Annotated in this window: 56 protein-coding genes and 3 tRNA genes (2 of these 59 only partly in view); 27 read left to right on the forward strand and 32 right to left on the reverse strand. The window is 57.7% G+C overall.

Annotated elements, in window-relative coordinates; translation table 11 throughout:
- The 5 genes from AC2FIS_RS06370 to AC2FIS_RS06390 form a co-directional block, all read right to left on the reverse strand.
- Window positions 1-80: the beginning of an arginase family protein gene (locus tag AC2FIS_RS06370; RefSeq protein ID WP_496772422.1), read on the reverse strand. It extends 895 nt beyond the left edge of the window; 80 of the gene's 975 nt are visible here — the first part of the coding sequence; the start codon lies at window positions 78-80; the stop codon falls past the left edge of the window.
- Between the two features lie 54 nt (window positions 81-134).
- On the reverse strand, window positions 135-1,724 hold the full coding sequence (locus AC2FIS_RS06375; protein WP_496772423.1) for an ABC transporter permease: 1,590 nt from the start codon (window positions 1,722-1,724) through the stop codon (window positions 135-137).
- Window positions 1,717-2,754, reverse strand: coding sequence for a quaternary amine ABC transporter ATP-binding protein (locus AC2FIS_RS06380; RefSeq protein ID WP_058275713.1), 1,038 nt, complete (start codon window positions 2,752-2,754; stop codon window positions 1,717-1,719). Before AC2FIS_RS06380 ends, AC2FIS_RS06375 begins: the two co-directional genes overlap by 8 nt.
- A 78-nt stretch (window positions 2,755-2,832) precedes the next feature.
- Window positions 2,833-3,783 (reverse strand): ABC transporter substrate-binding protein, encoded by a 951-nt coding sequence (locus tag AC2FIS_RS06385; protein WP_058279528.1) that lies wholly within the window; start codon window positions 3,781-3,783, stop codon window positions 2,833-2,835.
- Window positions 3,784-4,039: 256 nt separating this feature from the next.
- Window positions 4,040-4,912 (reverse strand): LysR family transcriptional regulator, encoded by an 873-nt coding sequence (locus AC2FIS_RS06390; protein WP_058275410.1) that lies wholly within the window; start codon window positions 4,910-4,912, stop codon window positions 4,040-4,042.
- 85 nt (window positions 4,913-4,997) lie between these two features.
- Here AC2FIS_RS06390 and AC2FIS_RS06395 point away from each other — a divergent pair, with 85 nt between their 5' ends.
- The 5 genes from AC2FIS_RS06395 to AC2FIS_RS06415 are packed head-to-tail and all read left to right on the forward strand — an operon-like array spanning window position 4,998 to window position 10,767.
- Entirely contained in the window at window positions 4,998-6,461 is a 1,464-nt protein-coding gene (locus AC2FIS_RS06395; protein ID WP_496772424.1) for an aldehyde dehydrogenase family protein, read from the forward strand.
- Entirely contained in the window at window positions 6,461-7,438 is a 978-nt protein-coding gene (locus tag AC2FIS_RS06400) for a membrane dipeptidase (RefSeq protein ID WP_496772425.1), read from the forward strand. The genes AC2FIS_RS06395 and AC2FIS_RS06400 overlap by 1 nt, the downstream gene beginning before the upstream one ends.
- Window positions 7,435-9,120, forward strand: a complete 1,686-nt coding sequence (locus tag AC2FIS_RS06405) for a hypothetical protein (protein ID WP_496772426.1) — start codon at window positions 7,435-7,437, stop codon at window positions 9,118-9,120. Before AC2FIS_RS06400 ends, AC2FIS_RS06405 begins: the two co-directional genes overlap by 4 nt.
- The gene (locus AC2FIS_RS06410; RefSeq protein WP_496772427.1) at window positions 9,117-9,746 is read left to right on the forward strand and encodes a DUF3726 domain-containing protein; all 630 of its coding nucleotides are present in this window, start codon (window positions 9,117-9,119) and stop codon (window positions 9,744-9,746) included. Before AC2FIS_RS06405 ends, AC2FIS_RS06410 begins: the two co-directional genes overlap by 4 nt.
- A 10-nt stretch (window positions 9,747-9,756) precedes the next feature.
- A complete protein-coding gene (locus AC2FIS_RS06415) occupies window positions 9,757-10,767 on the forward strand; it encodes an Ldh family oxidoreductase (RefSeq protein ID WP_496772429.1) in 1,011 nt (336 codons plus the stop codon).
- Window positions 10,768-10,785: 18 nt separating this feature from the next.
- On the opposite strand, the gene AC2FIS_RS06420 is transcribed toward AC2FIS_RS06415, so the two are convergent.
- Entirely contained in the window at window positions 10,786-11,814 is a 1,029-nt protein-coding gene (locus AC2FIS_RS06420) for a LacI family DNA-binding transcriptional regulator (RefSeq protein WP_496772430.1), read from the reverse strand.
- Window positions 11,815-11,927: 113 nt separating this feature from the next.
- Between AC2FIS_RS06420 and AC2FIS_RS06425 the strand changes: the two genes are divergently transcribed.
- Genes AC2FIS_RS06425 through AC2FIS_RS06445 form a run of 5 tightly spaced genes read left to right on the forward strand, consistent with a single transcriptional unit; the run spans window position 11,928 to window position 17,865 of the window.
- Window positions 11,928-13,439 carry a tripartite tricarboxylate transporter permease gene (locus AC2FIS_RS06425; RefSeq protein ID WP_496772431.1) on the forward strand — a complete coding sequence of 504 codons (1,512 nt, stop codon included), beginning with the start codon at window positions 11,928-11,930 and terminating at the stop codon, window positions 13,437-13,439.
- Window positions 13,436-13,891, forward strand: coding sequence for a tripartite tricarboxylate transporter TctB family protein (locus AC2FIS_RS06430; protein WP_282152699.1), 456 nt, complete (start codon window positions 13,436-13,438; stop codon window positions 13,889-13,891). The genes AC2FIS_RS06425 and AC2FIS_RS06430 overlap by 4 nt, the downstream gene beginning before the upstream one ends.
- Window positions 13,892-13,935: 44 nt before the next feature.
- Window positions 13,936-14,895: a Bug family tripartite tricarboxylate transporter substrate binding protein gene (locus tag AC2FIS_RS06435; RefSeq protein ID WP_496772432.1), complete on the forward strand. Its 960-nt coding sequence runs from the start codon at window positions 13,936-13,938 to the stop codon at window positions 14,893-14,895.
- Window positions 14,896-14,950: 55 nt separating this feature from the next.
- The gene (gene sauS, locus AC2FIS_RS06440; RefSeq protein WP_496772434.1) at window positions 14,951-16,372 is read left to right on the forward strand and encodes an acylating sulfoacetaldehyde dehydrogenase; all 1,422 of its coding nucleotides are present in this window, start codon (window positions 14,951-14,953) and stop codon (window positions 16,370-16,372) included.
- On the forward strand, window positions 16,369-17,865 hold the full coding sequence (locus tag AC2FIS_RS06445; protein ID WP_496772435.1) for a class I adenylate-forming enzyme family protein: 1,497 nt from the start codon (window positions 16,369-16,371) through the stop codon (window positions 17,863-17,865). The genes sauS and AC2FIS_RS06445 overlap by 4 nt, the downstream gene beginning before the upstream one ends.
- Window positions 17,866-17,926: 61 nt before the next feature.
- On the opposite strand, the gene AC2FIS_RS06450 is transcribed toward AC2FIS_RS06445, so the two are convergent.
- The 7 genes from AC2FIS_RS06450 to AC2FIS_RS06480 all read right to left on the reverse strand — a co-directional run bounded on the left by AC2FIS_RS06450 (window position 17,927) and on the right by AC2FIS_RS06480 (window position 23,312).
- Entirely contained in the window at window positions 17,927-19,951 is a 2,025-nt protein-coding gene (locus tag AC2FIS_RS06450) for a DEAD/DEAH box helicase (protein ID WP_496772532.1), read from the reverse strand.
- 233 nt (window positions 19,952-20,184) lie between these two features.
- Window positions 20,185-20,259, reverse strand: a tRNA-Phe gene (locus AC2FIS_RS06455).
- A 79-nt stretch (window positions 20,260-20,338) separates the two neighbouring features.
- On the reverse strand, window positions 20,339-20,521 hold the full coding sequence (locus AC2FIS_RS06460) for a DNA gyrase inhibitor YacG (protein WP_109312468.1): 183 nt from the start codon (window positions 20,519-20,521) through the stop codon (window positions 20,339-20,341).
- Window positions 20,518-21,540 (reverse strand): ribonuclease E/G, encoded by a 1,023-nt coding sequence (locus AC2FIS_RS06465; protein WP_496772436.1) that lies wholly within the window; start codon window positions 21,538-21,540, stop codon window positions 20,518-20,520. The genes AC2FIS_RS06460 and AC2FIS_RS06465 overlap by 4 nt, the downstream gene beginning before the upstream one ends.
- A complete protein-coding gene (locus AC2FIS_RS06470; protein WP_058279387.1) occupies window positions 21,537-22,115 on the reverse strand; it encodes a Maf family protein in 579 nt (192 codons plus the stop codon). The genes AC2FIS_RS06465 and AC2FIS_RS06470 overlap by 4 nt, the downstream gene beginning before the upstream one ends.
- A gap of 11 nt (window positions 22,116-22,126) precedes the next feature.
- Complete coding sequence (gene infA, locus AC2FIS_RS06475) at window positions 22,127-22,345, reverse strand: translation initiation factor IF-1 (RefSeq protein WP_005978431.1); 219 nt, start codon at window positions 22,343-22,345, stop codon at window positions 22,127-22,129.
- A gap of 91 nt (window positions 22,346-22,436) precedes the next feature.
- The gene (locus AC2FIS_RS06480) at window positions 22,437-23,312 is read right to left on the reverse strand and encodes a carbon-nitrogen hydrolase family protein (protein ID WP_496724133.1); all 876 of its coding nucleotides are present in this window, start codon (window positions 23,310-23,312) and stop codon (window positions 22,437-22,439) included.
- Between the two features lie 367 nt (window positions 23,313-23,679).
- Here AC2FIS_RS06480 and AC2FIS_RS06485 point away from each other — a divergent pair, with 367 nt between their 5' ends.
- On the forward strand, window positions 23,680-23,892 hold the full coding sequence (locus AC2FIS_RS06485; protein ID WP_496772438.1) for a dodecin: 213 nt from the start codon (window positions 23,680-23,682) through the stop codon (window positions 23,890-23,892).
- Window positions 23,893-23,948: 56 nt separating this feature from the next.
- Here AC2FIS_RS06485 and AC2FIS_RS06490 read toward each other — a convergent pair whose 3' ends face one another.
- From AC2FIS_RS06490 to AC2FIS_RS06535, 10 genes are all read right to left on the reverse strand, one after another.
- Window positions 23,949-24,542 carry a GNAT family N-acetyltransferase gene (locus tag AC2FIS_RS06490; RefSeq protein ID WP_496772440.1) on the reverse strand — a complete coding sequence of 198 codons (594 nt, stop codon included), beginning with the start codon at window positions 24,540-24,542 and terminating at the stop codon, window positions 23,949-23,951.
- Window positions 24,535-24,933 carry a ketosteroid isomerase-related protein gene (locus tag AC2FIS_RS06495; protein WP_496772441.1) on the reverse strand — a complete coding sequence of 133 codons (399 nt, stop codon included), beginning with the start codon at window positions 24,931-24,933 and terminating at the stop codon, window positions 24,535-24,537. Before AC2FIS_RS06495 ends, AC2FIS_RS06490 begins: the two co-directional genes overlap by 8 nt.
- Before the next feature lie 2 nt (window positions 24,934-24,935).
- Window positions 24,936-25,388, reverse strand: coding sequence for an arsenate-mycothiol transferase ArsC (locus tag AC2FIS_RS06500; RefSeq protein WP_058275393.1), 453 nt, complete (start codon window positions 25,386-25,388; stop codon window positions 24,936-24,938).
- A 3-nt stretch (window positions 25,389-25,391) separates the two neighbouring features.
- Window positions 25,392-25,871, reverse strand: coding sequence for a UPF0262 family protein (locus AC2FIS_RS06505; RefSeq protein ID WP_496772443.1), 480 nt, complete (start codon window positions 25,869-25,871; stop codon window positions 25,392-25,394).
- 85 nt (window positions 25,872-25,956) lie between these two features.
- A complete protein-coding gene (locus AC2FIS_RS06510) occupies window positions 25,957-26,754 on the reverse strand; it encodes a hypothetical protein (RefSeq protein ID WP_496724141.1) in 798 nt (265 codons plus the stop codon).
- Window positions 26,755-26,877: 123 nt separating this feature from the next.
- Window positions 26,878-28,179 carry a histidinol dehydrogenase gene (gene hisD, locus AC2FIS_RS06515; protein ID WP_496724143.1) on the reverse strand — a complete coding sequence of 434 codons (1,302 nt, stop codon included), beginning with the start codon at window positions 28,177-28,179 and terminating at the stop codon, window positions 26,878-26,880.
- Between the two features lie 60 nt (window positions 28,180-28,239).
- Window positions 28,240-28,707: a GNAT family N-acetyltransferase gene (locus AC2FIS_RS06520; RefSeq protein WP_496724145.1), complete on the reverse strand. Its 468-nt coding sequence runs from the start codon at window positions 28,705-28,707 to the stop codon at window positions 28,240-28,242.
- A gap of 43 nt (window positions 28,708-28,750) precedes the next feature.
- Entirely contained in the window at window positions 28,751-29,227 is a 477-nt protein-coding gene (locus tag AC2FIS_RS06525) for a DUF2948 family protein (protein WP_058275388.1), read from the reverse strand.
- Window positions 29,224-30,492, reverse strand: coding sequence for a UDP-N-acetylglucosamine 1-carboxyvinyltransferase (gene murA / locus AC2FIS_RS06530; RefSeq protein WP_496772444.1), 1,269 nt, complete (start codon window positions 30,490-30,492; stop codon window positions 29,224-29,226). The genes AC2FIS_RS06525 and murA overlap by 4 nt, the downstream gene beginning before the upstream one ends.
- Window positions 30,493-30,498: 6 nt before the next feature.
- A complete protein-coding gene (locus AC2FIS_RS06535) occupies window positions 30,499-30,654 on the reverse strand; it encodes a hypothetical protein (RefSeq protein ID WP_199520031.1) in 156 nt (51 codons plus the stop codon).
- A gap of 83 nt (window positions 30,655-30,737) precedes the next feature.
- On the opposite strand from AC2FIS_RS06535, the gene AC2FIS_RS06540 reads away from it, so the two are divergent.
- Window positions 30,738-30,812, forward strand: a tRNA-Thr gene (locus AC2FIS_RS06540).
- A gap of 328 nt (window positions 30,813-31,140) precedes the next feature.
- Here AC2FIS_RS06540 and AC2FIS_RS06545 read toward each other — a convergent pair.
- A complete protein-coding gene (locus AC2FIS_RS06545) occupies window positions 31,141-31,644 on the reverse strand; it encodes a hypothetical protein (RefSeq protein ID WP_496772446.1) in 504 nt (167 codons plus the stop codon).
- Window positions 31,645-32,029: 385 nt separating this feature from the next.
- A complete protein-coding gene (locus AC2FIS_RS06550; RefSeq protein WP_496772448.1) occupies window positions 32,030-32,980 on the reverse strand; it encodes a GlxA family transcriptional regulator in 951 nt (316 codons plus the stop codon).
- Between the two features lie 137 nt (window positions 32,981-33,117).
- Here AC2FIS_RS06550 and AC2FIS_RS06555 point away from each other — a divergent pair, with 137 nt between their 5' ends.
- From AC2FIS_RS06555 to AC2FIS_RS06570, 4 genes are read left to right on the forward strand one after another with little or no spacing between them, the layout of a single operon-like run.
- On the forward strand, window positions 33,118-33,828 hold the full coding sequence (locus AC2FIS_RS06555; protein ID WP_282121123.1) for a GntR family transcriptional regulator: 711 nt from the start codon (window positions 33,118-33,120) through the stop codon (window positions 33,826-33,828).
- Between the two features lie 7 nt (window positions 33,829-33,835).
- Window positions 33,836-34,753 carry a dihydrodipicolinate synthase family protein gene (locus AC2FIS_RS06560; RefSeq protein WP_496772449.1) on the forward strand — a complete coding sequence of 306 codons (918 nt, stop codon included), beginning with the start codon at window positions 33,836-33,838 and terminating at the stop codon, window positions 34,751-34,753.
- A gap of 3 nt (window positions 34,754-34,756) precedes the next feature.
- On the forward strand, window positions 34,757-36,253 hold the full coding sequence (locus AC2FIS_RS06565) for an aldehyde dehydrogenase (RefSeq protein ID WP_496772450.1): 1,497 nt from the start codon (window positions 34,757-34,759) through the stop codon (window positions 36,251-36,253).
- Window positions 36,250-37,590, forward strand: a complete 1,341-nt coding sequence (locus AC2FIS_RS06570) for an NAD(P)/FAD-dependent oxidoreductase (RefSeq protein WP_496772451.1) — start codon at window positions 36,250-36,252, stop codon at window positions 37,588-37,590. The genes AC2FIS_RS06565 and AC2FIS_RS06570 overlap by 4 nt, the downstream gene beginning before the upstream one ends.
- Window positions 37,591-37,594: 4 nt before the next feature.
- Here the strand turns inward: AC2FIS_RS06570 and AC2FIS_RS06575 are convergent, their stop codons facing one another.
- The 5 genes from AC2FIS_RS06575 to AC2FIS_RS06595 form a co-directional block, all read right to left on the reverse strand.
- Window positions 37,595-38,329 (reverse strand): SDR family NAD(P)-dependent oxidoreductase, encoded by a 735-nt coding sequence (locus AC2FIS_RS06575; protein ID WP_496772452.1) that lies wholly within the window; start codon window positions 38,327-38,329, stop codon window positions 37,595-37,597.
- A complete protein-coding gene (locus tag AC2FIS_RS06580) occupies window positions 38,326-39,057 on the reverse strand; it encodes an SDR family NAD(P)-dependent oxidoreductase (RefSeq protein WP_496772533.1) in 732 nt (243 codons plus the stop codon). The genes AC2FIS_RS06575 and AC2FIS_RS06580 overlap by 4 nt, the downstream gene beginning before the upstream one ends.
- A gap of 11 nt (window positions 39,058-39,068) precedes the next feature.
- A complete protein-coding gene (locus AC2FIS_RS06585; RefSeq protein ID WP_496772453.1) occupies window positions 39,069-40,172 on the reverse strand; it encodes a mandelate racemase/muconate lactonizing enzyme family protein in 1,104 nt (367 codons plus the stop codon).
- 76 nt (window positions 40,173-40,248) lie between these two features.
- On the reverse strand, window positions 40,249-41,796 hold the full coding sequence (locus AC2FIS_RS06590) for a trimethylamine methyltransferase family protein (protein WP_496772455.1): 1,548 nt from the start codon (window positions 41,794-41,796) through the stop codon (window positions 40,249-40,251).
- Between the two features lie 156 nt (window positions 41,797-41,952).
- On the reverse strand, window positions 41,953-43,779 hold the full coding sequence (locus tag AC2FIS_RS06595; RefSeq protein WP_496724166.1) for a BCCT family transporter: 1,827 nt from the start codon (window positions 43,777-43,779) through the stop codon (window positions 41,953-41,955).
- A gap of 556 nt (window positions 43,780-44,335) precedes the next feature.
- On the opposite strand from AC2FIS_RS06595, the gene AC2FIS_RS06600 reads away from it, so the two are divergent.
- The 8 genes from AC2FIS_RS06600 to AC2FIS_RS06635 all read left to right on the forward strand — a co-directional run bounded on the left by AC2FIS_RS06600 (window position 44,336) and on the right by AC2FIS_RS06635 (window position 51,488).
- Entirely contained in the window at window positions 44,336-45,241 is a 906-nt protein-coding gene (locus AC2FIS_RS06600) for a LysR substrate-binding domain-containing protein (RefSeq protein WP_496772456.1), read from the forward strand.
- Window positions 45,242-45,340: 99 nt separating this feature from the next.
- Window positions 45,341-46,495 (forward strand): aromatic ring-hydroxylating oxygenase subunit alpha, encoded by a 1,155-nt coding sequence (locus AC2FIS_RS06605; RefSeq protein ID WP_496772457.1) that lies wholly within the window; start codon window positions 45,341-45,343, stop codon window positions 46,493-46,495.
- Between the two features lie 59 nt (window positions 46,496-46,554).
- Complete coding sequence (locus tag AC2FIS_RS06610; RefSeq protein ID WP_496772458.1) at window positions 46,555-46,794, forward strand: hypothetical protein; 240 nt, start codon at window positions 46,555-46,557, stop codon at window positions 46,792-46,794.
- Window positions 46,795-46,904: 110 nt separating this feature from the next.
- Window positions 46,905-49,325: a GcvT family protein gene (locus AC2FIS_RS06615; RefSeq protein WP_496772459.1), complete on the forward strand. Its 2,421-nt coding sequence runs from the start codon at window positions 46,905-46,907 to the stop codon at window positions 49,323-49,325.
- Between the two features lie 121 nt (window positions 49,326-49,446).
- A complete protein-coding gene (locus AC2FIS_RS06620) occupies window positions 49,447-49,629 on the forward strand; it encodes a hypothetical protein (RefSeq protein ID WP_496772460.1) in 183 nt (60 codons plus the stop codon).
- Window positions 49,614-50,351 (forward strand): NAD(P)/FAD-dependent oxidoreductase, encoded by a 738-nt coding sequence (locus AC2FIS_RS06625; RefSeq protein WP_496772462.1) that lies wholly within the window; start codon window positions 49,614-49,616, stop codon window positions 50,349-50,351. The genes AC2FIS_RS06620 and AC2FIS_RS06625 overlap by 16 nt, the downstream gene beginning before the upstream one ends.
- A gap of 4 nt (window positions 50,352-50,355) precedes the next feature.
- Window positions 50,356-51,330 (forward strand): alpha/beta fold hydrolase, encoded by a 975-nt coding sequence (locus tag AC2FIS_RS06630; RefSeq protein WP_496772464.1) that lies wholly within the window; start codon window positions 50,356-50,358, stop codon window positions 51,328-51,330.
- Window positions 51,331-51,411: 81 nt separating this feature from the next.
- A tRNA-Met gene (locus tag AC2FIS_RS06635) sits at window positions 51,412-51,488 on the forward strand.
- Between the two features lie 215 nt (window positions 51,489-51,703).
- Here the strand turns inward: AC2FIS_RS06635 and AC2FIS_RS06640 are convergent.
- Entirely contained in the window at window positions 51,704-52,573 is an 870-nt protein-coding gene (locus AC2FIS_RS06640; protein WP_496772465.1) for a LysR family transcriptional regulator, read from the reverse strand.
- Between the two features lie 97 nt (window positions 52,574-52,670).
- Here AC2FIS_RS06640 and glyA point away from each other — a divergent pair, with 97 nt between their 5' ends.
- A complete protein-coding gene (gene glyA, locus AC2FIS_RS06645; protein ID WP_496772467.1) occupies window positions 52,671-53,978 on the forward strand; it encodes a serine hydroxymethyltransferase in 1,308 nt (435 codons plus the stop codon).
- 107 nt (window positions 53,979-54,085) lie between these two features.
- On the opposite strand, the gene AC2FIS_RS06650 is transcribed toward glyA, so the two are convergent.
- Window positions 54,086-54,613, reverse strand: a complete 528-nt coding sequence (locus AC2FIS_RS06650) for a ZrgA family zinc uptake protein (protein ID WP_496772468.1) — start codon at window positions 54,611-54,613, stop codon at window positions 54,086-54,088.
- 233 nt (window positions 54,614-54,846) lie between these two features.
- Here AC2FIS_RS06650 and AC2FIS_RS06655 point away from each other — a divergent pair, with 233 nt between their 5' ends.
- Together AC2FIS_RS06655 and AC2FIS_RS06660 are read left to right on the forward strand one after the other, a co-directional pair.
- On the forward strand, window positions 54,847-56,115 hold the full coding sequence (locus AC2FIS_RS06655; RefSeq protein WP_496772470.1) for an imelysin family protein: 1,269 nt from the start codon (window positions 54,847-54,849) through the stop codon (window positions 56,113-56,115).
- 141 nt (window positions 56,116-56,256) lie between these two features.
- A protein-coding gene (locus tag AC2FIS_RS06660) for a (2Fe-2S)-binding protein (protein WP_282153814.1) crosses the window boundary here: on the forward strand, window positions 56,257-56,302 show its 5' portion. Its footprint extends 248 nt past the window's final position; only the first 46 of its 294 coding nucleotides appear in the window; the start codon lies at window positions 56,257-56,259; the stop codon falls past the right edge of the window.

A 56,302-nucleotide genomic window follows, 5' to 3' on the forward strand; every position in this document is an offset into this window, starting at 1 on the left:
TGATTGGGGCACCGAAATAGGGTCGGTATCCCCCACCAATATAGATTGTCCATCATAGACTGTTCGTAACGGTCGGCCATCTGCGTCTCCGGTCAAAGAAATACGCCCCCGATGTGAACCGGGGACGTTTGCGTTCAGAGTTTTTCGTCTTCTCGGCGGAAGGCACCTTGAACGATACGGTCCATGACCATGGCCAGGAACAGGATGGCGAACCCACCCAGTAGACCCGGACCCTTGGCAGCGTATTGCAGCGCCTCGAGGATTTCCTTACCCAGACCACCGCCACCGATTAGCGAGATAATCACGACCATCGACAGGCACATCAGGATGGTCTGGTTCACGCCGGTCATGATTGATGGCAGGGCAAGCGGGATTTCAACATCCTTGAGCAATTGCCATTTCGAGGCACCAAAGGCCACGGCGGCCTCTTTAATACTGTCCGGAACCCCGCGCATCCCCAGCGCGGTCAGACGAATGACCGGCGGCATGCCAAAGATGATCGTCGCCAGAATGCCCGGCGGGTTACCGGTGCCAAAGAAGGCGATGATTGGGATCAGGTATACAAACGCCGGCAATGTTTGCATCAGATCCAACACCGGCTCGGCCGCCCGGTAGGCGCGCTTGGATTTGCCGAACCAGATGCCTAGCGGTATGCCAAAAACCACGCACAACAGCACCGCCGCGCCCACCAAGGCCACGGTTTCCATCGCCACATCCCAATACCCCAGAAGCGCGATATAGGCCAACGAAGACGCGGTGAAGATTGCCACCCTTGGCCCTGCCGCGCGCCACGCGGTCACACAGATCACCAACATCACGACCGGCCACGGGGAACCGATCAATGCCACCGTCAACGCATCCAGAACAGATCGCACACCCGCCACGATGCCGTCGAATACATCCCCGCCGGCTGCGGCGGCCGCATCTATCTGCGCCTCCATCCAGCTTGCCAAGTTTGAGAACAACGTTCCGTTGCCTTCCCCCAATATCATCGCGGAGACTTCCTGCTCGGGGAATGCATCCAACAATGGAAGTGAGGCGTTGACGGTGAATTTGTACACGATCAGCGGACCAATTGCGGCCACCAAAACAGCACCCAGAACAGTGTTGCGGGTCGAGCGGCCGCTTTCGGTGCTGGCAGGATCTGTCCGCCAATTCGAGTACTGCTTTTCGTACACGCGGTCCGCATAAAAACCTTGCGCAAGCTTGAAAACCAACAACATCAACAGGCCTGTAACCATGATGCCAAACGCCTCAGACTGGGCGGACGCCGCTTTCTCAAAACTGGCATCTGCGGCCTTCTGGATATTCGCCGCCAGCTTGTTGAACCGGTCAATGTCCGCCTTTTCGGTGGCTGCAGTCGCACGTTCCAATAGCTCGTTCGCGCGGGTCTGCTGACGTTCAGCCCGTTCGGCCAGATCAGCGCCGGGGTTGCCCCAGGCACCGCGGCCGATCTGAACCCAGGCGATGATTTCCAGGATCAGGAAAGTCCAGAACATCCCCCAGATCGCGCGGGACGCAGACCAGAATGGTCCCAAAACAGCCGCCCAGATGTTGAAGGTATTGGGAATACCGCTGGTCGCGTCATGGATTTTGTGAAACGCGTTGACGTAGTAGTCGCCGTTTGGCCCGGTAAATTCGTGGATCGAGCGGTCCAGCGCCTCGCGGTCGACTTCGATATCCGAGGCGGCCGTGACTTTTACTTCCGTGGTTGCATCAGTCATTTTTGCCCCCCTGAATTCCGCGCAGCAAACGCGGTTTAGTGACCACGCCTACATCAGCGCCAGCATCGGTAATGATGACCGGAAGGTCCGTATTGACGGCAAGGTCGATCAACTGGTCCAAATCCGCCCCTTCATCCGCGCGTGGCGCGCCATCGGTCGGGCCAGAGTAACTTTCGATCGGCTCCATGATCGAATGCGCCTTGACCAGTTTCAGCTTGGAAATGCCCTGCACGAACTCTCGCACGTAATCGTCTGCCGGGTTCATGACGATATCTTCCGGCGTACCGATCTGCACAATGACACCGTCTTTCATGATGGCGATGCGATGGCCTATGCGAATGGCCTCGTCCAGATCGTGCGTGATGAACAGCGTCGTCTTTTTCAATTGCGCCACCAGTGCCTTGAACTGGTCCTGCAATTGCAGGCGGATCAGCGGATCAAGGGCTGAAAACGGCTCATCCATCAGCAGGATCTCGGGGTCCGAGGCCAGCGCGCGGGCAATCCCAACACGTTGCTGCATGCCGCCCGATAATTCTTTGGGCAGGCGGTCTTCGTAGCCTGTCAGGTCTACCAACCCTAAGGCGTGATCCGAAACCGCCCAGCGTTTCGATTTCGACACTTTGCGGATTTCCAGCGGGTAGGCGACGTTATCGCGAACAGATCGGTGTGGCATCAGTGCCATGTGCTGAAACACCATCCCGATTTGCATGGCCCGAATGCGACGCAGCTCGGCCTCGGAAATCTTGGAGACATCCTGCCCCAGAATTTCGATCTTTCCGGCGGTTGGTTCGATCAGGCGATTAACGTGTCGTACCAGCGTAGATTTGCCAGAGCCTGACAGGCCCATGATGCAGAAAATCTCGCCCCTTGGCACTTCGAAGGACGCGCCCTGCACGCCAACGACACAATTGAATCTTTCCAGAACTTCAGGCTTTCCGATGCCTTCATTCCGGACGGCTTCCATGGCTTCTTCGGCTTTTGCGCCAAAGATTTTCCAGACATCCGTCAGTTTAACGACAGTTTCGGTCATTTTTGTCCCTTTGGTGCAAAACAGGCCGCCGGGGCTGTCCCGACGGCCTGCCAGAGTTTCAATTCCGGTGGGCGTCAATCAATTTGACATCCAGCCCAGAACGGCATCTTCGTTCGCACCGACCCATTCCTCGGCATAAGCCAAAGGCTCTTGGCCTTCGATCACCAATGCAAAGGTCATCGCCGAAACCGTGTCCGTATCCAGTTTCATGTTGGACAGCATGGTCGCCACTTCCGGATATTCTTCCTCAAGCGACTTTGCGAAGTGCAAATGCAGGTAGGCAAGATCCCAGGCAACGCCGGCCTCGGATTTTTCCAGCCAGTCCGGGTCATCTGTGGGCTGCAGTACGTTCCACTTGGCCGCGTCGTACGCCGGTTCTTCCAAGATCTGCATGTCATGTAGGGCAAACACGTAGTGCGGCGTGTAGCAGAACCCAACCCACGGCTCGCCAGCCTTGATTGCATTGTCGAGATTCGCGTAAGCCACTGTCTCATCGATTTCTGTCAGTTCAAAAACCTGGTCATAACCGTAGGATTTCGCCCGAATTTTTTCGACATTGGTCGACGCCCATCCCGGCGCACCGATCCATAGCTCACCCTGTCCGTCACCGTTGCTGTCAAACAGCGCGGCATTGTCGGGGTTTGTCAGGTCTTCAATGGACGTAATGCCATGTGCTTCTGCCGTTGCCTTGTCGACGCACATACCCTGAAAGGCTTCAACGCCATTTGCGTTGAACGTAACCGTGCCCTTATCTTTTACGTAGGTATCATGCAGGTTTTGCTGGTTGGGCATCCAAACTTCGGGGTGTACGTGCATGGCACCAGAGTCCATCGCCTCGAACACAATCGGGTTGGTGCCATTCTGAAGCTCAACCTCAAGGCCGAGGTTCTGTTCGATCGCAACTTTCAAAATATGTGCCGTCGCATTTACCGAAGGCCAGTTCGGCACGCCGATCACGATATCAGCAGCAAGGGCGGGTCCAGCGATCACAGCGGATGCGCCTCCCAGTAACGTGGCTAGTTTTTTCATTTGTGTCTCCATGTTGGGCGTCTGCGGCGCTGTTTTTCTATGCCCGAGGGCCGTGGTGCACCTTGCAAACAAAGTCGGAAAGCCGATGCTTTCCCATTTTTGGGTCAGCCGCACGATGCGCCGACCCGGCAAGAAAAATTGAAACATGGCGACGCGTCACCCATCAAGCGTTACGTCCAAGAAGCACTCAAATTCGATATTATCATAGAAATGTTTCGGTTTTGTCGAAAATTGGCCGTGAACTCGTACTCTGTCATCAGGCAGCGCCCAGTTCCAGAATGTAGGCGACCGCCTCTTCGGTCAGATGCTTGAACCGCGCATGTTCACTGACATAGAGGCAGACCTGGCGCTGATCGGGCAAATCCGCAATTTCGCGAAACGCCGTCGCCTCGGGCATAAAACTGGCGACCGATTGCGGCAACACCGTTACCCAATCTCCGGTCTTGACCATTGTGATAAGGGAATGGGTGTTGTGAACAGTAACATCCGCCTGCGCTTCGGATGCCCGGAACTTGGGCGATTGAATCAGATCGCACAGCGCGTTTCGTATAAACGGAAGTGTCAGGACTTCGTCAATTGTTGGCGTATTTGGCTGTCGTATCAAACGGTGATCAGAGGCGCATACCAGCCCAAACCTGTCTTCGAACAACGGAAGCGACCGAACTCCGTTCAGCGCGTGCTGACCTGAGGCGATGCCAATATCCGCTTTACCCTCAACCAGTGCATCCAAAACCTGCTGAGTATCTGTGTCGCGCAATTCGACTTTTACGCCGGGAAAGCGCTCTGTGACATAGGCCAGAACTTTAGGAAAAATCAGCGCCGCAACCGATGGAACGGACGCGATGCGCAGCAACCCGTGCTCTGCTTTTGCTGCGGCCATGATATCCAAGACGGCCTGATCGAATTGGCGGACTTGTTTCAATGCCACTTCGAAAACCTGTAACCCCAACGGGGACAGCTGGTTTTTGCGCTCTCCTTCAAAGAGCTTTTTGCCCAGATGATCCTCAAACTGCTTGAGGGTCATCGAGACCGCCGACTGAGTTCGGCCCAATCTGTCGGCTGCCTCGATCAGGTTGCCTGTTTGGGCAACCGTGCAAAAACACCGCAAGGTCTCGATCTTGATCGCCAAGCTTCACCTTTTTTGAAGTTTGCTCAATTTATTTGAGTTTGACTGATATCTACTCAAAAAGCCATTCTGCGCCAGACCAATTTTCATGACTCTGGGGCGCATCGTGACAAAACTGAACCTGATTGCTGGCGAATGGCTGGCGGGCGAGACCGAAATTGAAAACCGCAATCCTTCGGATCTGAGCGATCTGGTTGGCATGTTCGCACAGGCCAGCGCCGATCAGCTTGAGGCCACATTGGATCAGGCGCGTGTTGCACAGGCAGAATGGGAAGCCTACGGTCCCGAGCGCAAGCAAGCGGTTTTGATGAACATCGGCAACGAGCTGATGTCGCGCGCCGAAGAGCTGGGCACGCTGCTGGCCCGCGAAGAAGGCAAGCCGCTGGCCGAAGGCAAAGGCGAGGTTTACCGCGCCGGTCAGTTCTTTACCTATTACGCAGCGGAATGTCTGCGCCAGATCGGTGAGAACGCCGACAGCGTCCGCCCCGGTGTTGAAATTGACGTACGCCGCGAGGCCGTGGGCGTGGTTGCCATCATCAGCCCGTGGAACTTCCCGACCGCGACCGCGTCGTGGAAGATTGCTCCGGCGCTGTGCTATGGCAACGCAGTTGTCTGGAAGCCCGCCAACATCACGCCGGCCTCTGCCGTGGCCCTGACCGAGATCATCGAACGGCAGGACGTCCCCAAGGGTCTGTTCAGCCTTGTCATGGGGTCGGGCCGCTCGATCGGTCAGCGTTTGGTTGAAAGCCCCAAGGTCAACGCGATTTCCTTCACCGGCTCCGTCCCGGTTGGCAAAGGCATCGCCGCCGCTGCGATCCAGAACCTGACCAAAGTTCAGATGGAGATGGGATCGAAAAACGCGCTGGCAGTCATGGACGACGCCGATCTGGATCTGGCAGTGACGCTGGCCCTTGGTGGTGCCTTTGGTGGAACAGGTCAGAAATGCACCGCGTCCTCGCGGCTTGTGGTTCATGCCGGTGTGCATGATGCGTTTGTTGACAAGCTTGTGGCTGGTGCCCAGGCGATGAAAGTTGGCCACGCTTTGGAAGAAGGCGTTCAGATGGGTCCGGTCGTCAGCGAACAGCAGCTCGGCGAAAACCTCGCCTATGTCGATCTGGGCAAATCTGAGGGCGCAGATCTGGCCTGTGGCGGTCAGAGGCTTGAGATGCCGCATGACGGGTTCTACATGTCCCCCGGCGTTTTCCTGAATACCAACAACGATATGCGGATCAACCGCGAAGAGATGTTTGCGCCGTTGACCAGCGTCATCAAGGTCGGCAGCTATGACGAAGCGCTGAGCGTGGTGAACGCAACCAACTTTGGACTGACTTCGGGCATCGTGACGCAAAGCCTTGCGCGGGCAACGCACTTCCGCCGCAACGCACGCACCGGTGTTGTCACAGTCAACCTGCCGACCGCAGGCACCGACTATCACGTTCCGTTCGGCGGGCGCGGCGACAGCTCGTACGGCCCACGTGAACAGGGTAAGGCAGCTGCTGAATTCTATACCACTGTTAAAACAGCCTACATCAGCGCGGGAACACCGGTCTGATGCGCATCGACGGGCTGCAATACGCCAACTGGTCGGAGAAGATTTTTCGGCAGCTACGTGAAGGGGGCGTGGACGCAATCCACGTCACCATCTCGTATCACGAGAACTTCCGCGAAACGGTTCTGAACTTTGAAAAGTGGAACCGCTGGTTCGAGCAATACCCAGACCTGATTATGAAAGGCCGTTGGGCCAGCGATATCGACATCGCCCGGGAAACAGGAAGGACCGCAGTGTTCTTTGGCTTCCAGAACCCATCGCCCATCGAAGACGATATCGGGCTGGTGGAGATCCTGCACGATCTGGGCGCGCGTTTCATGCAGCTGACCTATAACAACCAGTCGCTGCTGGCGACCGGCTGCTATGAGGCTGAAGATACCGGCATCACCCGCATGGGCAAACAGGTCATCAAAGAGATGAACCGCGTAGGCCTTGTCGTCGACATGAGCCATTCGGCGGATCGCTCGACCATTGAGGCCGCCGAGATGTCCGAACGTCCCATCGCCATCACCCACGCCAATCCGCACGAGTGGTCCCCGGCCCTGCGCAACAAGCGTGACGCGGTGATCCGGGCAGTGACGGAAAACGGTGGGATGTTGGGCTTTTCGGTCTACCCTCATCACCTGAAAGACAAGTCCGACTGCACTTTGGAGAGTTTTTGCGAGATGATCGCCCGTACGGCCGACAAATACGGCGCACAAAATCTGGGGATCGGCACCGACCTGTGTCAGGATCAGCCCGACAGCATCGTCGAATGGATGCGCGTTGGTCGCTGGACCAAGGAAATCGACTATGGCGAAGGTTCAGCCAGCAATCCCGGCTTTCCGCCGATGCCAAGCTGGTTCGAGGACAATCGCAACTTTGGCAATATCGAAACCGGGCTTCGCGGCGTTGGCATGAACGACGACGAAATCTCGGGTATCATGGGCGGAAACTGGTACCGCTTCTTTAATGAGAATTTCGGACCGCAACCCGCATGAACCAAACCGGCACTGATATCCCGCGACGCGATCCCGAGCAGGTCATGCGCCTGTCACGACTGGGATCATTACATCAGTGTAGGCTCAGCTTCATGCGGCAACTGACCCGGCGTATGGCGCGTGAGAACTGGGCCTTTACGCGCCCTGTTTTTGAGATCGACGATACCGGTGTCGGCCACGCGGTATATACTGCGCAGGGTCCGGAGCGCGCGTATTCGCTGGTTGCGTTTGCCCATGACCTGCCACCCGAACAACGTTCCGATCGGGTGATCGCTGAGGCGTGGGACGCCACTTTCGCTCTGTTTGACGGCATCCCGACCGACCAAGACATTCAGCGCCTGTCTCAAAACGTTCCGCTGCAAGAGGCAGGGCGCGTCAGCGAAAGCGAGCTTTCGCTGTCCCGTGCGAACCGGTCCGTCCGGCTGTGGGCGCATGTGGTCGACACGCTGGCTGCCGGACAGCAGCCCGACTTGGAGCAGATCCATAAGGTCGGCTACCTGATGCGGACAACTGCGGTCTACGGATCTGGAAAATTCGGCGCCGCGGACCGTGAAAAAACGGCGGGCCGTCCAGAACTGAACGCGCCTTTTCAGGCGGAGATGCTGTCGGTCTACCTGACACGAACCTTTGTCCGCGATCTGGTGCAACACATGGCCCGCGCCAAAGGTAGCGCGCAAACAGCAGAGCTGGATCCCGAGATTGCGCAGTGGCTGGGCATCGGCAATTCGACCGGCCTTGGCATGGCTCCGTTCATCGTGAACCACCCGGTGCTGTTCAACAATTGGATTATGACGCGCGAAGAAGCCCTGGCGCGGGTGCGATCACTGCAAACAGCGTCTGAGGATGAAGCCCAGCACTTTCGTGAAATCTACGATCGCAGCAAACTGTCGATGTCGTGGTGGCGATCAGAACATCCGGTCCAGATTGAGAAGCTTACGTCGCTGAATGCCGATCTTGCGGCAATTACCAGCTACCTGGATCAGAATGACCTGACGCAGGACCACCCGTGGGACAGGCTGATCCGATGGTCCGAAACCGCACTTGGCGAAGAAGGGCAGGAACTGCTCGCCTCACTTGTTCTGGAACCCTATGGCGATCTGGTGGATGGCCTGACCGGCTGTATGGCCGACGGGAATGCGCAGGCACAGGTTATCAACGGGGGCATGACCGTCGATCAGGTCCGCACCGCGATTCAGGACCGCTTTGGTTGGGCGTTGGATTTGGAATGGTCGGCAGAGGCAAACTGCGCGCGCGCCTGGTACGTGTCTGAAGAAAAACTGGAACCACGCTTGGGTGAACGGTTCGAGGAACCAATTGCCGAATACGAACAGCCCCTTGCCCCGGCCAGAGACGCCGCGCTGGCTTTCGCGGACCTTGAGAATTGGCAGGATGACAGGTCGATAGCCGAGTTCCTACTGCGCCATCCTGAACACCGTCACACGATCCGGCGTGCGCAGATCGGCCTTGTCGCGCCATATGGCGAGCTTCGCGACAACACGATCAGCGCTGGGGTCATGCCCATCGATATGCTCCGGGCCAAGTTATCCTTTTTTGGTGCTACGCATTTTGACCCACGCTCGGACCGCTGGGTGCGTATCTGCATGTACGCTGGCGCGCCCTACCCCGAAGACCTGAATGCCAAAACCGCAGATCTGTGGGTTTATCCGGAGCTTTCCCAATGAACGTCTCGCTGAATGAGGTCGAAGCCACCGCAAAGCGTGCGACCCGAGGAGCTGGATATAGCTGGGGACTTGCTGAGGAAGCCGCGAAAGCAACGCGCTGGCTGTGCGCGCACGGGCAAAACGGTACCGGTGCTTTGGCTCAGCTGCTGCAACTTGATTTGGCGAGTACACCAAAGACACACACCCCGTCCGATCTGAGCGGCGAATGGCAGAGCGAAAACCAGCTGTGCCCATTGGTGACCGGCGCATTATTGTCTGATTGTGCCCACCGCCTGAATTCATCCCCGATAGCAATAAGAAACGTAGCCGTACCCGCACTGCTGCTTCCATTTGCGGCCAATGCCGCACGCTTTCTAGCGACCTGCGTGAGCGTAGATTATGACCACGCACTAGCGGAAACCGACGGTTTTGACTTGTCCCTGGACGCCCCGATCCCGGACCGGGCACATCAGGTATCTGTGCACCTTGGCGGCCAACTTACCGCCCCCGTCCCGCATCGAACACGGGCTGAACCCGATCTGACCGATTGGGCGTTACTAAACCGGTTCGCCCACCGCACATACGCCCCCGCCACCGAGGAATCCCGCCTGCGCGGGGCCGGAGCGGGCTTATCCGACAACGATTGAAGAGGCCCCTATGATTGAAACCCGTACACTGACCCTTGAGCAGATCGAAGATCTCGCCTTCCGTGCGCTTGTCGCCGCAGGAACCTCTGAAGCCAACGCGCGGCCCTTGGCCGTTGCGACGGCTGCAACCGAGGCGGATGGGGTTGCCAGCCACGGCCTGGCTTACATCCCGATATATTGCGAGCACGTGCAATGTGGGAAAGTGGACGGAACAGCCCAACCGGAACTGTCGCGACCGCGCCCCGGCGCAGTAAACGTAGACGCAGCAACCGGTTTTGCCCATACCGCAATTGATATGGGTTTTGAGGCCCTTATCCCAGCCGCGCGCGAACAGGGAATCGCGGCACTTTCTATCCGCAACAGCTACAACTGCGGTGTCCTTGGCTACCATACGTACCGTTTGGCGCAGGCAGGATTGGTGGGTTTGGGGTTCACCAACGCTCCGGCCTCGATCGCGCCTTCGGGCGGCGCAAAACCCGTCGTCGGGACCAACCCTTTCTCGATCGCCGCGCCTGGCGCGGACAGCCAGCCCGCCCTGCTGATCGACCAAAGCGCCAGCACAATTGCTAAAAGCGAGGTCATGAAACACGCCCGCGAAGGTAAAGCGATCCCGGTAGGCTGGGCTCTGGACGCAGATGGCAATCCGACCACAGACCCCAATGTCGGCCTTAAGGGGTCGATGGCACCGTCAGGCGGTTACAAAGGTGTCGGTGTTGCCCTGCTGACCGAGGTCCTGGCCGCAGCTTTGACCGGAGCGACCCTTGGCATTAACGCCTCGCCCTTTTCCGGAACCGCCGGTGGGCCGCCCAAGACCGGGCAGTTCTTCATTGCGATAGACCCGACCGCCACCTCTGGCGATGCGTTTGCTTCGGGGATTAGCGAGTTGGTCGGCGCTATCCGCGCACAGAACGGAGCGCATCTGCCCGGCGATGGGCGCGGTGGCAAGCGCAGGCAGGCACAGACCGATGGTGTTGCCGTCAATGCGGCCACACTGGATAAGATTGAGGCAATCATAGCCTAGCTTTTCTGCCTAGGTCTTTCAGGTCGCCAGCGAACGGGTCGTTTGTCTGGCGACACATTCCAAATCACAGCGGATGCTGAAGTGCTTGGGGTCATCCGACGTAATAAAGTCGGTAAATTTCTCACCGGCCAGCGCCCCTATGGATTCTGCGGGAATGCGGATGGTTGTAAGGCCCGGCTCGACGTCAGCTGAGCCTTTGAAATCTCCGATACCAATTATCGACAGATCATCGGGAACGCTTAATCCAAGTTTTTGGGCAGCAAACAGGGCCCCCTGCGCAATGACGTCATTGCCGCACAGCAATGCCGTCGGACGTTTCGGCGTCGTCAAAAGGGCCAGGGCCGCCTGCTTGGCTTGAGAAACACTGTAAGGCGCTTGGGTTTCATGCTCGTCAGGTACGGAAACCCCCTGTTCGCCCAGCGCGTCATGCACGGCGGAAAGGCGGTGCTGCGCGCGGTCGTTCCCCTGAGTTTCGGGAAAGATCAACCCGATGTCACGGTGCCCCAGCTCTAGCAGGTGTTCGGCCGCCAATCGTCCGGCCAGATGGTTGTCCGCCCCCACACAAGGAAGGGGTGATTCTTCTGAGTAATTCCAGATTGCCAGCGCGGGTATCTTCTGCTGCGTGATCAAGCGGTTGGTGGCTTCGGAATGTTCCAACCCGACCAGCGCCACACCGTCCACACGATGTTCAAGAAACTTGCGAACCATCGCGTATTCCCTATCCAGATCATACCCGTGCGACGCCAGCAACAGGCTGAACCCTGCCTTATCGATCGAATCCGAAAAGGCCTGAATAACCTCGGAAAAAATGGCGTGGTTGATTGTGGGCACGACAAGGCCAATTGTCCCCGACCGTTTTCCATGCATCGTTTGGGCCGCGCGGTTGCGGATGTATCCCAACCGCTGCACCGCTTTGTTGATCTTTTTGCGAGTCGCCGGGTTGACCAGATCGGGGTGATTGAAGGTACGTGAAACCGTAGACGGCGACACCTTTGCAGCCTTTGCAACGGTCACAATATCTACCTTACCTTTTTGAAAGTTAGACATAATTTTACCCTACCCGGTCAAATTTATGAAAACATTTGCAATACTATTTTCATGCCCTAACCTGATTTGTCAACAAAGGTAAAAGTGCGAACGGACGGGTTGGGAGGCCCTGGATGGAATTCATTTACTACTTCGGAGATGTGTTCACGCCGATGTCGTTCATGCTGCTATTGGGCGGCACGATCGGAGGGCTGATCCTGGGCGCGACACCCGGCCTGTCGCCAACAATGGCGGTGGCCCTGTTAATCCCGTTCACCTTTCAACTTGAGGCCGCGCAGGGTCTGATCCTGCTGGGGGCGGCCTATACCTCGACCGTGGCTGGCGGAGCGGTCAGTGCCATCTTGCTGAAGATCCCTGGCGCTCCGGCGAATATCGCCACCACTCTGGATGGCCACACGATGGCCAAAAAAGGTGAAGGTGCCCGCGCCTTGCAGCTGTCTTTTCTGGCATCGGCCGTGGGCGGCATCTTTGGCGTTCTGCTGCTGATCTTCCTGACGCCCGTTTTGGCGCAATGGGCGCTTGCCTTTGGACCATCGCACCTGTTTTGGCTGGCCATACTGGGCGTGACGGTCATTGGCACGCTGGACTCGGCCTCAGTGGTCAAAGGTTTGCTGTCGGGCTGTATCGGGTTGTGGCTGGCCACGATCGGGTTCGACGACATCATGGGTGCGCAGCGCTTTATCTTTCACCCCGCGTTGGGGGGCGGCATCAACATCATCGCCGCGTTGATTGGCCTGTTTGCGATCCCGCAGGTGCTGACCATGTTCGCCAAGGGGCGCCACAACACAGGTGCCGAAGTGATCGAAGTGCAGCGCCATTCAATCATGGCAGCGTTCAAGGAATTGTTCAGCCGCACCCGTGCGCTGAGCATCGGCACGCTGACGGGCTCGATCATCGGCCTGATCCCAGGTGTCGGTGGGCAGATCGCGGGCCTTGTCGCCTATGACCAAACCAAAAAGTTCTCGTCGGAAAAAGAAAAGTTCGGCACCGGCCATTCGGAAGGCGTCATCGCAGCGGAATCCGCAAACAACGCGATGGTCGGTCCCTCGCTCGTCCCGCTGCTGACGTTGTCCATCCCCGGCAGCCCGACCGCCGCCGTGCTGTTGGGCGGGTTGCTGATCCACGGGATTTTCCCGGGCTCGGACCTGTTTGACAATCACCCCGATGTCGCCTGGACCTTCATCAACTCGATGCTGATTGGGCAGGTTCTGATGTGCATCTTCGGCCTGTATGTTGCAGGGCTTGCAGCCCGTGTTGCACAGGTCCCGCAATCGGTCATGGCCGCCATCGTTCTGGCCTTGTCGGTCTTCGGTGCATACTCGGTTCAGGGTTCTATGGGTGATGTCTATGTCATGGCGTGCCTCGGCATTGGGATGTTCTTTTTGGAACGCTTCGGTTTCTCGGCTGCTCCGCTGGTACTGGGTCTGATCCTCGGGCCAATCGCCGAGGCCAACTTCATCCAGGGCGGAATGATCGCTGACGCCACCGTCGGCAAGGCTTCATACTTCATGACCGGTGGATTGAACCTGTTCCTGATCGCCGTGGTACTGGCCTCGATCGCCTATTCGGTCTGGATGGAACTGCGCAGCCGCCGCTACACCACCAAAGAAGAGGCACAGGCATGAACCGCTCGCAGCACGTATTCGGGTCAGGTCTGGTCTTTGCCGTTGGCCTGTGGGTCGCATGGGTCAGTTACACGCAGCAACCCGCCGAGGCATTCCTGTTCCCACGCCTGATCGCAACGGTCTTTGTGGTTCTGGCAGGATGGACGTTCGGCAAAGCGGTCATGGGTCTGTCCAAGGTCGGAAACGGCGTGACGCGGACGATGTTCGTGAACATGCTGCCGGGTCTGATCATCACGCTGATCTATGTTTTCTGGGCGGCGAAGACGCTGGGGTTCTACACCGCGACAACCATCGCCTTTTTTACCCTTCTGTCGATCTATGACCCCGCGCCCCATAACGAGGCCAAAACCTGGATCAAACGCGGGATCATCACGGGCGTATTTGTGGCGGTGATGTACGGGCTCTTTTCCATGCTTCTGAACGTCTACACACCAAGAGAAATTCTGTTCTGAACACGCAAATGCGCGGATGAACCAACTTAGGGAGGAAACGCAAAATGAAACGATTGATTGCAGGGGCAGCAATGGCTCTGACGGGCCTGACAGGCGCGGCAATGGCCGAGGAGTACCCGGAACGGCCGATCATGATGATGGTCAGTTACGGGGCCGGAGGCGCGACAGATTTTCAGGCACGGATCGTCACGATGACATCTGGAAACGAGGATGCGCTGGGAATGCCCATCGCCATCATCAACAAGCCTGGTGCCGGTGGGCGCGTGGGCTGGAACTGGTTCGCAACTCAGGCCGATCCGGACGGCTATACGCTGGGTGCGTACAACGTTCCTCATTTCATCGCCCAGTCGATCAAGGGTGGCGTCGATTATTCGACCGACAGCTTTGAACCCATCGCGAACTGGGGCGCAGACCCGGCCGTGTTCGTGGTTGGTGCCGACAGTGAGTTCAACTCGATGGATGATGTTGTCGCCTATGCCAAGGAAAACCCGGGCAAGCTGACCGTATCCGGCGCGGGTCTCTTCGTGGGCCACCACATCGCGGCGTTGCAGATCGACAAGGCAGCCGGGACTAAGATGGCCTACATCCCGACCAAAGGTGGCGGAGCGGCAGCGATGAAAGCCGTCATCGCAGGCGAAGTCATGGGCGGTATCAACAACCTGTCCGACGCCTTCCGTGCGCAAGAAGCTGGAAATGTGAAGATCCTCGGCGTTGCTGATCTTGAGCGCAACGCGTTCCTGCCGGATGTTCCGACGATGGTGGAACAGGGGCTGGACGTGGACAACTCCTCGGTCAATTTCCGGGGTGTGATGGTGCCCAAGGGAACACCTCCTGAGGTGATCGAGAGACTGGCAGCAACCGTACCCGAGATGTTCGCCAATTCCCGCGTTACCAAAAAGATGGAAGCAGGTGGCTCGCCCATGCACATCATGACACGTGACGAAGTGATCGAGATGTGGGCGCAGCGCCAGCAGACGCTGAACGAATTGCTGGCGGGTCTTTAACCGACCCCAATCGGGGCGGGCAGAACCCGCCCCGGACAACCAATCGAGGACCAAAATGAACGCTCCAAACGACATAGCCCCCGAAATCGCCGAAGTGGACCGGATCGTGGCACAGGCGCGCAAGGCTCAGACTGCCTATGAGGCAACTGGCAGTCAGGCGCTCTATGACAAGGCGGCGCTGGCGGCAGGTTGGGCGATCATGGAACCCGCACGCAATCAAGCGCTGGCAAAACTAGCGGTTGAAACCACCGGGCTGGGCAATGTCCCCGACAAGATCACCAAGAACCACCGCAAAACTCTGGGTCTTCTGCGCGACATTGCCGAGGCAAAGACATGTGGGGTCATCAGCGACGATCCTGAAACAGGCATCACCGAAATCGCCCGTGCGATCGGCGTCGTAGGCGCGGTGGTTCCTTCGACCAATCCGGCCGCAACACCGGCCAACAACATCATTAATGCTCTCAAAGGTGGCAATGCTATCGTCGTCGCCCCCTCGCCCAAGGGCGTGGCATCCTGTGAGAAGCTGCTAAGCTTCATTCACGCCGAGTTTGACAAGCTGGGGCTGGATCGGGACCTGGTCCAGATGATCCCCGCACCGGGATCCAAGGCCAAAACACAACGACTGATGGAGACCTCGGATCGCGTGATCTGCACCGGCAGTCAGAACAACGTCCACCGGGCCCAGTCTTGCGGCACACCCGCCGTCGCGGTCGGTGCGGGCAATGTCATCGTGATCGTCGATGAAACCGCCGATCTGTCTGCGGCCGCGGCCAAGATCACGGCGTCGAAGTGTTTTGATAACGCGACTTCGTGCTCCTCCGAGAACGCAGTTGTGGTGGTGGACGCAGTCTATGACGACTTTGTCGCAGCAATGGCCGCCGAAGGTGGCGCGCTGGTCCCCGCTTCCGAGGCCGCAGGTATCATTGCACGTCTCTGGCCGGACGGGCACCTCAACCGATCAGCGATCGCTCAGGACGCTGACAAGATGCTTGAGGCGTTGGGGATGGCAGACAAAGCGCCCGAAGGCACGAAGTTTCTGGCGGTAGAGACAGATGGGATCGGTCCTGATCATCCCCTGTCCGGAGAGAAGCTGAGCCGCGTTCTGGCCCTATATCGGGCCTCGGACTATGCGGGCGCCAAAGCCCTCGCAACGCGCGTCCTAGCCCATCAGGGGGCCGGGCATTCGGTTGGCATTCACACCAGCGACGACGCGCGCGCCGTTGAGCTGGGCCGAGAGCTCCCCACCTGCCGGGTTATCGTGAACCAGGCGCATACCTTTGCAACGGGCGGCAGCTTTAACAACGGAATGCCCTTTTCCCTGTCCATGGGATGCGGCAGCTGGGGCGGAAACTCTATCGATACGAACCTGCATTGGCGGCACTTCGTCCAGACTACCAAAATTGTGCGTGAAATAGCCCCACGCGAACCCGCGCTCGAAGATATATTCGGCGCGTATTGGAGGGAGGCTGGCCAATGATGGAACCGCCCAAAGGAACTGTCCGCGATTGGCTGGACCTGAGAGCCGATCAGGGCGGAACCGGGTTTGTTTTTCCCGATGGCGCACAGGATCTGAGCTGGGCTGAATTGCGCGGCTCGGCCAGAAACGTCGCAGGTATGTTGACCAGCCTTGGGGCGCAAAAAGGCGAAAGCGTCGCCCTTATCTATCCCAATTGCCGCGAGGCGCTTATCGCCTTGTTTGGCGTACTCTATGGCGGATTCCGGGCAACCATGATCAATCTGGTCGCTGGCGACAGTGCCGTGGCCTACGCCCTGGAACACAGCGGCGCACGCTTTGCCTTCGTGCACCCGGATCAAGCCGAGTTGTTTGACCGAACAGCCAACCCTGCCGTGACCAAGCCTCTGCAGAACGCCGATGCTGGTGCCGCGAATACCCAGCTTTATGACCTGACCCCCGAAGACCATGCCCTTCTCATGTACACCTCAGGCACAACCGGCAGACCAAAGGGCGTCGTTCATACCCATTCCAGCCTTTTGGCAGGCGGCTGGACCACCGCTGTCGCACATGAACTGACCGACACGGATCGCGGTTTCTGCGTCCTGCCGATCTATCACATCAACGGTCTTTGCGTGACTGTGATGGGAACGCTCGTTTCGGGCGGGTCCCTGGCTATGTGCGAACGGTTTTCGGCCAGCCGGTTCTGGGAAAATCTTGGAAAAACTGAAGCAACTTGGTTTTCAGTTGTGCCCACCATCATCTCTCATCTGCTGCAATCCGACACCAATCCGAACAGCCAAACCCGTCAGAGATTGCGGTTCGGGCGCTCTGCCTCATCCGCGCTGGCACCGGACGTACAACGGGCTTTCGAAGAACGGTTCGACGTTCCCATCGTAGAAACCATGGGCCTTACCGAAACCGCCGCGCAGATCCTGTCGAACCCACTTCCGCCGGGTGTGCGCAAGATCGGCTCACCAGGCGTCGCATATGGAAACGACGCCGCGATCCGGGATGCGAACCAACAGCCCGTCCCGCACGGAACCGAGGGTGAGCTGGTCATACGTGGCCCAAACGTGATGCTTGAATACCTTAAGGATCCGGATGCGACCGCAGGCACGTTTACTGCCGATGGATGGCTTCGCACCGGCGATCTGGCGCGTATGGATGAGGATGGGTACGTCTATGTCACCGGCCGCCTGAAAGAGCTGATCATCAAGGGCGGCGAGAACATCGCCCCGCGTGAAATCGACGAGGCGCTTTATTCCCACCCCGACGTTGTCGAAGCCGCAGCCTTTGCACGTCCCTGCCGCAGCTACGGCGAAACCGTCGAGGCCGCTGTCAAAATCCGGGACGGGTCCGAACTGACGCCCCTGACCCTTTTAGAGATTTGTGAGACCAAGCTGGGTCGGTTCAAATCCCCTGACGAGGTTCACATCCTGCATGATCTGCCAAAGGGGCCATCGGGTAAGATTCAGCGCAACCGGATACTCGAAATCGTTGACGATCAGGGCTAAGTACCGGCGGGACTATTCCCGCTGGCGCGCAGCCGGGGCCGAGCCGGTGCATTGAACGTCGCTATGTCTTGCGCCGTTTCGGCAAGGCGTCTCCACCTTTTCCCGGTTTCGCGGTCGCAGCGCGGGCGCGATTTTTCTTGCTGCTGGGTTTTCCCTTGGGCGGCGGCAGGCCTTTGGTGGATTTACCGCCGGGCTTTACGCTCGCGTCTTTACTTTTTCCGGCAGGTGCTTTGTGCGATTTCTTCTTTGCGCTTGTTGCCGTGAATTTAACATCCGCCTCGCCCGTTGCGTCCGTCACTGACGAGTCCTTGCGCTGTACCGAGCCAGAATCTTTGAATCGGGTCTGTTTGAAACCGCGTTCCGCAGGATTTTTGGGCTTGCGATCTTCGGGCTTAGGTTTGCGGTTACGGGGCGTCGGGGCATCGTTCCAATCGACCGGGGTTGTATCCCCTTTGCGCGGACGCGGTTTACCCTTGGGTGGGCGGTTGGACTTTGGACGCTCAAACGCTGGCACGTCAGGCGCGCCATCCAAGCGCACAACGTCTTTCGAACCTTCGATTTTCATACCCGGTCCAACAGCCGCCAGAAAGCCCGCAACACTGGCTTCGCGGATCTCGACGTAAGACACATCATCGGCAATCCGGATCGCGCCGATATCGTCTTTGGTCAGATCACCGGCCTTGCAGATCATCGGCAGCAAATGACGCGGCGATGCATTTTGGTTGCGACCTTCAGACAAAGAAAACCAAACGCTCGGACCAAAGGCGGCGCGGGGCTTGGGGCGGTCCGCCGTCACTGGGGCCAACTCTTCCGGCGCTGAGTGGCGCAATTTATACTGACGGAGATACGCTGCCGCTATTTGCTCAGGGGTAAACTTTTCAACCAGGTGCTGAACCGCATCCTGTTCGCTTTCGGTAACTTCAACCTGCCAGTCATCCGAGGCGAGCATCCGCGCCTGGTCCCGTTCGTTCACCTCATCCGAAGACGGGGCGACGCCCCAATCCGCCGTGAGTTTTGCGAACTTCAGAATACGCTCGGCCTTTTTTCGCGACGACGGCTCGACCACCAGGGCGCTGACGCCCTTTCGCCCGGCCCGACCCGTGCGTCCCGAACGATGCAATAGCGTCTCGTGACTGTTGGGCAGCTCGGCATGGATCACCAGATCGAGGTTCGGCAAATCAATCCCGCGCGCCGCGACATCTGTCGCCACACATACCCTCGCACGCCCATCGCGCATCGACTGCAACGCGTTAGAGCGTTCACTCTGCGTCAGCTCACCGGACAGTGCCACCACAGAAAACCCGCGGTTTGAAAGCCGCGTGGTCAGTCGTGACACCATCGCGCGGGTGTTACAGAAAACGATGGCATTGGGGGCTTCGTAATACCGTAACGCATTGATGATGGCGTTATCCCCGTCCCGCGGTGCCACCATCATCGCACGATATTCGATATCGGCATGTTGGGTTTTCTCGCTGACCGTGCTCACCCGTTCGGCATCGCGCTGATAGCGCGTTGCCAGGCTAGCAATGGCGCGCGGGACGGTGGCTGAGAACAGCAACGTTTGCCGCTCCGCCGGGGTTTCATCCAGGATGAACTCAAGATCCTCGCGAAATCCAAGGTCCAGCATTTCATCGGCTTCGTCCAGAACCACAGCCCGGATCGCGGTCAGATCAATGGAACCACGCATGATATGATCGCGCAGTCGACCCGGCGTTGCGACGACAATATGCGCCCCACGCGCCAAAGCCCGGCGTTCATCACGCATATCCATGCCACCGACACACGAGGCCAGAAACGCGCCGGCATCAGAGTATAGCCAGCTCAGTTCACGCTTGACCTGCATGGCCAGTTCCCGCGTAGGCGCAACCACCAAAGCCAACGGCGCACCGGACGCCCCGAACGTCTCATCTTCGCCCAGCAACTGTGGTGCAATCGCCAACCCGAACCCGATAGTTTTTCCCGATCCGGTTTGCGCCGACACCAACATATCGCGCCCTTCCAGCTCGGGCTGTGTCACGGCCTGCTGGACTTGTGTCAAAGTATCGTAACCCTTGCGGGCAAGCGCATCTGCGATGGTCTGTTTCACGGTGGTGTTCTTTGTATCAGCCGGGGGATACGTGCCTTGCGGTATTGCAATCAGCGCATCTTCCAAGGTTAAAGACCGCCTCTTAACGGGAGTCGCTGGCAATGTATAGCCGTGTCTTTTGTGGTGACCGAAGTAAAAAACCGCCAGTCACGAAGGTGAATTTTGATGAACTGGTCTGCGGTTTCAGCCAACTGTCAAAAGCCGATGCGAAACCAGTACTTTACCAGATAAAGTGGTGCCCGGGGGCGGAATCGAACCACCGACACGAGGATTTTCAATCCACTGCTCTACCCCTGAGCTACCCGGGCACGGGAACGGCGTTTGCCGTTGGGTGGAGGCCTTCTATGACTTGCTACAGGCAGTGTCCAGAGGCTTTTTCACATTTTTTCAATGTGGACGTTGTTGCTCTGCTTCGGGATCGGAAACTTCGGTTTCAACGTCCTCTTCCCGCTGCGATGGAACCGCGTAGGACCCGTTCAGCCACTTGGCCAGATCAATATCAGCACACCGTTTCGAACAGAAAGGCCGAAACTCAGTTACAGACTTTTCTGCGCAGATCGGGCAGCTCATTTCAACACTTCCGCCAGCGGGATACGGCCGCGTTTGCGCTGCAGTTCGTAGTGGCCAAGAGGGGTCCAGCCTGCCAGCGTGGTATCGATCGAATCTGCCTTCAACGCAGCGCGCAGAGAGGCCTCGAACCCACGGCGATCCTTTTTGGGCATTGGTGCTAGGTCCAGAGTGATTTGCCCCCCTAAACCGCGAACGCGCAGGGCACGTGCAAGCCCCTTGGCGCAGGCGAAATTGACCTTGGTTCCGGCCGCCATCGACGTGTCGGACCCGGTGTTGACATCCACAGCGACCAAGGCCCGGGTGGGCTGAATATATAGATGGCCGCCTCCGGGCAGTGGCTCAGAAATACCACGCGCCACGTCCAATGCGTCCAATACACCATGCGTTTCGAAACTACCTGGCTGTGTCACAACCTCAGCCGGGTCGGTCCAGTCGCGCCAGGCCAGAACATGGGGTCCGTCACCTTCCAGCAGCAGCTCGGGCTCAGTTCCCGGATCGTTCAAAACCTGATCCGCATGGGCCAGCATCGCGCCGATATCTTCGGCGATTTCAGCCGCACCTTCGCCCTCACAACAGGACCGCAGGATCAGGCCATGACTGCTGCCCTCCATGCTTTCATGAGCGATTTCAAGAAGGCGGTTACGCTCATCTTCGTCGTGGATGGAACGTGAGATATTCAAACCGGGCGCATCAGGCGTGACGATCGCATAGCGGCTTTTGAACAGAACCCGATCGGTCACTGGCAGCGCCTTACCGGGTTCGGCATAGCCCGTCACCTGAACCAACATCAGTGCACCGGGTGCGAGCCCTTTGACCTGTCGTAAAAAGGCTGGACCGTCAGGCGTGGTCAGGAACATGCCACCCTGCCCTTTGACCGGTCGGTCGGCACGGGCACGATAAATCGTACCCGGCGCGGGCGCGTCAGCTGCAATCAGGAAATCGTCCAGCTGACCGTCGACCATAAGGGCGGCAGCTTCGCGGTTTTCGATGTGATCCAGAACAATGGTTCGACCCTTCATGACACCTCACGATACAGGGGATAGCCGATGCCTTGCAAAAGCGCGGCAGTCTCGGACAGGGGGAGCCCCACGATGCCGGTAAACGAACCAGAAATCCAAGGGATGAAAGCCCCGGCGGGGCCTTGAATGGCGTAAGCGCCCGCTTTGCCCTGCCAGTCTCCGGTCGCCAGGTAAGCGTTGATTTCTACGTCTGACAGACGTTTGACCTTGACCTGAGACACCACATCACGTTGCAGAACGCGGTCCCCGCACCGTACAGCGACCGAGGTGATTACGCGGTGCCGCCGACCGGACAAAGCATGCAGGAATTCAGCCGCCTGGCCCGCGTCTTCCGGTTTTCCCAGAATACGGCGACCCAGTGCGACAGTGGTATCCGCGCAAAGAGTTACATCGTCGCCATCGGCCTGTACCGCCTGCACTTTTGCCCGCGTAATGCGATTGCAATAGGGCACCGGCAGCTCACCTTTCAGCGGCGTTTCATCAATGTCGGGTGCACGGATGGCATCGGGCTGCACGCCAAGCTGGGCCAACAGGTCCAACCGCCTTGGGCTGCCCGATCCTAAGATAAACGCCATTGCGGCAGGCGTTACTTGAAGCGGTAGTTGATCCGACCCTTGGTCAGATCATAGGGGGTCATCTCGACCTGAACTTTGTCGCCGGCCAGAACACGGATGCGGTTCTTGCGCATCTTGCCTGCCGTATGTGCGATGATCTCATGGCCGTTTTCCAGCTCGACCCGAAACGTCGCATTAGGCAGGAGTTCCTTCACGACACCGGGAAATTCGAGCGTATCTTCCTTGGCCATGTTGTCTCCACATTTAAGTTGCACCCGCAGAATCTGCGGGGATGTGCGCCTAAATGAGCCTATTTTGGCCCTATTTCAAGGGCGGAATCACCTATAGGGCGGATATTGTGACCGAATCGACTCGGGGTGATTGCTCATCCCAATGAGTTCGGTTGAGGACATGGCCATCGGAACGCACACAGGCGATGGCCGACATGTCGACCTCAGCATAAGTCCAGCCGGGTTGGTTCAGGGTGCCTTCGGCCAGCACTCCGGTCGCGGGAAAGCCCTTGTCCGGTGGACCAAATATACCGCCAGTGCCGGTATTCATATCAACGGCTTCGGACCAATCATTAGCGCCAACCAAGGACGACATCACCGTAACGCATTGATTTTCTAATGCTCTGGACATCGCGCCGATACGCACACGCCAATAGCCTGACAACGCCTCGGTGCAGGATGGGACAAGGATAAGTTCTGCCTCGCTGAGAGCACGACCCAACAGCGGGAACTCACTATCGTAACAGATCAGCACCCCGATTTTGCCCAGCGCAGTATCGAACAGCTTCAGCGGGCCGCCAGGGGCAATATCCCACGACTCGCGTTCGAACCGGGTCATGATCTGTTTGTCTTGGTGGTCCTGTTTGCCATCTGGGGCATAGAATGCAGCCCGGTTCACAGGTCGACCGGGGCCATCCACAACCGGGGCCGATGCGCCCAGAATGTACGCCTTGTACTCCTGTGCGAGGCGCTGGTGCAGGTTTTGCACTTCCTCCATCCGATCCGAGACCGCGTGGATTGACCGCTCCAGATCACCCGCCACCTCGGCCCCGTCGAGCGTAGATAGCTCCATCGCGCCATATTCAGGAAAAACCAGCAGGTCCGCCCCCTGCCCCGCAGCGTCCGAGACCCAACCATCCAGCTTGTCCTCATACTGCGCCCAACTGTCGAGCCAATCGAGGTTATAGGCGGCAGTAGCAACTTTCATGGGCTATCCTTGCGGTCCAAACTCGGGCGAATTTAAGTGTGAGTTCGCGGTCTGTATAGCCCCATCCTGTCACCTTGGGTTTTGAACGACCTCTTCCGCTATACCCCGAAGTGTCGAATGCCGCAGGATGCATGAATGACTGCCTAAGCTTGCTCTAGTCGGAAATGGGCGGCCAACGAAACCGTCAATGTTGGCCGATGAACCGGCGCTCAATCCATTTTTAAGTGCTGGGATGTCAGCATTCAACGAGCTGTCAGTCTGCAAGTGACAGATTCAGTTGATGTCTTGGCAGAGATGAGAGAGCGTGAGGGTAGGTTCCGAGGGGCCATCAAGAATGCAACCAATAATCCAGTTCAGCTTAGGGAGAATGAAAGTGACGAATGCTACATACAAGAAAATCGATGTCGTCGGCACGTCAACGGAATCCATTGATGCGGCTATCCGGTCGGGTATCTCAAAGGCGGCTGAGACAGTTAAAAACCTTGATTGGTTCGAAGTTTCGGATATCCGAGGTCACATAACGGATGGTGAAGTTGGGCACTTCCAGGTCGCTATGAAAATCGGGTTCAGGCTCGACTAAGGCAACGCGCAAGCCCAGCAAAAGACTGATTTGTCCGCAGAGCAAACGAAAACTATCTACAAATCTCGCATCCAAAACTGCAGTGGCTTTACTGTCTCGCCCTCTTCGCCAACATCCTTCCACGCAAACTGCGCGATCACACCAGGCATTGGCTCATATCCCCGCGCGCGCCAGAAGTCATCCAAAGGGCGATAATTACTGGGCCGCATCGCGTGGTCGGCGGGGCGCTGTACACTGCAAAAGGCGCATTTTCTGTAGCCCAGCTTGCGCGCGTGTTCCTCGCGATGGTCAAAGAACTTATGGCCAACGCCCTGCCCCCGATAATCCGACAAAAGGACGGATTCGGCACAATAGAAGATTTTAGCCAGATCTAGGCCCGAGCCTTCAAAGGCGTCAGCAAAATCATCTGCGTGGTCGGTCAGAGGGGCACCGGTCGAAGCGCCTATCAGGCGGTCACCATCGAACGCTCCAACCACGACCGCTTTGTCGCTGTCACGGTAAGATTGCAGGTACTTCCGCTCGTAGTTGATGTCGCCGTCATACAGATACGGCCACGCCCGAAACACCTGGATCCGCAAACGCGCCACATCGTCCAAGGCATCCGTCAGCGCCGCCCCGGTCAGGGGACGGACAGCTGTGACCTCAGCCATTCGAGACCTGCTTGGTCCAGTCAGCGAGGTTGTAGAACGTGGAGACTCGGGTGACCTTGCCGTCTTTCAGATCAAAGAACGACCCGGCGGGCAAGCGATAGGTCTGACCGCGGGCTTCGGGCAAACCCTCATCCGTCTGCAGATAGGTGCCGTTCACAGTGAACTCTGCCGCGGCGCGGGTGCCGCCTTCGGCCTCAAACACCACGATGTCCGTCAGGTGTTCCTTGTAGCAGCGGTTCATATGGGCGCAGAAGGCTGCAAATTTTTTCTTACCGGTGCGAATCTGGCCTTCGTTCACGTGATGCGCCACGTCATCTGACAGGCAAGCCAGCATGCCGTCGACGTCACCGGCATTGAAAGCGTCGAAATAGGTTTTGACGGTCTGGTTCATGGTCACTCCGTAGGTTCGCCCCAGCGGCCTTTGAGATGCTGAATGATCTGGTCGCGGGTCTGTCGGTAGTGAATTAACTTGTCTGCGCGGCTTTCGCCCAGTCCGGTAGGGTCCATTATTGGCCAATAATCGACATCCAGGTGAAAAATGCGGGTCAATTCCAGCGCCTGGCGCTGACTGGCCGGAGACAACGCAACGATCAGGTCGAACGAGCTGAGGTCGTCACCCCATTCCTGCATTTCATCAAACGAGCGTGACCGATGGCGGGACAGTTCAACGCCTACCTCCTGACAGACCGCGATGCAAAACCCGTCAATCTCAAGGTCATTTCGCACACCAGCGGACTGCACATAGGTGCCGGTACCATAGAACTTTTTCATGAGCCCTTCGGCCATAGGGGACCGAACCGCGTTATGGTCGCAACAAAACAGGACCGACTGCGGTAAAGGCTTCACGCGTCAGCCCCCGAAATGCAGCACGCAGATCAGCGTGAACAGACGACGCGCGGTATCGGTATCTATGTCGGCCTTACCTTCAAGTCGCTCCTGCAAGACGCGGCTGCCTTCGTTGTGGATGCCGCGACGGGCCATGTCGATGGTTTCGATCTGGCTGGGCGGCAGAGTTTTCACCGCGTTGAAGTAGCTTTCGCAGATCTGAAAATAATCTTTGACCACTTGCCGGAACGGCCCCAGCGACAGGTGAAATTCTGCTGCCTTCTCCTCGGCCTCGGTGGCGATGTCGAAGACCAGCCGTTTGTCGCGGATCGACAGCTGCACACGGTATGGTCCATCAGGCGCGACTCGGTCATCGCGCACCGGCAGCGCAAAGCTGTTTTCTTCCAGCAGATCATAGATCGCAACCTTACGCTCCTGCTCGATCTCGGGGGTCGGCGGAGGCAGGTTTCGGTCGTCTAGTTCGATGTGCGAGATACGAGTCATAAGGCGTGGTCCGTTCAGGTCGGCACAGACTTATAGCAACAAAATTGAATGGGCAACGCACACGGACCAATTCCTGACAAACTCGCTACAAAGGGTGATCCGAAGGGTCAATTCCGTGCTTCAACAACAATGTGTCGACAAGCGAGCCTTTGGCGATTTCACGATCCATAAAAATCTTCCGAAACCAAGATCCAAAGAAATGCACGGACATCTTATTCTGCCAGTCCAGAAACTCGAGCGCCGACATATCCGGATCATTCCAGTACTTTCTGTACCTGAGAGGGATCGCGTAAAGCTCGGCGCGGGCAGAACACATTTCATGTTCCGGCGTGTCATAAATGTAGTGGAAGAACAAAGGTGGCCCAAAGGTCGAAAGCGGCAAACTCCAGACAGTTGATCTGCCGAATATGTCGATGTAGCTCTTTCGCCGATCCTCTGTCCACCAGGGCGGAACAAGGTCACTGTCGAAAGCGAAATCACACATTTTTTTCAAGGCCGGACTGTCGCTTGGCAAGGCAACAACACCATTCATCATACGTCGGCGTTTCAAATTCGCCTTTGGAAACAAGTAACCCTGGTTGGTCTCGAATGGTCTGTTTGCGTAAGCATCGGCATCCACCCAGATGTAGTCAGTATCCTGCATAAGCTTCAGACGGAACAGATCCGCATGAACGGCAACGGATCGGGCGACCGGGTCGCGGTAAATCTCGGACGTATCAAAAATTTCGCGTGCGTCGCGCGCCTCGATGTAATCGGGAATATCCTCGAGGTCGCCATAGTGGTAGACGATCGGCTTCTGGTCCACATCCGCGAAGGACTTCAGGCACAAATGCTCCAGAAAACTAAACCGTTTGCCGATCCAGAGTGTTGCCACGCGTTCCAAGTCTGGCTCCTTTGTGCCGGGTCGTCTTGCGGCTAGGGCGCCGTTGAACACCCATTTTTTTCAAGCCCAATCCCTGAAGCCAATACAGGTTCACAGCAGGTGTGACCCCATAGCCATAAACCTTCAGCCATTCAGGCGCTTCAGCCGCGCCGTGACAGACAGCCCATGCGCCTCAAGGCTTTCGGATTGTGCCAGTTGCTCAGCTGCTGGTCCAATCGCACGCAGGGCCTCCGGCGTCATCTGGCTGAGCGTCGTGCGCTTGAGGAAATCCATCACACTGAGACCGGAGGAGAAGCGGGCCGAACGGGCCGTCGGCAGCACGTGGTTGGGGCCGCCAACATAGTCTCCAATGGCCTCGGGCGTGTACTGGCCCAGGAAGATCGCACCAGCGTGGACGGTCTTGGCGCTCAGCGCGACCGGGTCGGCCACGCACAGCTCAAGGTGTTCGGGCGCGATGCGGTTCGACAATGCTGCTGCCTCGTCCAGATCACGCACGGTGATGATCGCGCCGAAATCACGCCAACTGGCCCCCGCGATGGCGCGGCGTTGCAGGGTTTCGAGGCGTTTGTCGACGGCTTTGGCGACGGCCTGTCCAAACCCGGCGTCATCTGTAATCAGAATCGACTGCGCGCTTTCGTCATGTTCAGCTTGGCTAAGCAGATCCAACGCGATCCAATCGGGATCATTATCCTTGTCGGCAATCACCAGAATCTCGGACGGGCCAGCAATCATGTCGATGCCAACCTTCCCGAACACGCGGCGCTTGGCAGCGGCGACAAAGGCGTTGCCCGGCCCGGTGATCTTGTCTACGGGCGCGATACTTTCCGTTCCATAGGCCAGTGCGGCAATCGCCTGTGCACCGCCAACACGATAGACCGTATCCACACCGGAAAGCCGCGCCGCCAGCAGGACCAGCGGGTTCACCTGGCCGTCCGGCGTTGGCACAGCGATGGCCAGACGCTCGACCCCGGCAACCTTGGCCGGGATCGCGTTCATCAACACTGATGACGGATAAGATGCTAGCCCACCGGGCACATAGAGACCGGCAGCCGACACTGCAGACCAGCGCCACCCAAGCGTTGCGCCTGCTTCATCGGTCCACGCGTGATCCTCAGGCATCTGCCTTTCGTGATAGGCCCGGATACGGGCAGCAGCCAATTCCAGCGCGGCCCGATCTTCGGTCGAGACCTGATCCACAGCCTCAGTGATCTGTTCTGCGCTGAAGGCCAATGTTTCGGGCGTCAGTTCCAGCCGGTCAAACTTGGCGGTCAGCTCGATCACCGCAGCATCGCCACGGTTCCGCACGTCATCGATAATCCCGGCGACGACGGCATCCACATCCGGGCTGTCCTCGCGCTTGGCGGACAATAGTGTTTTGAAGGCGGTCTCGAATTCAGACGACGTCGTGTCGAGGAAAACAGGCATGTTCTGGCACTCCGGAGCGTTTGATCGGGACATACCGCCCAGATGGGCCGGCCTCAACCCTCAGTCCTGTAGGTGCAGCGATTTGCGCATACTCAGACAGGACACGTCATTGCGCTGACTGCATCTTCCGGTGGCTTCCCAGCCGTGCCGCGCATAGAAACCCTGTGCCGTTCGGGTGGCTTCAAGCCGTCCCTCGGTACAGCCAAGAGCGATAAGTTCCTGCTCAAGCGTCTTCAACAAAGCACCGCCAATACCGCAACCAATGTGACCTGGATCGATATACAAAAGCGTGATTTCTCCGGCTTCGGTCAGCCCACCGGCTGCCGCAGGCTGTCCATTATTCTCAGCAAGCCAGATTTGTGCGCCGTTCCTGATCCAACCCCTGATCGTCGCCGGATCTTTGTTTGCGACCCATTGTGCGATCAACTCAGGATCATCCTGATGGTCCGCCGTGCAAAGCTTGGTAATTGACCGAACCAGAACACGGCTCAGATCGAACACGTCGAAAACGGTCGCACGGCGCAGCACCAGACCCTGGGGGGGTCCGGTGAATGCCTGCGCTATGCCGCGCTTATTCCGGATGGTGCGGTGCCTGACCGGATGGGGCCTGATACGGCCGGGTCACGTCCTTGAGGGTGACATCCAGCGCCTCGACCGACAAGCGGATCGTACCGTCTCCCGCCAGTGTCAGCATGATCTGCCCGGCACCGTCTTCGCCCGCTTCGAAATCAATCGACAGCAAGGACATCACCATTTCCTTGTCGCCGCGTTCGACCCCTTGGCTCGCCACAGACAGCACTGAATCGAAAACCAGAACCGACTGTACCCGTTCAAACGGGCGGTCGCGGCGGGCGGCGGCATCCTTGTCTTCCCAGCGGAACCGGTTCAGCAACAGGCCAAAGCGACGCTCAGAGGGCCGCCACGTCATCTCGGTGATTGGGAAAATCGCATCCTGCGCCAGGGTCGAGATCACCTGAAGGTCATCGGCGTCCTCGGCCCCCAGATTCAGTGGGGCTTCGCGTCCGTCTTCGAAACTTGCATCTGTCATTGGCCTTTGATCCGTTCAATCTTTGCGCCCACGCCTTCCAGCTTACGCACCACATGTTCATATCCGCGGTCCAGATGATAGACCCGACTGACTGTCGTTTCCCCTTCAGCCGCCATTCCGGCCAGAATCAACGAGACTGAGGCCCGCAAATCCGTCGCCATCACGGGCGCTCCCTTCAGACGTTCAACCCCGGTCACGGTCGCCGTACCACCGTGTACTTCAATATTCGCGCCCATGCGCACCAATTCCGGGGCATGCATAAAGCGGTTCTCAAAGATACGTTCTTCCAGAACTGAGGTACCTTCGGCCGTGCACATCAGCGCCATCATCTGCGCCTGCAAATCCGTCGGGAAACCGGGGAACGGCTCGGTCACCACATCCACAGCGTTAACACGTCCGTTCTTACGGGCAACCTTTAGGCCATTTGGGGTTTCTTCAACATTCACACCCGCCGCATCCAGCTTGGCCGCAAAAGACTCGACCAAAGCCATCCGACCACCCAGCAGCTCAACTTCACCGCCGCACATCGCGGGGGCCAGCATATAAGTGCCCAGTTCGATCCGGTCGGTCACCACCTGATGCGTTGCTCCGTGCAGGCGATCAACGCCCTGAATCTCGATGGTCGAGGTCCCCGCACCCGAAATCTGCGCGCCCATCTTGCGCAAGCATTCGACCAGATCGACTATCTCAGGCTCGCGCGCGGCGTTCTTCAGAACGGTCGTGCCTTTGGCCAGCGTGGCGGCCATGACGATGTTCTCAGTTGCGCCCACCGAGGCAAAGCGCATCTCATGCACCGCGCCTTTCAGCCCGCCGGGGGCTTTGGCGTGCAAGTAACCGTCCTTGAGCTCGATCTCGGCGCCCAGCGCCTCAAGCCCTTCGACATGCAGGTCCATCGGACGCGCGCCGATGGCGCAGCCGCCTGGCAACGACACAACGGCCTGTCCAAAACGTGCCAGCAAAGGACCCAGCACTAAATTGGATGCCCGCATCTTGCGCACAATTTCATAATCCGCCGTCTGACTGGTCAAGTCATGACTGGACATCGCCAGCACCTGCCCGTCTTGCAGCGAAGACACTTCTGCCCCCAGCGATTGCAACAGCGCAGTCATTGTTTTGATGTCACTCAGTCGCGGCGCATTGGTCAGCGTCAGCGGTTCTTCGCTGAGCAACGTTGCGGGCATCAGCGTCAGGCATGCGTTCTTGGCCCCCGCAATCGGTATCTGACCGTTCAGCGGCCCGTTGCCCGTTACCAAAATCGAATCCATCTGCTCTTATCCCTCGTCCTTGCCGGTCTTGTCCTCGGAAGCTGCCCGCGCCTTGGCCTGCGCCTTGCGCCGCGCCATATTCGCCTTAAGCGCGGCCTTAAGCCGTTCTTCGCGCGCGTCCCCGGATTTTCCGTCTTTTTTAGGTGAATTTTTGTCTGCCATTGTCTTTCTCTACAGGAGACGAAAAAAACCGTCCAGACACCCTTGCGCCGCGTTTCGTTTGAGTCTAATCACCCGCCCACAGCGCTGCTGTAGCTCAGAGGTAGAGCACTCCCTTGGTAAGGGAGAGGTCGAGAGTTCAATTCTCTCCAGCAGCACCATCCAATCTCCATTGAATAATGCGCCCGCTGCTTGATTGAGAGCGTGGCTGTCCTGTACCCACTTGCATGTGCATTGGACGCATCAAGCCGCGGTGGTGCGGTTCGAATTGCGCGTGAAGTATTGATTTTATTTAGGCCATTCAGCTCAACGCCTTGTACGCGGAGTATGAATGCAACCTTCCTCAAACGGGGGTTGGGACTTGGCGTATGCAAACCCACTTGCCGAGAGAAACTTGAATTTGTCGATCCACTCTCCCATTGAGAAACCGACAGTGCGTTGAATTTTTTTGTCGAAATTACCCAGCGCGTGCTGGGATCCCCGGGCGCGTCAAATGCGCCGTTCCGACGCCGACAATGCGCCCGCAAGCGAGCTCTTGATCTCTGATGGGATGTCCCGACCTTGCTGATTCAGCTTTGCGGCGATCCAGCCCGCGGAATGTCCACGGCATCCGATCTTGTTCATGCGCGCCGCGGCCGGTGTTACCGCTTCACCCTGAGCCAGGGCCATGGATGCCTCAACCTCAGTGTCCGGCAGGACCATTCTAACCGCGCTGAACACGTCCATCGAGACCTGTAAAGTCTGACGCTCTAGTCGATGGGCAGCGTTGGTCAGTAATCGCGTGCAATAAGCCGACAAGAAATACCAACGGAACACCTGAAAAACCTGACCGTTGGACGCCGCCATATCCGGTGCGCGACCCGCAACAGCGGTCAGTTCGGAAAAGGCAGCTTCGGCCAATTTGGCCGCATCGCAAATCTGACGCTCGCGACTGGCACGAGAAACCGCGCCATTGGCGAAGCGGGAGTCAGATTTACCGATTTCCAAGTGCATTGATATCCTCCACCGTCAAATTGTGATGAAGATATAAAATCTGACGGCATCGCCGGCATGGGAATTGCGGTCAGAATTTCCCGATTTGTCGTCTTTTTTGGCCAACTTCAGAGTCTGTCTATACATTTCACCCTATAAGTTGGCCTGTTTTGAGCCATTTGGTCAACTGGTGAACACCGCAAACGTTAATGTTTTAAACAAAAAGCACACATATCTGACACGATCTTGTAATAGTTATGCCCACTTCGATATGTATGAATACTCAATCCTGCTGACCAGTTTACCAGTAAAGTTTTAACGAGGGGGTACGAAGCAGGACCAGGGGGTGAGCGCCTGTCCGGCCAGGCTCGCCTTAGGACAGAGACGCTCCCCCCGTCCTTATCACTTAGTCTATCTTGTTCTTTTGAGCATGTGGCGTCACACCAAAACTCGACCGGTAAACGCGCGAAAAATGTCCCGGATTTTCGAACCCGCAGGCCATTGCCACTTCGGTCACGGATGCCTCGGTTTGCAATAACAGCTTCTGGGCGCGCTCCAGCCGAAGCTCCATAAAGTACTTCTTGGGCGACGTGTTGAGGTATTTACCGAACAACCGTTCCAACTGGCGCGTTGAAATCCCCAGATGCCCAGCAATATCAGATGGGGAAACCGGTGCCTCGATGCAGTCCTGCATGATATGAATTGCCTTGGCGAGATGCGCGTTACGCATCCCGTTGCGCGATTGAAGGGACACGCGCTGTTTGGCCGTGGCATTGCGCACGGCGTTGTAGACCATCTGGTCAGCAACCGCGATGGACAACTCTTCGCCGTGGTCCCTTTCAATCAGGTGCAACATCAGGTCGGCGGTCGCCGTGCCACCCGAGGCGGTAATGTGCTTTTCATCGGCGACAAAGACACTGCGCACCAGATTCACCTCGGGAAAGGCCTCCATAAAGGCATCGTGGTACTCCCAGTGAATGGCGGCCTGCATCCCGTCCAGAAATCCTGCCTCGGCAAGCAACCACGCACCCGAACACAAGGCGCCGATGGCCGTACCTCTCGCCCGCTCGCGCCGCAGGGTCGCGAGCAAAGGGCGCGAGACATGGTTTCGCATATGAATACCTGACAGCACAAACAGCTGGTCGGTCTTTGGCAGCGCGTCCAGTCCGCCATGAACCAAAGTCACCGACCCGTTGGAACAGACGGCCTGTTTGCTGTGTTCGGACACAAAAGACCACTCATACAGATCTTGACCGCTGACGAGGTTGGCAATGCGCAGCGGCTCGACCGCGCAGGAAAAGGCGAGATGCGAGAATTCCTGGATCAGGATGAAAGTGATGTGGCGGGGTTGGCGCATAGACGTCCGATTCAGTTTGACGTGGTCGACGGCCTATGCTGCACAATTCTTTTCTGTATACAACTTGTATTTTTTTAGAATACAGAGAATGAACGAATTAACCGACACGATTCGCGCAGCGACTGTTGGAGGAACGGATGAAAGACGACGCCAAATCCCGTAAGGCAGAGTTGATGGAGCACCTGAAGGTGTCGATCCTGACGCTGCGCCTGCAACCAGGCACAGATCTGGACGAAGCGCATCTGTCCGACGCTTTTGGCTTGTCCCGGACACCCTTGCGCGAAGTGTTCCGGCAACTGGCGGGCGAAGGCTATCTGGACTTGCGCACCAACCGCAGTGCCCGGGTATCCGAGATGTCTTATACCACCCTACGTGACTTCTTTCTGGCTGCACCCATGGTCTATGGCGCAGTTTTGCGACTTGCCGCGCAGAACGCCACGCGGACGCAGATCAACGACCTGAAAGACGCGCAACAGGCATTCAAGGCCGCGTTGCAATCCGGATCCGCCGAAGATCGGGCGCTGGCCAATAACCGCTTTCATGATGTGACCGGAGAGATGTCAGGTAATGTCTACTTGCGGCCATCATTCAACCGGTTGCTGATCGATCACGCACGGATCGGGATGACCTTCTATAGACCCCAATCCGTGCACAAGACCGAGAACCTGTCCGAAGCAAGTCGCCAGCATGACGCCATCATCGCCGCCATCGAGGCGGGCGATGAGGCGGCTGCTGCGCAGCTGGCCGAGGATCACTGGAACCTGTCACGCGACCAAATCGAACTGTTCGTGATGCCTGCCGCGTTGGATATCCCGATGGGTATCCCGCCCCTTTCGAAACCTGCATGAGGACGGAATGAACCCGATTTTCAGATTTGAGGGGATCTATACCCCGGTGGTCACGCCCTATCACCAAGATGGCCGCGTGAACTGGGATGCCCTGTCCCACGTGATCGAATACCTGATTGAGAATGGTGTGCACGGGCTGATCTCGGGCGGGTCAACGGGTGAGAACTATGCCCAGACCGTCGAAGAACGGCTGGAAGTGGCGTCGTTCACGAATAAGCAGTTGAAAGGTCGGTTGCCTCTGGTTGTTGGAACCGGCGCGATGCTGACGCCGGATTCCATCGCGCTGGCCTCGGGCGCGCGTGAGATTGGCGCAGACGCGATCCTGCTGGCCAGCCCACCCTATTCGGTGCCGACCGATCGGGAAAACGCCCTGAACGCGCTGGCCATCGACAAGGCCGCCGACCTGCCGGTGATGTTGTACAACTACCCGCACCGCACCGGTACGATGATGGGCGAGGAATTCCTTGACCGCGTGGGGCGCAGTCGGAACTTCTGCGGCATCAAGGAAAGCTCGGGGGATATCAACAGGGTGCATTTATTGGCGCGGGATTACCCGCATATCCAGCTTGGCTGCGGCATGGATGATCAGGCGCTGGAATTCTTCGCCTGGGGCGCACCGTTCTGGGTCTGCGGTGGGTCGAACTTCCTGCCAGCCGAACATGTAGCACTATATCAAGCCTGCGTTGTCGAAAGGAACTTCGCCAAGGGCCGCCGCATCATGTCCGCCATGATGCCGTTGATGCGGGTGCTGGAACAGGGCGGCAAGTTCATCCAGACCATCAAGCATGGCGTCACCATGAACGGGATCGACGCAGGCGCGATGCGGCCCCCGCTAAAGGGGCTGAACAAGGATGACAAACGCGCATTGGAACAGGTGACGCGCGTGCTGAAGAAAACAATCGCAGATATCGTGGCGGAGGGCTAAGGCATGGAATTGCTGACACAGGACGAATACAAATCCATCGCTGCGGGCCTGACCTTGCCCACCGGGGCCTTCATCGACGGCGCTTTCCGCCCGGCTGTCTCTGGCAAGACTTTTGAGACGGTGAACCCCGCTACAGGCGAGAAACTGGCCGATATTGCCGCTTGCGACGCGGCGGATGTGGATTTTGCCGTCGAAAAAGCGCGCGAGGCGTTTGACGATGGACGCTGGTCCAGGATGCACCCCTCGGATCGCAAGGACATACTGATCCGACTGGCCAAGTTGATGACCCGCAATGCCCGTGAATTGGCAGTGATGGAGAGTATCGACAGCGGCAAGACCATCTATGACTGCGAAACCGTGGATATCCCCGAAACGATCCATTGCCTGAAATGGCATGCCGAGGCGATCGACAAAATCTATGATCAGGTCTCGCCCGCCAGCGACGACCACATCGCCATGGTGGTGCGCGAACCCATCGGAGTTGTGGGGTTGGTGCTGCCGTGGAACTTCCCGCTTCTGATGCTGGCGTGGAAGATCGGGCCTGCCTTGGCGGCGGGTTGCTCGGTTGTGGTGAAACCAGTAACCGAGACCACGCTGACCGCCCTGCGCCTCGCGGAACTGGCGATGGAGGCGGGCCTGCCGCGCGGCGTTCTGAACATCGTTCCGGGTGGCGGTGCTGACGTGGGTGAGCCGATTGGTCGGCACATGGATATCGACATGGTCTCTTTCACCGGCTCGACCGTCACTGGCAAACGGTTCCTGACCTATTCGGCGGAAAGCAACGCCAAAGAGGTGGTGTTGGAGATGGGCGGCAAGAACCCGGCCATCGTGATGGATGACGCCGAGAACCTTGACCGCGTGGCGGCCCATGTCGTGAATGGCGCGTTCTGGAATATGGGTGAGAATTGTTCCGCCTCGTCCCGTCTGATCGTGCACAAGGACGTAAAGGCCGAGTTGCTGGAGCGGATCGCCCATCACGCGAAGCAGTGGAACATCGGTGATCCGCTGGACCCGGAAACCCGAATGGGCGCGTTGGTCAGCGAAGGCCACTACAACAAGGTCTGCGGCTACTTAGAGCAAGCCGAAAACGTGGTGATTGGTGGCAATGCCAACAAGGGTTTTGTCGAAGCGACCGTGGTCGAAGTGCCCGGCAATCACAGCACTTTAGCGCGCGAAGAGATCTTTGGTCCCGTTCTGTCGGTGATCGAAGTGTCTGGCTTTGACGAGGCCATCAAGATTGCCAATGACACCGACTATGGCCTGTGTGCTTCGATCTTTACGGCTAACGCCAAGCGAGCCATCCGCGGCGCGCGGGCGATCCGCGCCGGAACCGTGACGGTGAACAGCTTTGGCGAGGGCGATATCACCACCCCCTTCGGCGGCTACAAACAATCCGGTTTTGGTGGCCGCGATAACTCGGTCCATGCCCACGACCAGTACACCCAGTTGAAAACCATCTGGATTGATCTGGCCGATGACGCGGATGAGGCGATCGATTGACGGCCTATACTGCAAAACGGCTGCCACGACAGACCGGGCCGGCGGGGTGGAACGCCATTCTGCCGCCCCAAACATCGCTACCCCGACTTGAACAGAACATCTCAGCCGATGTCACAATTGTCGGTGGCGGGTTTGCCGGGCTGAGCGCCGCGCGCAGGCTGCGCCAGCTTGACCCGGCGCTCAAGGTTGTTCTGCTAGAGGCTGGTCGCTTTGCCGAAGGTTCCGCTGGCCGCAATTCGGGCTTCATGATCGATCTGCCCCATGATCTGGCCTCGGACAATTACGCCGGAGGCGGGCTGGAAGCGGACCGCGCAACCATAGCCCTAAACCGCCGCGCAATAAGGTTTGCGACGAGCGTGGCAGATGAATGCGACCTGCCGCAGGAAATGTTCGACCCATGTGGCAAATACAATGCCGCCGCCACACGAGCCGGGGACAGACACAACCGCGAATTCGCCGCGCATCTGGATCGGTTGGGAGAGCCCTGCACGCTTTTTGACCGCCAACAGATGCAAGAGATCACGGGCAGTCCGCACTATTCCTCGGGCCTTTATGCGCCCGGCACGGTGATGATCCAGCCCGCCGGTTACATTCGGGCTCTGTCCTCTCACCTGTCGTCACAGGTTGATCTGTTCGAAAACTCTCCCGTTACCGGCTTTGAAAAACAAAGCGTGGGATGGCTGGTGAAAACACCTGAAGCGCAGGTTTCGACGGGCCGCATAATTCTGGCCAATAACGGCCATCTGGAGAGCTTTGGCTTTTACGAACGCCGGCTGATGCATATCTGCCTTTACGCGTCGATCACCGAGCGTTTGACGCCTGAACAGATTACGACATTGGGCGGTCAATCCCGCTGGTCAGTCACTCCGGCTGATCCGATGGGCACCTCGGTCCGGCGGGTCTCAGGCAGCTATGGCGACCGGATTCTGATCCGGTCCTGTTCAACTTTTCACCCGACTATCGAGACCAGCCCAATGCGCCTGCGCAATGCAGGCTGGGTGCACGACCGCAAGTTTCGTGAACGGTTTCCGCATCTGCCCGATGTACGAATGGAGCATCGTTGGGCCGGAATGCTTTGCCTTAGCCGAAACGGGTCAGCGGCATTCGGAGCGTTGGATGAGGGCGTCTTCTCGGCCTGTTGTCAGAACGGTTTGGGAATTGCCCGAGGGACATTGCAGGGCATGGCAGTGGCGGAATTGGTCACGCAGGGCGGATCGGACATTGCGGATCATTTCCTGACCCAACCGATGCCGCCGCGCCTGCCGCCAGAGCCGTTCGCCTCTTTGGGTGCAAACAGTTATCTGATCTGGAAAGAATGGCGTTCGGGCAAGGAATGACCTGTCAGGGCAGGCTGAGCTTGGTCATGCGGCCCCCATCCACCGTGTAAATCTGACCGGTGACAAAGCTGGCCTCTTCAGACGCAAGAAACACCACCACTGCCGCGACCTCCTCTGGTCGGCCAGTACGGGCGACGGGATGAATGCGGCCAATGTCCCGGCGAAAAGCATTCGGGTCAGGCTGCGCGTCGATAAAATCCATGTTCAGTTCGGTGTCGATCCAGCCGGGCGCCACCGCGTTGCACCGGACCCCCTCCGCCCCGTGATCCACGGCGACGGCACGGGTCAATCCGTGCAATCCGGCCTTGGTCGCACAATAGGCCGCATGGCCAGGATTACTGCCCAACCCTTCGACCGAGCCGATGTTGACGATGTTCCCTTGCGTCTGCCGCAGATGGGGCAGCGCCGCCTTGATCAGCAGAAAAGGAGCCGTCAGGTTGACTGTCAGATTGCGCTGCCAATCCTCAAGGCTCATGTCTTCGACAAGGGCTTCCTGCATCATGCCCGCGTTGTTGACGAGGATATCCAGACGCCCTGCCCGCTCAACGACCCGAGTGACTACAGATTGCGGGCTGCTCGGATCACCAAAATCTGCCTCGATCCCTGCGAACCTGGGATCTTGCCCGCGTTGTGCGGTAAAAACCCTTGCCCCGTCCTGACACAGTCGTTCAGCAATGGCCCGACCGATCCCGCTGCGTCCGCCAGTGACAAGGGCGGTTTTGCCTTCAAATCGGGTCATGATACTGGCTTGCCTCCGTTCACCTCAAGCACCGCGCCGCAGATATAGCGCGACGCCTCCGAGGCCAAAAACAGGATCACATCAGCAATGTCTTCGGGTTCCGCAATTCGCCCCAAGGGAACAGTCTGCCCCAGCTTAGCGACAGCTGTGTCCGGGTCGAACCCGCGCTTGGCAAAACCGGATCGCAACATGGGTGTGTTCACCTCGTTCGGGCAAACCGCGTTGATGCGGATGCCCTGATGGGCGTGGTCCATCCCCATGCATTGGGTCAGAGAGGCAATCGCGGCCTTGGTCATGCAGTAGACAGCGTGGTTTGGACCGGGGCGCAGGCCCCAGCAGGATGCGGTGTTTACGATCGCCCCGCCTCCGTTTGCAGCCATAATCGGGATCGCAGCGCGGCAAATGCGAAAGGGGGCCTCGACGTTCACGCCCAGAGACAGAGACCAATCCTGATCCGAGGTTTCGGTGACGGCACCCCGCGTAATGACACCCGCATTGTTGACCAAAATGTCCAGCCCGCCCAGCGCATCTGCTGCCTTTTGCGGAAGTGCATCGGTATAGGCCGGGTCCAGCAGATCACCGGGCAGATGGGCATCAGCCTCAATCCCGTCGGTCAGGCGGTCAGCAACAGCAACCTGCGCGCCGGCGGCACGTAGGCGGCGCACCAGAGAGGTTCCGATCCCCCCCGCAGCGCCCGTGACCAAAGCCGATTTTCCTGCAAACTCCATAATATGCTCCATCAGAAAGATGCGACCGGCGCGCCAAAGCGGGTTTCGTCGGGAACGACGCCCAACCCCGGCCCGGTTGGAACTTGGATATGCCCACCTTCAATGCAAATTCCATTCTGGGCATCGAAATTGCCTTCGATGTATGGCGCAGCCAGCCAAACGCCTTCCAGCAGATCGGGCCGAACAGTCGCGCCGATATGCGTGCAGGCCGCAGCAATAATATCGCCTCCCCAGCTGTCGTCGCAGGTATGGGGCAGATTACGCGCCTCACAGAGGTCTCGGAACGCGCGCATGGGCTGCAGGCCACCGATCCGCGTGACCTTCATACCGAACCCATCCACCAGACCAGTGCCCGCCGCAGTGATAACCGTGTTCAGATTGGTGGCGTTTTCGTCCATGTAGATCGGGTGGCTCACTTGTGACCGTATCTTTTGCAGATCTTCGATCGTGTTGCAGGGTTGTTCCATGACAAACGGAATGTCCGGGCATTCGCGGCTGACACGCAACACATCACGAGTTGTCCAGCCGCGGTTTCCGTCCACGGCCAGGCGCATGCCTGACCCGCCGATTGCCTCCCACACTTTGCGGATGGTTTCGATATCAATTTCAACCGGCCGACCACCAACCTTGATCTGGAGGCGCGGGTAACCTTCGGCCAATTTTTCCCTGGCCAGAACGGCTATATCGTCGGGTGCTCCAACCCCCGTCGCATAATATGACGGAACCTTGTCTACCTCGGCACCGCCAAGCAGTTCCGACACGCTGATCCCAAATTTCTTGCCCAGCAGATCATGTGCCGCGATGTCGATAGCCGCCTTGGCATAGTTGTGTCCATTCAGAAGCCTATCCATCCGTCGGTGCAGTCCTAGTGGAGAGACCTCGGCACCCAATAGTCCTTCGGCCATCTGAGCCAACGCAGCCCGAGCGCCAGCGGCGTGGGCCTCAGCATAGGTGGGGCCAACCGGGCAAGTCTCGCCCCATCCGACCAACCCGTTGTCGGCCACCATTTTGACCAATGTGGTGTCCAGTGCCCAGACCTCGGCATTGGCCATTGTGTACGGGCCGTTTTTGACAGGTAGATCGTGGCTATAGATGTGAATTTCAGCGATTTTCACGACTTGTGTTCCGTACTGCTATTGAAGGGACAAACCCGCCCAACTGGCCGGGCGGGTGGAATACGGGGGAATAACTTCAGTAACTTTGGTTCAGCTCATCAGCGGCCGGGATTTCACGCTCACGTCGGGCGATGTAATCCAGCAGGGCTTCGTTTTTCGACTCATCCAGTTTCGGCTCTTCATACTCGGCCAGCAACGCGCGCGCGCGGTTCAGGGCGCGCGCAGTGATTTCGACCCTCCCTTCGGCCTGCCATTGCTCAATCGAGTTGTTGTCGAACAGCTCGGGCATGAAGAATGCACTCTGGAAATTGTCCTGTGTATGGGGGTGACCAAGATAATGACCACCGGGCCCAACATCCGGAACCGCAGCGAGGGCTTGATCGAAATCGTGCCATTTCGGCCCCTCGGCCATGCGGTAAGCCATCGCGCATTGTTCGGCGTCGACGATAAACTTGGCGACGGAGCAGTGCATCCCGGCCTCATTCCATCCGGCCGAGTGCCAGATGTAGTTGGCGCCCGCATGCATGACTGCCTGCAAGGTGGTGGCAGATTCATATCCGGCCTGGGCGTCAAAGGTTTTGGCCCCACCCAACGTGTTCGAAGTACGCCAAGGGACGTCATAATGCCGTGCCATCTGGCCAATCATGAAATTCATCAGGCTGATCTCGGGTGTACCCGCCATCGGCGCACCGGACTTCATCGACACGGTCGACAGGTAGTGGCCATAGATCGCCGGAGCCCCCTTGCGGATGACCTGCGTGTAGGCCAGCGCGCTCAGCGCCTCGGCATTCAACTGGGCTACCGTGGCCGGAACAGATGCGGGCGTGTTGGCCCCCCCCAGAACGAAGGGTGAGCAGAGCACCGGCTGATTGCGGCGGCAAAAGGCCCGCAACGCACCCAGCATGGTTTCGTCCCACACCAGTGGCGAGTTGCCATTGCAATTACCGGTAGTCACAGGGTGATTTTCAAGGAATTCCTCGCCAAACAGGATCGCGCACATGTCCATGACGTCTTCGGCGTTCTTGGGTGAGGTCGTCATGCCCATGAACGTCTTGTCCGAGTGTTTCATCGACGAGTAGGTGATGCGCAGGTGGCGTTGACTGATCGGATGGTCGTAGGGTTCCACGATGTGATGCGCCGAGGAATGCAGCGCAGGCATCATGTGGCTGAGTTTGTGGAACATCGCCAGATCTTCCAGCAACGGATTTCGGCGCACGTCGTCCAGATCGCGCAGGAATGGTGCGCCGGTCATCGGTACAAAGATCGAGTGCCTCCCGCCCAGCCGCACATTCTTTTTCGGGTCCCGTGCGTGATAGGTGAAATCGCTGGGTATGGTGGCAATCAACTCGCGCACCAAACCGCGATCCAGAAAGACCAGCTCGCCATCGACTTTGGCACCGGCCTTCTTCCAGTCTTCCAGCGCGATGGGGTCTCGGAACTGAACGCCGACGTTCTCAAGGATGTCCATCGAGGCACTGTCGATGCGTTCGACCTGAGCGCCATCCATCACCTCACACAAGGGGATGCCTCTGGTCAGGCCAGGCAGCATTTCAAAGTTCGGGGCGGTGCGCAGGGCGCGGCGGGCAGAGCGTCCGCCCGAGCGTGTCGCAGTACGAATGTTCACGGGGCAATCCTCCAATCTTGCTGATCAGAATGGCGGATTCGGCGGCGGCGCACCTCACTGATTGCGATATCTGTTTGCAGGAAACGACATGGACACCCGGAACGAAAAACGCCGCCCCGGCTGGGGCGGCGTCTGTTTTGGCATTAAGACCTGCGCTTATTCAGCGGCCTGCGTGCTTGCATCAGCATGCTTGTCGCGCCGACCGTCACGATAGAGCGCCTTGGTCAGCGAAACCATCATCAGCCCCATAACAACCGTAAAGGGCAGAGCACCGATGATCATCGCATTGCGCAACGCGTCCATCGGGTTGTTTTCACCAGCGGCCAAGATCAGCGCACCGATCACGGCGGTCAGGATAACACCCCAGATGATACGGTGCTTGACGCCGGTTTCCTGGCTGCCACCGGACATGATGGTGTTCATAACCAGAATGCCCGAGTCCGCAGACGTCACCAGGAAGGTCATGATCAGGATCACGCACATGACGTTCAGCATGGACAGAAGCCCACCGTCGATCATGTAAGACAGCGTCACGAACAGCTTGTTGGTGTTCGATGCGCCAATGATCGCGCCTTCAGCTGCACCAGCCAATTCCAGATCAATCGCAGTACCACCCAGAACAGTCATCCAGGCAAAGCAAACCAGCGCCGGCGCCAATACGCAGCCAAGAATGAACTCACGCACAGACCGACCCTTGGAGATGCGCGCCAGGAACAGGCCCACAAACGGCGAGAACGCAATCCACCAAGCCCAGTAGAAGGTGGTCCAGCCCGACTGCCAGCCAAACTGACGGCCTTGCTCACCTGCGGCGTAAACAGCCGCCAGCGTGTCGTCACTCAACTGAGCTGCAGCGCCTTCAAGACCGCTCTTGAAGCCGTCAAAGCTGCCCCATGCGTTGGTTGCGCCACCCACCAGATCAGCAGCATGCGCCTGCGCTTCTGCAGGCAAAGCCGCCGCAAACGCTTCGGTCGACAACGGACCATATGCACCAAAGCTTAGCGAGAGGAAATGCAGAAGGTAGTCAAACAGCGCTGTGCCATAGGTCGTCATAGCGAATACGAATGAGCCGAAGATCACAAAGGTGCCCAGCAGGATGATCGACAGAACAAGGTTCAGGTTCGACAGGTACTTAACACCGCGACCAACACCCGAAACCGCCGAAATGATCGACAGGCCCATGATGACAACCAGACCTGCGATCAGACCAACTTTGCTAGGCGTGGGTACTTCACCACCAAAATCCATGATCCATTCCATGCCGGTGATTGCATATAGACCATCGATGAACTGGCTGACACCAAATCCGATAGTGACGGACACACCCAGGATCGTTGCAACAACGCCCAGAACGTCAACGACGTGGCCGAGAAAACCGTTCATCAGACGACCGAAAAGCGGGGTAAGAGCCGCGCGAATGGTCAGAGGCATGTCACGGGTATAGGCGTAGTAGGCCAGCGACAGGCCGGTCACCACGTAAATTGCCCAGGCATGAAAGCCATAATGCAGGAAGGTATACCGATACGCGGATTGAACGGACTCTGGATCATTGCCCGCAACTGCACCGGCCACGACCTCGGGGTTCGATCCCCACAGACCCAACGGTTCAGCGGTGGCAAAAACCATCAGGCCGACACCCAGACCCGCTCCGAACATCATCGAGAACCAGGAGAAGTTCGAAAACTCGGGTTTTTCGCCCACAGTTCCCATAACCCGCTTTCCGGTCGACGGAAGGACGGCAACAATGACGAGGAAGATGACAAACAGGCCGACAATGACCACGTAGAAGCTGTTGAAGACTTCCAGCAGCTTTCCGTTCCAGCTGCCAAGTGTGCTGTTGGCATTGGCCGGGAAGACAAGTGCCCATAGCACAAGGGCAACCATGATGCCCTTACTGATCAGGGCGATTGGGACACTATAATTTTCATAGAATCCGGCATCGGCCGTTTCTATCTCTAGATCCGTAAAGGGTTCAGGTATCGACATGTTGCTCCTCCGTGGTGCTGTATCAATTGCGATACTGTCTCTGCATTTCACGCAATTCGCCCAATCGCCTCGAACGATGGGGAAGGTGCTGCAGCAGACGTATCGGCTCTTTCTTGTTTCGTTTCTGTGTATCAGAAATGCGGCACCGCCGCATGGTCTTACGCCTTGTGAGTTGCATTGAATTCAACGCACCGTGCAATCAGGCGATACTCGGTCTTACCAACCGGGAATGGGTTCGCGCCTCCTTCACTTCCCCTTTCGACCTTTCCCGTTTGTCAGTTCGGGACATCGTTGTGTCGCAGTACCGTCTTGGGACGCCCGGTAAATTCTCTCGAAAAGCCCGAAAAACACAACGTTTGTTGGTAGAACTGACTATAGTGGCGCTCCGCTCTAAATTCGGCCAGAACCGACGCATTGACGAAAAATGCGACATCCGCCTTTAACTTGAGCCAGAAAAACATCAAATCATCAAAAGCGCTATAGCTTTCACCTTCAAAAAAACTAAAACTGAGTTGATAAAAATTAAACTAAACCGAAAAACGATTCACCAGCTTCCATGTCCAGACGCCACTACAACCTGCCGCCGCTGACAACCTTGTCAGCTTTTGAGGCCGCCGCCCGCCACCTGAGCTTTAAGAATGCCGCCGTTGAACTGTCTGTCACACCCGGCGCGGTCAGTCACCAGATCAAGGCGCTTGAAGGCGATCTGGACACACCGTTGTTTCAACGCAAGCATCGCGGCGTTGATCTGACCGAGGATGGCAAGGCGCTTTATGACGCGCTGTCCACGTCCTTCGGGCGCATCTCAAAAACGCTGAGCATGATCCGCGACCGATCGACAGCCGGAAAGGTGACCGTAGGATCGACAACCGCGGTTGCCGCGTTGTGGCTATCTCCGGCCGTCATACGGTTCTGGCGGGACATGCCCGAGGTCAATGTTGATCAACTGTCACAGGATCGGCCTTTTCGCGATCGGCCTGACGTCGACTTTTTCATTCGCTATGGGCGGGACACCGATCCCAACCTGTCACACACTCCGCTGTTTCGCGACCAGCTAGTCCCGGTCGGAAGTCCCGAGATGGCGGAAAGGCTTGCGGAGGCCGGTCTTGAAGACCTGACCTCTGAACGACTGATCCATTTGGATTCAGAAGACCGCACCTGGACCACCTGGCCCGAATGGTTCCAGCAGCTTGGGTACAATGGTACAGTGCCCATTGAATCCCGCGTCAACAGCTATTCCGTCGCGTTGCAGCTTGCACGAAAGGGCGCAGGACTGGCGCTGGGTTGGCAGAGGCTGATACAACCCATGCTGCAATCAGGTAAACTGGTTCCTATCGGCACACATCAAGTGCCCGCGCCGAACCAGTTTTATTTGGTCGGGCGCCCGGATGAAGAACTCTCAGACAGTGCCCGCGCCCTGAAAAACTGGATCGTTCAAGAGGTACAGGAAGGTTCGGTTTAGGTGAGATCACTCTCTGATGAGCTTTTCTGATATTGAGACCAACAGGTTCAATCCGCCAATAGAGATTAATAGCATCCAGCAAAACCTCAGGAGAGCCCGATGAACAAGCATACCGCGCTGTCTTCCGTTCTGGCCGATGTAAACGTCGCAAATGGCCTGCCGAACGAACACTACATCGATCCGATCGTTTTCGACGAAGAAAAGCGTTCTGTGCTGTATGCCAACTGGTCCGGGATCGGCTTCGGCAAGGATGTTCCGGAAGAAGGCGATGCAAAACCAGTCGATTTTCTGGGCATGCCGCTGCTGATTGTCCGGGACAAAGACGGCGAGGTTGGCGTTTTCCAAAACACCTGCCGCCACCGCGGGATGATCCTGGTCGACACGCCCCGGAAGATCGGCGGCGCAATCCGCTGCCCCTATCACAGCTGGTGCTACAGCCTGAAGGGAGAACTGCGCGCAACGCCGCATGTGGGTGGTCCCGGCCAGAACAAGCACGAAGACGTCAATCGCGAAGACCTGGGTCTGATCCGCGTGCGATCCTACGTCTGGCGCGACGTGATCTTTGTGAATGTTGACGGCACTGCGCCGGAATTCGAAGAGGTTCACGGCGCCCTGCTGGAGCGATGGGAAGAGTTCGACAAACCCGTCTTTCACGGCGGTGAAACGTCGTCGTTCAAGCTGGAGGTCAAAACCAACTGGAAACTGGCGGTCGAGAATTATTGCGAGAGCTATCACCTGCCGTGGGTACATCCCGGTCTGAACAGCTATTCCCGGCTGGAGGATCACTATAACATCGAGGTACGCGGCCAGTATTCCGGACAAGGCACTATGGTCTATCGCCAACTGACAGATCAGGACGGCGCGACCTTCCCGGACTTCGACGGGCTAAGCGACAAATGGGACGAAGGCGCAGAGTATATAGCTCTGTACCCGAACGTTCTGCTGGGCGTTCAGCGCGACCATGCTTTCGCAATCGTGCTGGAGCCAGTCGATCAGGAAAACACGGTAGAACATATCGAATTGTATTACGCGAAAAGCATCGAAGACACGCCCCAACATGACGGGCTGCGTGCCTCAAACGCGCAGCTGTGGAAAACCGTGTTCGAAGAGGATGTCTTTGTGGTCGAAGGCATGCAAAAGGGCCGACATGGAATGCTGTTCGACGGCGGACGGTTCTCGCCCGCGATGGATGGCCCGACGCATAACTTCCACCATTGGGTCGCGACGCAAGTTGAAAACGGCCGCGCGGAGTAACCCTTTTGGATTGTTCAGCCGCTGGGTGGCTGACCGGTTGCCCGTAGAAGGGGACGCCCATGGACAAACAGGAGCTGGATCGCCTCTTGCTGAACGCACATGATCGAAATGATCATGCCGATCTGATCCGATGCTATACGATAGCCGCGGATGAGCGTGAAGCGATGCAAGACATCGACGCCGCCTGTTTCTACCTGACACATGCCTTCATTTTCGCGCTGGAATCCGGCGCGCCCGAAGCTGATGCGCTGAACCAGCGGCTGGTCGCATATGGCCGGGCGCATAAGCTGGATTTCTGAGTTTAGCCTCAGATTAAACTCACTCAACCCAACTTGAAATTTATGTCCGTTGCCGATGCCATTACGATGATGACACATGGCCGCGGGACCAACTTTGATACGGCAGGCTCATGAAAACGAATGCACAGGCGGTGGTGATTGGCGGTGGGGTGATCGGGTGTTCGATCCTCTATCATTTGACCAAGTTGGGATGGTCGGATGTGGTGCTGCTGGAACGGGATGAGCTGACATCAGGCTCGACCTGGCATGCGGCGGCAAACATCCACGGGCTGCATGACAGCACCAATATCAGTCGCATTCAGCACTATACGATGAACCTGTACAAAGAGCTTGAGGCCGAAACCGGCCAAAGCTGCGGCGTGTTCCAGCCTGGCTCGCTTTACCTCGCCCAGACCGAAGAGCGTGAACATCAACTGAAGCTGCAGGCCGCCAAGGCCAAGCTATACGGCATGAATTTTTATGAGATCAGCATAGAAGAGGCCCAGCGCCTGAACCCACTGGTCAACTATGCCGGCATTCGGTGTGTCATGTACGAACCCGACGGCGGCAACGTGGACCCTTCAGGCGTCACAAACGCCTATGCCGTCGGCGCACGGCAACGCGGCGCCGAGATCCATCGATTTACCCCTGTCACGGCGACCGACCAGCAGGAAGATGGCACCTGGATCGTACGAACGCCCAAGGGCGACATCCATACCCCATGGGTCGTGAACGCCGCCGGTTTGTGGGGGCGCGAAGTGGCCAAACTGGCCGGGATTGAACTCCCTTTGCAACCGACCGAACACCAGTATTTCGTGACCGAGACCATGGCGGACGTAGCCGCGCATGGCACCCGCCTGCCCTCGGTCAGTGACCGTGATGGAGAGTATTATCTGCGGCAGGAAGGTCAGGGACTACTGGTCGGTGCCTATGAGAAAGACATGAAATTCTGGGCCGAGGACGGAACGCCTCTGGATTTTGCGCATGACCTGTTCCCCGACGATCTGGAACGGATCGAAGAGAACATGATGAACGCCATCGAACGTCTGCCCGCCGTGGGAGAAGCCGGGATCAAGCGTGTGATCAACGGGCCGATGATCTGGTCACCGGACAGCAATGTGTTGATGGGTCCAGTGCCCGAGGTCGACGGGTATTTCTGCTGCAACGGCATCATCCCCGGCTTTTCGCAATCCGGTGGCATGGGCCTGATGGCGGCGCAATGGATCATCGAAGGCGAAACGCAGTACGACATGTTCGCTTGGGATATGGCTCGGTTCGATGACTGGGTGACGAAAGAGTTCACAATGGCCCGCGTTCAGGACCAGTACGCCCACCGGTTCGCCATTCACTTCCCCAACGAAGAGCGCAGCGCAGGTCGTCCGGCGCGTACGCGCCCTGTCTACGGCACGCAGGCTCAAATGGGTTCCGTCTTCGGCCTGAATGCTGGTTGGGAACATCCGCTATGGTTCGCAGACACTCCGGGCGCCAAAGACACCAATGGTTTTACGCGTCAGAACTGGTGGGGATCGGTTGGCGAGGAATGCCGTATGCTGCGTGACCGCGCAGGGATCATCGACATCTCGAACTTTGCCAAATATGTCTGCAAAGGCCCCGGGGCCGAGGGTTGGCTCAACGCAGTTTTCGCCAACACTATGCCCGAGGCTGTAGGTCGGTCCTGCCTGACGCCGCTGATCTCGAAACGCGGAGGAATCGCTGGGGACTTCACTGTAACCCGTGTGGCCGATGACGAATTCTGGATCATCGGATCCGGAATGGCCGAGCGGTATCACAAACGGTTCTTCAAACAGGTCCCCCTGCCAGATGGTACCACTTTCGAAAGCCGGACCGAGGCCGTGTGCGGGTTCAACGTCGCTGGCCCAAAATCGCGCGAGTTATTGCAGCGCCTGACCAATACCTCGCTGGCCACCGAGGATTTCCCCTTCATGCGATCCGCCAAAATCGAACTGGCCGGAATCGAAGTACTGGCCCTACGGGTCTCGTTCACGGGTGATCTGGGGTGGGAGGTTCACTGTGCCACCGAAGATCAGACCCGCCTGTATGACGCCATGCTTCAGGTCGGTCAGGAGTTTGGCGCAGGCCCAGTGGGAAGCCGAGCACTGATGTCGTTGCGGGTCGAAAAAGGATATGGCTCGTGGAGCCGCGAATACAGCCCCGAATACTGGCCGCATGAGGTTGGGCTGGGCCGTTTGTGCAAGTTCGGCAAGGACTTCCTGAACAAGAATGCCACCGAGGTCGTTTTGGCCAAGCCCGCCCGCGAACAGTTGGTCCTTCTGCATCTGGATGAGGCCGATACGACCGCGTCGAACGCCGACGCGACCGGAGGCGAGCCGATCTTCAAAGACGGACGGGGCATCGGTCGCGTGACCTCTGGGGCCTATGGCTATTCGGTCGGCATGTCACTGGCGCTCGGTTTTGTGATTGGTGCCAAACCGGAGGACGAGGTCGAGGTGATGGTGCTGGGACAACCGCACAAGGCGACCATTCTGTCCGAACCGCCCTTTGATCCAAAAGGCAAAATCCTGCGCGGCTAAAGGAACCGTGAACAGCCCCTGACCCGACGGGAGGCTGTTCACACACACCTCTGCGCTTATAGGCTGACCAAACCATTACGGTCGTTTTGGGAAGCGTGGGCGCACGGATAATCGCACTGATATGCTGATCGTCGGTGCCGGGTTTTCCGGCCTGATCATGGTGATTGAGGCCTGCAAACGCGGCATCCAAGACAGTGCAAACCTTGAAAAGCGGATGAGATCGGCGAGACGTGGCGTGAAAACACATATCCCGATGTTGCGTGCTATATCCCCTCGCATCTCTATTCCATGGCAACGCATCTGAACCCGGATTGGAGCCGGGCTTGTGCAGGTGGTGCCACGCCCGGAAGGCCCAATCGCACCCTGGATCTGCGCAAACACCTGACATCAAACTACAGGACCGGCTGCAAATGCAACCTCAGCTCCAACGGCTGGTACCCGGCACTGGCGCGCGAAATTGTAACGTTGATCCCACACGGGATGGCATCAATTGAGGACGATCAGATCCTGTCAGCGGACGGAAGCCGAACAAAGGCCGATATCCTCATCTGGGGAGCCGGGTTTCATGTGACAGATGTTGTTGAGCGCCTCGACATAACGGGATCCGATGGCCTGACATTGCGCCAGGCATGGTCGGACGGGATGAAAGCGCATCTGGGCACTGCCATCGCAGGTTTCCCCAATTTTTTCATCTTGCTCGGGCCACATACCGGCCTCGGTCACAACTCGGTTGTGCTGATGATCGAAGCACAGGTTCGCCACATCGGCCGAGTGCTGGACCAGATGAACCGCGACGGACTACTAATCATAGCACCCCGCCCGGACTACCAGGAAGCCTTCGAACAGGAGATGCGCGAACGGCACGAAGGCAGCGTATGGCAGGTGGGTGGCTGCGCCTCATGGTATCAGGATGCACAGGGCCGGAACACGACGCTTTGGCCCGGGACCGTTTCAGAGTATGAAAAGCGCATGGCGCAATCCGGGCTGGAACAATACCAACCTGCCCCTTCCTCAGGCGGAAAGTGATGAGATGACCACAATTCTAGTTATCGCCCTTCTGGTCGGCGGCTTCTTTGTCGGCATGAACCTGTGGACCCGGCGACTGACCCGGCAGGGGTTGCAGCGCGTCCCGCAACTTGGACAGATTGTCCCGGTGCGCGGCGGCAGCATTCATTACGTGGAAAAGGGCGACCCCACTAAGCAGACAGTCATCATGATCCACGGGCTTGCGGGGCAGCTGCAGCATTTCACCTATTCTCTGATGGACCTGTTGGCGGATGACTATCACGTCATCGCAGTCGACCGCCCTGGCTGCGGATACTCAACTCGCGATAGCGCCGATCTTGGGCGCCTGCCCGAACAGGCCCGCATGATTCAGGAGTTTCTGGACACCAAAGGCATTTCCAACGCCGTTCTAATCGGGCACTCATTGGGCGGGGCCGTATCGCTGGCCATGGCGTTGGAACACCCGGAGAAAACCAAAGCGCTCGCTTTGCTCGCCCCGTTGACGCAAAAGCTGTCGAATACGCCGCAAGTTTTCAAACCGCTGGAAATCCGTACCGAGTGGTTGCGCAACTTTATCGGCAACACGATCGCTGTCCCCATTTCGGCTAAGACCGCCCCGCATACATTGGGAGCCGTTTTCGATCCGGAACCCGCGCCAGATGACTTTCTGGACCGCGCCGGCGGTGCGCTGGGGTTGCGCCCTTCGGCCTTCATTACCGCGTCGCAGGATGTTGTCGGGGTGGATGAAAGTATCGGAGTCCAGGTAGACCGCTATACCGACCTGTCCGTACCCGGAGGCATTCTGTACGGGGCACAAGACACCATACTTTCACCCAACGCCAACGGTGCCCCCATGACCCGGTTTGGGCTGAGCGACGAAAAGATAGAAGGGTTGGGCCATATGATCCCGATCACCGCACCCGACGCCTGCGCGGCCTTCATTCGTAGAATTGCTGATACTGCTGGGGTCGCTGCACAACAGGCAACCAAAGCAGATTGATCGGGGCAAAAATAATCTCTGTAAGGCGGTGTTTCCCCCTTGACCCTTTCCGGCCCCTCGCTTAAATCGCCTCTCACTCATGGCGGAGTAGCTCAGTTGGTTAGAGCAGCGGAATCATAATCCGCGTGTCGGGGGTTCAAGTCCCTCCTCCGCTACCAAATTCCCATTCAAATTAGACCGTCGCAATCACAGGCCCAAACACTTCTTGTGATCTTGTCGCTGTGGCTGAATTGGGCTGCATCCCGGCATATCAGTTCCAACTCAGGAAACTCGTTAGTCGGACCTTGCATGGTCGAGATCTCAATTACTCTCCGAAACCATCCTCGCAAAGTTCAGTTACTTTATAAGGGCAGTAGTCATCGCCCCATCGTCGCTAACCTTCCCGCAATAGTTCGACAATTACTTCAAGTTCCGCGCGTCGCCTCGATGGATGCGGAAGGTTTATCACCAGCGACCGGCCTGTTTCGCAGGCTTGCGCCGATACACGCACCAAGTGCCCGGCCTTGAGCGCAGGTTCGATCAGACATCCATGCGCCATCAAGGCACCAGCTCCGGATTTCGCCTCTTCGACTGCAAGACCGTAAAGCGAATATTTCGGCCCTTTGTTAGGATCGCTGATAATTGTCCCCGTCTCCTCGGACCACCGCCGCCAGTCATCATGCCATGTCTGATCGTGCAGCAGCGGTGTGGATTCAAAGTCGAAACTCTCGGCCAGTTCCGGCGCGCAAACCGGGAAAATGACGTCCTCCGCGATTACAATTTGATCAGCCGCCCCGTCAGGTTCGGCAATGAAGACCGAAAGATCAAACAGATCACGTGATAGGCGAGGCGGTGTTTCCATGGCCGTTACCGAAAACTTCATGTCCGGCCAAGTGTTTCGGATTCGCCCCAAACGCGTCGGCAGCCAAAGTTGCGCGACCGAAGGCAGGGCGGCGATGTGGATCTCAACGCTCGGGCTCAGGTTCCGCAAGTTCTGCGTTGCGGCCGCAAGCTGATCGAAGGCCAGGGTGAAATCACCAGCCAGTTGGCGCCCGGGCGCGGTCAGCTCAACCCCTTGCGCGTTTCGCCGGAACAGAGGCACATCCGCCCACGCTTCAATTGTCTTTATATGTTGCGAAATCGCACCGGGAGTGACGCTCAGCTCTTCGGCAGCAGCTACGAAACTGCCCAGCCTTGCCGCAGCTTCAAAAGCGCGGAGTGCGTTAAGAGGTGGCCCTTTCGGGCGTCTTGGGAGAACAGCCATTGCCTTAGACTCAGTTTTTCTACGCCAAGAAATAGCAATTCTGATTTGCGATGTCGCCTCAATTGTTCAATCTGGTGACAAGCAGGAGGTCACAGACATGACAATCACACACCGAAACTGGGTCCCGGATCAGTGCGAAACTCGGGTTCAACAAATCGCCGTTAAGGCGTCTCAGGCCTCGTCTGATGAACTGATCAAATGGATCGATGATCTTGCGACCCGAAACCGCGAGATCCACGAGCGAGAGTGTTTCAACCTAAACCCCGCAACCAACGTGATGAACCCAAAGGCCGAGGCCCTGTTATCGTCGGGCATCGGGTCGCGGCCGTCGCTGGGCTATCCCGGCGACAAATATGAGATGGGGCTGGAGGCCATTGAAGAGATCGAAGTGATCACTGCCCAGCTCTGCGCCGAGGTCTTTGATGCCAAATTCGCCGAAATCCGGGTGCCATCGGGCGCGATTGCCAACCTTTATGGTTTTATGGCCACCTGCATACCTGGCGATACAATAATTGCGCCGCCAGCCTCGATCGGTGGGCACGTGACCCATCACTTAGCGGGCTGTGCCGGTCTCTTTGGTCTGCGCACGATTGAGGCGCCGATGGATGCTGACGGTTATACCGTCAATCTGGATCAGCTGCGCGCATTGGCTCTGAAAGAACGTCCCAAGCTGATCACTATCGGGGGCAGCCTCAACCTATTCGAACATCCCGTAAAAGAAGTCCGGCAGATCGCTGACGAGATCGGGGCCAAGGTCATGTTCGACGCCGCGCATCAATGCGGGATCATCGCAGGCAAAGCGTGGAGCAATCCACTGGCCGAGGGCGCGCATTTCATGACGATGAGCACTTACAAAAGTCTGGGCGGCCCCGCCGGTGGTTTGATCGTCTCCAATGACGCGGAGATTGCGCAAAAGCTCGATGCGATTGCCTTTCCGGGCATGACGGCAAACTTCGACGCGGCCAAGTCCGCAGCGTTGGCCGTAACAATGCTGGACTGGCGTGACTTCGGCCAACAATACGCGGCCGAAATGATCTCGACGGCGCAAGCGCTCGCGGAACGATTGGACGCTCGTGGCGTTCCCGTCTTTGCGGGTCGGGAAGGGTTTACCAAATCACACCAGTTTGCTGTGTTGGCAGAATCTTACGGCGGCGGGCAAGCGGCGTCCAAAACGTTGCGCCGCGCTGGGTTTCTTGCTTGCGGAATTGGACTGCCTGCACCCGAAGTAAAAGGGGACATGAACGGCCTTCGGTTTGGGACGCCTGAACTGGTTAGATGGGGGATGACGTCGCAGGACACTGATCGGTTGGCGGCATTGATCACTTCTGGATTGGCGGGCGCGGATGTCGCCGCCGAAGTTGCACAGTGGCGGGAGAGTTTTTCAGAACTGCATTTCGTGCACTGACAGCACATTGGGTGTCGTCCATGGCGCTGGCGGATCGAACCGCATGTTTGCGCCTTGTGCATCTTATATGGGCGCGGGCCGTCCGTTATGGCCCGCGTTTTGGCATTTCACATTGCCAGATCCGGTTGGTTCCGAGTTATCTCATACGTTCGGGTTTGACCGGATCGGGTCACCTGCAAGATCAACTTCTGGGCATTTTCGAACCGCTCGAAATACGCAAACCGAATATTCACCAGCGCTGTAATATCCTGGCACTGAATCAGGTAGTCGGCCAGAAAGTCGCTATGTTGATCTTGATCAGCAGACTCGTTGGTATTGTCCTGCCCCAATCCCTCACCCGTAAGGGTGACATTGGCTGACGCGGTAACGCATCCAGCCTCTTCCGGCAGCACAAACAAGCCCAAAGGTTTAGACAAGTCTGAGACCGCAACCGCCACCTGCGCGCGATCGTCATCGGTTTCGGCCGGGCCTGCAAAATCGATGATGTCTGCAGAAGGCACGTTGAGGGACAAAGTAAATGCCTGATCAGAAAAGGCGATATCCACATATCCCGTACCATGTTCATGGGCAGGGCCCTGCACCTGCGATAAAACAATCGCCGGCGTCAGTATCAAAGCAATGGCTGCACATTTCATAAACAAGGCACCACCCACCAAAGAATCACGTGAACCATTCTAGTGTGATTAAAAGCCCGTGCAATCGCGGCTTCGGACCACCTACCCCGCTAATTATGGGGTAAAGGGTGCGACATTTATTTCCGACAATAAGACTCAGGTTGACTTAACTTACTAATTCACTCAGCTTTTGGCGCATGCGCGTCGCTGAGGCGGCGCTAGTGAGTTTTTTCTGACAGGAAAGTGTCACCTCCATGACCAAATTTTTTGCCGCCACCAGCTTCTTGACCCTTGGGATCGCGACTGCAACATTTGCCGATGCCCCCGCGAAGATCGACGTTCTGACCACCTACGCGAACATCGCCGAAGCCAAATATGACGACAGCCTGATCGCGGCAAAGTCGCTGCAGGCCGCCGTAAACGCGCTGATTGCTGATCCGTCAGACGCCACACTCAACGCAGCACGCGCCGCTTGGGTTGCTGCACGTGTTCCTTACCAGCAAACCGAAGTTTACCGTTTCGGCAACGCGATCGTTGACGACTGGGAAGGCAAAGTAAACGCATGGCCGCTGGACGAAGGGCTAATCGACTATGTGGACGCAGCCTATGGCGGTCCGACTGACGAGAACGAGTTCGCCGCTTTGAACGTCATCGCCAACCCCAGCTTTGAGCTGTCGGGCAAAACCATCGACGCCAGCGAAATCACCCCGGAATTGCTGGGCGAAACCCTGCACGAAGCCGACGGGATCGAAGCGAATGTTGCCACAGGCTACCACGCAATCGAATTTCTGCTGTGGGGCCAGGATCTGAACGGCCATGGCGCGGGCGCAGGCGACCGTCCGTATTCCGATTACGTTCAGGGTGACGACTGCACCAACAGCAATTGCGACCGCCGTGCACAATACCTGAGTGCAGCGACTGACCTGCTGGTCAGCGATCTGGAATGGATGGCGGCACAATGGGCCGAGGGCGGCGAAGCTCGCGCAGCCCTGACTGCCGATGAAACCGCAGGCGTCAGCGCCATTCTGACCGGCATGGGTTCACTGTCTTACGGTGAGCAGGCGGGCGAACGCATGCGTCTTGGCCTGATGCTGAATGACCCCGAGGAAGAGCATGATTGCTTTTCGGACAACACCCATAACAGCCATTATTACGATGGGCTGGGTGTTCAGAACGTCTATCTCGGAAGCTACACCCGTATCGACGGCACCCCGGTCAGCGGCGCATCCTTGTCTGATCTGGTGATCGCCAGCGACCCATCTCTGGATGCCGAGATGAAGGTGAAACTGGCCAACACCATGCAGGCGCTGGGACGTCTGAAATCAACCGCGGAAGCCGGTTTTGCCTATGACCAGATGCTGGAACGTGGCAACGAGGGCGGCGAAGTGCTGATCATGGGCGGCGTAAACGGTCTGGTCGATCAGACCAAGACGATCGAGCGCATTGTGACCGTCTTGGAACTTGACCAAATCGCGTTCGAAGGTTCGGACAGTCTGGACAACCCAGACGCGGTTTTCCACTAAAACACCGGGCCTACACCCCAGGGAGGCGGCAGGTTCACGCCGCCTCCAAATCTTGTGAGGTACCTTTGATCTGTTGCCTCTGGACGTTTCCAAATTAACTTACTAATACAGTAAGAAATACAACTCAGAGCCCTGATTGCTATGATCGTATGCCACTGCACAAACATCTCGGATCACGATATCCGCG

The organism is Ruegeria sp. CDSB113, from assembly GCF_059611045.1.

Bases quoted from the DNA above. Each gene is read 5' to 3' on its own strand.
- AC2FIS_RS06375 (WP_496772423.1), bottom strand. From the start codon at position 1,724: ATGACTGATGCAACCACGGAAGTAAAAGTCACGGCCGCCTCGGATATC.
- AC2FIS_RS06380 (WP_058275713.1), bottom strand. From the start codon at position 2,754: ATGACCGAAACTGTCGTTAAACTGACGGATGTCTGGAAAATCTTTGGC.
- AC2FIS_RS06385 (WP_058279528.1), bottom strand. From the start codon at position 3,783: ATGAAAAAACTAGCCACGTTACTGGGAGGCGCATCCGCTGTGATCGCT.
- AC2FIS_RS06395 (WP_496772424.1), top strand. From the start codon at position 4,998: ATGACTCTGGGGCGCATCGTGACAAAACTGAACCTGATTGCTGGCGAA.
- AC2FIS_RS06400 (WP_496772425.1), top strand. From the start codon at position 6,461: ATGCGCATCGACGGGCTGCAATACGCCAACTGGTCGGAGAAGATTTTT.
- AC2FIS_RS06405 (WP_496772426.1), top strand. From the start codon at position 7,435: ATGAACCAAACCGGCACTGATATCCCGCGACGCGATCCCGAGCAGGTC.
- AC2FIS_RS06410 (WP_496772427.1), top strand. From the start codon at position 9,117: ATGAACGTCTCGCTGAATGAGGTCGAAGCCACCGCAAAGCGTGCGACC.
- AC2FIS_RS06415 (WP_496772429.1), top strand. From the start codon at position 9,757: ATGATTGAAACCCGTACACTGACCCTTGAGCAGATCGAAGATCTCGCC.
- AC2FIS_RS06420 (WP_496772430.1), bottom strand. From the start codon at position 11,814: ATGTCTAACTTTCAAAAAGGTAAGGTAGATATTGTGACCGTTGCAAAG.
- AC2FIS_RS06425 (WP_496772431.1), top strand. From the start codon at position 11,928: ATGGAATTCATTTACTACTTCGGAGATGTGTTCACGCCGATGTCGTTC.
- AC2FIS_RS06430 (WP_282152699.1), top strand. From the start codon at position 13,436: ATGAACCGCTCGCAGCACGTATTCGGGTCAGGTCTGGTCTTTGCCGTT.
- AC2FIS_RS06435 (WP_496772432.1), top strand. From the start codon at position 13,936: ATGAAACGATTGATTGCAGGGGCAGCAATGGCTCTGACGGGCCTGACA.
- sauS (WP_496772434.1), top strand. From the start codon at position 14,951: ATGAACGCTCCAAACGACATAGCCCCCGAAATCGCCGAAGTGGACCGG.
- AC2FIS_RS06445 (WP_496772435.1), top strand. From the start codon at position 16,369: ATGATGGAACCGCCCAAAGGAACTGTCCGCGATTGGCTGGACCTGAGA.
- AC2FIS_RS06460 (WP_109312468.1), bottom strand. From the start codon at position 20,521: ATGAGCTGCCCGATCTGCGCAGAAAAGTCTGTAACTGAGTTTCGGCCT.
- AC2FIS_RS06465 (WP_496772436.1), bottom strand. From the start codon at position 21,540: ATGAAGGGTCGAACCATTGTTCTGGATCACATCGAAAACCGCGAAGCT.
- AC2FIS_RS06470 (WP_058279387.1), bottom strand. From the start codon at position 22,115: ATGGCGTTTATCTTAGGATCGGGCAGCCCAAGGCGGTTGGACCTGTTG.
- infA (WP_005978431.1), bottom strand. From the start codon at position 22,345: ATGGCCAAGGAAGATACGCTCGAATTTCCCGGTGTCGTGAAGGAACTC.
- AC2FIS_RS06480 (WP_496724133.1), bottom strand. From the start codon at position 23,312: ATGAAAGTTGCTACTGCCGCCTATAACCTCGATTGGCTCGACAGTTGG.
- AC2FIS_RS06485 (WP_496772438.1), top strand. From the start codon at position 23,680: ATGAAAGTGACGAATGCTACATACAAGAAAATCGATGTCGTCGGCACG.
- AC2FIS_RS06490 (WP_496772440.1), bottom strand. From the start codon at position 24,542: ATGGCTGAGGTCACAGCTGTCCGTCCCCTGACCGGGGCGGCGCTGACG.
- AC2FIS_RS06495 (WP_496772441.1), bottom strand. From the start codon at position 24,933: ATGAACCAGACCGTCAAAACCTATTTCGACGCTTTCAATGCCGGTGAC.
- AC2FIS_RS06505 (WP_496772443.1), bottom strand. From the start codon at position 25,871: ATGACTCGTATCTCGCACATCGAACTAGACGACCGAAACCTGCCTCCG.
- hisD (WP_496724143.1), bottom strand. From the start codon at position 28,179: ATGCCTGTTTTCCTCGACACGACGTCGTCTGAATTCGAGACCGCCTTC.
- AC2FIS_RS06525 (WP_058275388.1), bottom strand. From the start codon at position 29,227: ATGACAGATGCAAGTTTCGAAGACGGACGCGAAGCCCCACTGAATCTG.
- murA (WP_496772444.1), bottom strand. From the start codon at position 30,492: ATGGATTCGATTTTGGTAACGGGCAACGGGCCGCTGAACGGTCAGATA.
- AC2FIS_RS06535 (WP_199520031.1), bottom strand. From the start codon at position 30,654: ATGGCAGACAAAAATTCACCTAAAAAAGACGGAAAATCCGGGGACGCG.
- AC2FIS_RS06545 (WP_496772446.1), bottom strand. From the start codon at position 31,644: ATGCACTTGGAAATCGGTAAATCTGACTCCCGCTTCGCCAATGGCGCG.
- AC2FIS_RS06550 (WP_496772448.1), bottom strand. From the start codon at position 32,980: ATGCGCCAACCCCGCCACATCACTTTCATCCTGATCCAGGAATTCTCG.
- AC2FIS_RS06555 (WP_282121123.1), top strand. From the start codon at position 33,118: ATGAAAGACGACGCCAAATCCCGTAAGGCAGAGTTGATGGAGCACCTG.
- AC2FIS_RS06560 (WP_496772449.1), top strand. From the start codon at position 33,836: ATGAACCCGATTTTCAGATTTGAGGGGATCTATACCCCGGTGGTCACG.
- AC2FIS_RS06565 (WP_496772450.1), top strand. From the start codon at position 34,757: ATGGAATTGCTGACACAGGACGAATACAAATCCATCGCTGCGGGCCTG.
- AC2FIS_RS06575 (WP_496772452.1), bottom strand. From the start codon at position 38,329: ATGACCCGATTTGAAGGCAAAACCGCCCTTGTCACTGGCGGACGCAGC.
- AC2FIS_RS06580 (WP_496772533.1), bottom strand. From the start codon at position 39,057: ATGGAGTTTGCAGGAAAATCGGCTTTGGTCACGGGCGCTGCGGGGGGG.
- AC2FIS_RS06595 (WP_496724166.1), bottom strand. From the start codon at position 43,779: ATGTCGATACCTGAACCCTTTACGGATCTAGAGATAGAAACGGCCGAT.
- AC2FIS_RS06600 (WP_496772456.1), top strand. From the start codon at position 44,336: ATGTCCAGACGCCACTACAACCTGCCGCCGCTGACAACCTTGTCAGCT.
- AC2FIS_RS06605 (WP_496772457.1), top strand. From the start codon at position 45,341: ATGAACAAGCATACCGCGCTGTCTTCCGTTCTGGCCGATGTAAACGTC.
- AC2FIS_RS06610 (WP_496772458.1), top strand. From the start codon at position 46,555: ATGGACAAACAGGAGCTGGATCGCCTCTTGCTGAACGCACATGATCGA.
- AC2FIS_RS06615 (WP_496772459.1), top strand. From the start codon at position 46,905: ATGAAAACGAATGCACAGGCGGTGGTGATTGGCGGTGGGGTGATCGGG.
- AC2FIS_RS06620 (WP_496772460.1), top strand. From the start codon at position 49,447: ATGCTGATCGTCGGTGCCGGGTTTTCCGGCCTGATCATGGTGATTGAG.
- AC2FIS_RS06625 (WP_496772462.1), top strand. From the start codon at position 49,614: ATGGCAACGCATCTGAACCCGGATTGGAGCCGGGCTTGTGCAGGTGGT.
- AC2FIS_RS06630 (WP_496772464.1), top strand. From the start codon at position 50,356: ATGACCACAATTCTAGTTATCGCCCTTCTGGTCGGCGGCTTCTTTGTC.
- AC2FIS_RS06640 (WP_496772465.1), bottom strand. From the start codon at position 52,573: ATGGCTGTTCTCCCAAGACGCCCGAAAGGGCCACCTCTTAACGCACTC.
- glyA (WP_496772467.1), top strand. From the start codon at position 52,671: ATGACAATCACACACCGAAACTGGGTCCCGGATCAGTGCGAAACTCGG.
- AC2FIS_RS06650 (WP_496772468.1), bottom strand. From the start codon at position 54,613: ATGAAATGTGCAGCCATTGCTTTGATACTGACGCCGGCGATTGTTTTA.
- AC2FIS_RS06655 (WP_496772470.1), top strand. From the start codon at position 54,847: ATGACCAAATTTTTTGCCGCCACCAGCTTCTTGACCCTTGGGATCGCG.